The sequence below is a fragment of the Micromonospora sp. NPDC023633 genome, from assembly GCF_040640035.1.
GTDB lineage: Bacteria > Actinomycetota > Actinomycetes > Mycobacteriales > Micromonosporaceae > Micromonospora.
Window position 1 is genome coordinate 1 of sequence record NZ_JBFABB010000007.1, and the last position, 57,671, is coordinate 57,671.

The following is a 57,671-nucleotide window of genomic DNA, read 5'->3' on the forward strand; positions in this document are numbered from 1 at the left end:
CCGACGGTCCTGGACCTGCCCGCCGCACCGGCAACCGCCGCCGCACCGCCCCGCGTCGGCCGGTCCCCGGCCGGGGCCGCCCTGCGGACCCGGATCGACGACGGCACCGCCGCCGTGGTCCGGGACCTCGCCCGCACCAGCCGGGCCAGCCTGCACATGGTCGGGCTGGCCGCCTTCGCGGCGCTGGTCGCCGCGGAGACCGGCCGCACCGACCTGCTGATCGGCGTCGCCTTCGCCGGCCGGACCAGCGTCGCCGCCGAGCAGAGCGTCGGCTGCTTCGTCAACACCATGCCCCTGCGCCTGCGGCCCGGCCCGGACCGGTCCTTCGCGGACCTGCTGGACGAGGCCCGCCGGGTGACCCTCTTCGCCGCCGCCCACCAGGACGTGCCGTTCGACGTCGTCGTCGAGCGGCTCCGCCCGGCCCGGCAGCCGGACCGCAACCCGCTCGTCCAGGTCGCGTTCGGCGTGCAGAACGCCCCGGCGGCCCGGCACGTCGACGCGTCCGGCGTCGAGTTCGTCGGGGTGGAGCTGACCCCCGACACCGCCCGGCTCGACCTGACCCTCTGGCTCGACGAGCGCCGGGACGGGCTGGAGGCGCTCTGGACCTACCGCACCGACCGCTTCGACGGCGGCCTGGTCGCCACGTGGCACCGCCGCTTCACCGCATTCCTACGCGGCGCGGCCGCCGATCCCCGGCGCAGCCTCGCCGAATGTGCCCAAACCCTGGGGGGAACGAGAGATGAGTGAGCAGACCCCGGCCGCGCCGGTGATCCCGCGCCGCAGCCGCGAACGGTCCCTGGTCGACGTACGCCCCGACTGGCCCGGCGGGCCCCTGCCGGCCCTCGTCCAGGCCAACGTGCCCGACGTGGACCTGGCCGCCTGGCTGGCCGGCAGCCGGTCCACCGTGGACGAGCTGGCGCGCCGCGCCGGCGCCGTGCTGTTCCGTGGCTTCGCGGTGGACGGCGCGGCCGACTTCCGCACCGTGATGGCCGCCCTCTCCGACGACGTGCTCAGCTACGGCGAGCGTTCGTCGCCGCGCAGCGAGGTGACCGAGGGGGTGTACACCTCCACCGAGCACCCGGCCGACCAGCCGATCGTGCTGCACAACGAGCAGTCGTACACGGTGAACTGGCCGCTGCGGATCGTCTTCCACTGCGAGACCGAGCCCGCCGCCGGTGGGCGCACCCCGTTGGCCGACAGCCGCCGGGTGCTCGGCCGGCTGCGGCCGGAGACGGTCGCCGGGTTCGAGCGCCGGGGAGTGCTCTACCGGCGCAACTACCTGCCGGGGATCAGCCTGCCGTGGCAGACGGCCTTCCAGACCGACAGCCGCGCCGAGGTGGAGGCGTACTGCGCCCGCGCGCTGATCGACGTCGAGTGGGTCGGCGAGCAGCAGCTGCGCACCCGGCAGGTCCGCCCCGCCGTGCGGGAGCACCCGGTGACCGGGGAGCGGACCTGGTTCAACCACGCCCTGTTCTTCCACGTCACCTCGCTGCCCGAGGAGGTCAGCGCCGGCCTGCGCGCGTCCCTGGCCGAGGAGGACCTGCCCTACCAGACCGCGTACGGCGACGGCACCCCCATCGGCGACGACGTGCTGGCCGAGCTGCGCGCGGCGTACGCGGCCGAGACCCGGTCCTTCGCCTGGCGGCGCGGCGACGTGCTGCTGGTGGAGAACATGCTGGCCGCGCACGCCCGGGAGCCGTTCACCCCGCCGCGACGCATCCTGACCGCGATGTCCGACCCGGTGGCCGCGCCCGAGCTGGCCGCCGCCACCGTCGCCCCCGCCGGCGCGACCGGGATCCGGTCGTGACCGGGCCGGCGCCGCGTCGGCGCGGCACCGGTGCCGGCGCGGTCGCCTCGCCGGTGTCCCGCCGGGTGCTGGTCGACGACACGTTCGTGCTCATGGTGGAGGCCGCCGTGCCGGACCTCGACCTGGCCGGGTGGCTGGCGGGGCGCCGCGACGATCTGCTGCGCGACCTCGACGCCCACGGGGCGGTCTTCTTCCGGGGCTTCGAGGTGGCCACGGCCGACGACTTCAGCCGGGCCGCCCGCGCGGTCAGCCCGGACCTGCTCGGCTACCTGGAACGCGCCGCGCCCCGGCACGAGGTCGCGGAGAAGGTCTTCACCTCCACCGAGTTCAACGCCGAGCAGTGGATCCCGCTGCACCACGAGATGTCGTACTCGCACAACTGGCCCACCCACCTCTACTTCTGGTGCGCCCAGCCGGCCACCGGCAGCGGCGGCGCGACCCCGCTGGCCAGCGAGCGGGTGGTGAGCCCGCGCATTCCCGCCGAGGTGCGGGAGCGGTTCCTGCGCGACGGGGTCAGCTACGTGCGCAACTACGGCCCGCACCTGGACCTGCCCTGGCAGGAGGCGTTCCAGACGACCGACCGCGCCGAGGTGGAGAAGTACTGCGCCGACTCGGCGACCGAGTACACCTGGCTCGACGGGGACGGGCTGCGGACCCGGGCCCGCCGGCAGGCGGTGGCGACCCACCCCCGCACCGGCGAGACGGTCTGGTTCAACCACGCCCACCTGTTCCACGTCTCCAACATGCCCGCCGAGGTCTCGGCCGCCCTGCTGCGCGAGTACGGGCCCGAGGGGCTGCCCCGCAACGCCTACTACGGCGACGGCGAGCCGATCCCCGACGAGGTGGTGGCCGGCATCCGGGACCTGTATCGGGAACACGCGGTGTCGGTTCCCTGGCAGCGCGGCGACGTGCTGGTGGTGGACAACTTCCTGGCGACCCACGGTCGCGAACCCTTCAGCGGCGACCGGCAGATCCTGGTCGCCATGTCCGACCTCTACCTCAACCGGAGCGTGGTGTGAACGGCTACCGTCTGTCCCCGATCCAGCGGCTGGCCTGGTCCGGGGCGCAGGACCTGGTCCGCGCCCGGGTGCTGCTCGACCGCCCGCTGGACCACGCCCGGCTGCAGAGCGCCCTGGACGCGGTCGTCGCCCGGCACGAGGCGCTGCGCCTGACCCTGGTGCACCACCCCGGGCTGCGGGTGCCGCTGCAGGACGTCGACGACGGCCGCAGCGTCGTCGTCGGCGCCCAGGGCGAGCTGTCGGTGACCGTCACCGACGACGCCCTGGAGCTGGCCGCCACGCCGCTGATCGCCGACCCGGCGAGCCTGCGGCTCGTCCTCGCCGACCTGGCCCGCGCCTACGCCGACGGCCGGCTGCCCGACGACGCCGACGCCCTGCAGTTCCTCGATGTCACCGAGTGGCAGCTGTCGGAGCGGCAGCAGGCCGACGTCGGCACACCCGCCGCGCCGGCCGCGCGACTGGTCACCCCGCACGGCGACGACCCGGCCGAGGTCGGCACCGCGACCGTGCCGGCCGCGGCGCTGACCGCCGCCGCGCGGGAGGCCGGCGTCGGCGTCGCGAGCCTGATCTTCGCCGCCTGGGCGCTCGCGCTGTCCCGCCGGGCCGAGCCGCCCGCCGGCCTCGACGACGCGGACCTGGTGCTGGCCCGCTGGAGCGACGGGCGCCAGGCCAGCGGGACGGCCGCCGTCGTCGGCCCGCTGGGCGGCTACGCGCCGGTCCGGCTGGGCCTGCCGCTGCCGGCCGCGCCCAAGGCGCTGCTCGACGAGGTACGCGCGGCCGAGTCCACCGCCGAGGAGACGTTCCACCTGGTCGACCCGGTCGGCGAGCACTCCGACGCGGTCGCCGGTTTCGCCGTCGTGCCGGCCGGCGACCCGGCGGCCCTGGGCGGCCTGGGCGCCACCGCCGTCGAGGTCTCCGCGCCGCCCGCGACGGCCGGCCCGCAGCTGACCGCCGTGACCGGCGACGACGAGGTGACCCTGCGGGTCGTCGGGGGCCGCTGGCTGCTGGAGGGCCTGCTGGCGATCCTGGGGACGCTGCCCCGGGCGCTGGCCGACGGCACGCCGCTGGTGCTGACCGGGGAGTCCGAGGCCCGCTGGCTGAGCGAGGCGGCCGGCGAGCCGTCCCGCGCCGCGGTGCGCACCATCGTCGAGCTGCTCGACGACGGGCTCTCCGGCGCCGACCAGGACACCCCGGCGGTCGTCGCCGCCGACGGCACGTACACCGTCGGCGAGCTGCGCGACGTCGCGGCCCGGGTCGCCGCCGGCCTGGTCGAGCGGGGGCTGCACCGCGCGCCGGTGGGCGTGCTCGCCACCCGGTCCCGGGACACCGTCGCCGCGTTCCTGGGCGTGCTGCGCGCCGGCGCGGTGTACGTGCCGCTGGATCCGGCGGCGCCGGCGGAGCGGCTCGCCGCGCAGGTCCGCGCGGTCGACGCCGGGCTCGTCGTCGGCGCGGGGGGCCCGGCGGGGATCGCCGCCGCCACCGTCGCCGAGCTGGCCGCCGGCACCGCGACGGCGGCCGTGCCCCCGGTGGCGCCGACCGATCCCGCCTACGTCATCTTCACCTCCGGCTCCACGGGCACCCCGCGGCCGGTCCAGGTCTCGCACGGCGCCGCCGCCCACCTGGCGTACGCGCTGGAGGAGACAGTGTACGCGGGCAGCCGGGCCGGGCTGCGGGTGGCGGTGAACGCCCCGCTCACCTTCGACGCCTCGGTCAAGCAGCTCGTGCAGCTGGCCCACGGCCGCAGCCTGTACCTGGTGCCGGAGGACGCCCGGCGCGACGGCGTCGAGCTGGCCGCCGTCCTCGCCGACAACCGGGTCGACGTGCTCGACCTGACCCCCTCCCAGCTGCGCATCCTGCTCGCCGGGGCGGGCGGCACCCGGCTGCCGGAGCTGCTGCTGGTGGGCGGCGAGGCGATCCCGCCGGACCTCTGGGACACCCTCGGCGCGCTGCCCGGCGTCCGGGCGGTCAACCTGTACGGGCCCACCGAGTGCACCGTGGACAGCACCGCCGCCGAGATCCGCCCCGGGACCGCGCCGACCATCGGCCGTCCGCTGCCGGGCGTCGGGGTGTGGGTCCTCGACGAGCGGCTGCGGCCGGTGCCGCCCGGCGTGGCCGGCGAGCTCTGCGTCAGCGGGCCGCAGCTGGCCGACGGCTACCGGGGCGACCCGGAGACGACCGGCCGCCGGTTCGTCCGCGCCGCCCTGCCCTCCGGCCGCACGGAGCGGATCTACCGCACGGGCGACCGGGTGCGCGCCGACGCCGAGGGGCGCCTGCACTACCTGGGCCGCCTGGACGACCAGGTCAAGATCCACGGCTTCCGGGTGGAGCCGGGCGAGGTGGCCGCGACGCTGCGGGCGCACCCGGAGGTCGCCGACGCGGCGGTCGTGGCCCGCGACGACGACGGGCACGGCGACCGCCTCGTCGGCTACGTCCGCCCCGCCGCCACGGCCGTCGGCGTCGACCTGGACCGGGTCGCCGGGATTAACCCGCACGAGACCCGCTACCTGTACGACGAGATCTTCGTGCAGCGGGTCTACCTGCGCGACGGCATCGTGCTGCGCCGAGGCGCGACGGTCTTCGACGTCGGCGCCAACATCGGCATGTTCTCGCTGTTCGTCCACGCCGTCTGCCCGGACGCGACCATCCACGCCTTCGAGCCCGTGCCGTCGGTGGTGGCGGCCCTGCGGCGCAACGTCGAGGAGTTCGGCGTGCCGGCGACCGTGCACCCGGTGGGCCTGTCCACCGCGTCGGGGCAGGTCTCCTTCACCTACTACCCGGGCTACTCGATGATGTCCGGCCAGGCCGCGTACGCCGACCCGGCGGCGGAGGTCGCCGTGATCAAGCGGTTCCTCGCCAACGAGCGGGACCGGGGCGAGACCGACCGGGACACCCTGCTGGAGCGGGTCGACGAGCTGCTCGCGGAGCGCTTCGACGGCGCCGAGGTCACCGTCGACGTGCGCCCGCTGTCGGAGGTCATCGACGAGGTCGCGCCGGACCGCATCGACCTGCTCAAGATCGACGTCCAGCGGGCCGAGGCCGACGTGCTCGCCGGCATCGAGGAGCGGCACTGGCCGCTGATCGCGCAGGTCGCCATGGAGGTGCACGACGCCGTCGGCACCGACACGGAGGGGCGCCTGGACGAGCTGATCGCCCTCTTCGAGGAGCGCGGGTTCGACGTCGTGACCCGCCAGGACGACCTGCTCACCGGCACCGACCGGCACACCCTGCACGCCGTGCGCCCCGAGTACGCCGCCGACCCGCGGCCCGCGGTGGCGGTCCCGGACGGCCCGGCCGCCGGCCCGCTGGAGGCCCGGCTGACCGACTGGCTCGCCCAGCGGCTGCCCGCCCACCTGGTCCCCGCGGCCGTGGTGCTCCTCGACGACCTGCCGCTGACCCGCAACGGCAAGCTCGACCGGGCCGCGCTGCCCGCGCCGGAACTCGACCGGGCCCGGCGGGAGCCGGCCGTGGCGCCGGCCAACCGGGCCGAGGAGATCCTCGTCGAGGCGTGGCGGGAGGTCCTGGGCACGCAGTCGGTCGGGGTGACCGACAGCTTCTTCGCCCTCGGCGGCGACTCGATCCGCAGCATCCAGATGCAGGTCGCGGCGAACCGGCGCGGGCTGTCGTTCCGGCTCGGCGACATCTTCGTCCACCAGTCGATCCGGGAGCTGGTCGCGCACGGCGAGATCACCCTCACCGAGCCCGGCGCCGACACCGGGGCCCCCGCCGCGGCCGACGCCGGCACGGCCGGGGTGGCGGAGCCGTTCGCCCTGGTCGCCGCCGCCGACCGGGACCGCCTGCCCGCCGGGCTGGCGGACGCCTACCCGATGACCGCGCTGCAACAGGGCATGGTCTACCACTGCGAGCTGACCGGCGACCCGGCGATGTACCACAACGTCACCGCCCACCGCGTCGACGCGCCGCTGGAGGCGGAGGCGCTGCGCGCCGCGCTGGCCGACCTGGTCGCGCGGCACCCGGTGCTGCGCACCGGCTTCGCGCCGGGCGCCTGGTCCGAGCCGCTGCAACTGGTGCACGCCGAGGTGCCGGTCGAGGTGCCGGTGACGGAGCTGGCGGACGCCGACGAAGCCACCCGCCGGGCCCGCGTCGACGAGCTGGTCTCCGCCGAGCGGGTGCGGCCCTTCGACTGGGACCGGCCGCCGCTGCTGCGGCTGCACGCCGTCCGCGACGACGCCGACACCTTCACCCTGATCGTGGCGGAGTGCCACGCCATCCTCGACGGCTGGAGCCTGCACCTCTTCCTCGGCGAGCTGCTGGCGGCGTACGACCGGCGCCGCGCCGGGCTGTCCGTGCCGCACCGGCCGACGCTGCCCTTCCGCGCCTACGTGGCGGCGGAACGCGAGGCCGTGGCGGACGCGGGGTCGCGCCGGTTCTGGCTGGAGGGCGCGGGCGGCGTGCCGCCGCTGCTGCTCGGCGGGGCCGGGCCGCGGATCACCACCACCCGGCGGGTGCCGCTGGAGGCGTCCACCACCGACGCCGTCGCCGAGGCCGCGCGGGCCGCCGGCGTACCGGCCAAGTCCTGGCTGCTGGCGGTCCACCTGCGGGTGATCGGGGAGGCCGCCGGCCGGGACGAGGTGGTCACCGGGCTGGTCGTCGGCGCCCGGCCCGAGGCCGAGGGGAGCGACGCCACGCTCGGGCTGTTCCTCAACACCCTGCCGGTGAGCGCCGCGCTGGGCACCCGGTCGCTGGCCGAGCTGGCCGTCGACGCCTGGCAGGCGGAGCGGTCGCTGATGGGCCACCACCGCTTCCCGCTCGCCGAGATCGTCCGGGCGGGCGGGGCCGGGCCCCGCTTCGACCACTTCTTCAACTGGACCCACTTCCACGGCGGCGCCGACGAGGGCGAGGGCGGCGGCAGCCGGATCGTCGAGAGCCGGGGCATCACGGTGGACGTGGCGTTCACCCTCGCCGTCGACGTGGAGGTGGACCCGGCGACCGGCCGGCTCGGCCTGACCCTGCAGTACGACGCCCGGCACGTCGACGAGGCGCGGGCCGACCGGCTGGCCGAGGCGTACCGCCGGCTGCTGGCGACCGACCCGACCGCGCCGCTGCCCGCCGTCGGGCCGTCGGGCCCCGTCGTCGTTCCCGCCCCGCGCGACGGGGATGCCCGGGCCCGCTGGGCGGCCCGCGTGGCGTCGGTCTGGCAGGAGGTCGTCGGCGTGGCGCCGCGCGGCGAGCAGGCGGAGTTCCTCGCCGCGGGCGGCGACTCGCTGCGCGCGCTGCGCCTGGTCACCGCGCTGCGGCAGCGCCACGGCAGCACCATCACCCTGCCGGAGTTCGTCGCGCTGGGCAGCTACGGCGCCGTGGTGGAGCGGGTGACCCGCGATGGCTGAGAACCCGTGGCTGGTGGTCCGGGCGCCCGTCGCCCGGCCCGCCCTGCGCCTGTTCTGCCTGCCCTACGCGGGCGGCAACGCCGGGGCGTTCGAGACCTGGCGGGCGGGGCTGCCGCGCGCGGTCGAGGTGAACGCGGTGCAGTACCCGGGCCGCCGCGAGCGGGCCGCCGATCCCGCGCCACGGCGGATGACGCCGCTGGTGCAGGCCCTCGAGGCGGCCCTGGCGCCGCACCTGGACCGGCCCTACGCGGTCTACGGCGACTGCCTCGGCGCGTACGTCGCGTTCGAGCTGGTCCGCCGGCTGGAGCGGCGCGGGCACCGGCCGGCCGACCGGCTGGTGGTCTCCTCGGCCGTCGCCCCGCACCGGGCCGAGGTCGAACCGGACCACTCCGGCGCCGACGACGCCACGTTCCTCGCCGAGCTGGTCGCGCTGGGCACGATGCCGGCGGCCGTCGCCGCGCACCCGGAACTGGCCGCCGCCGCGCTGCCGGCCGCCCGCGCCGACTTCGAACTCGGCCGCAGCTACCGCTACCGCGACGCCGGCCCGATCGGCGTCCCGGTCACCGCGATCCGCGGCGACGCCGACCCGCACGTCGGCGACATCGGCGCGGCGGCGTGGGCCGACCTGACCACCGCCGGCTGCGCCACCGTCACCGTCCCGGGCGGGCACGACCTGCTCGCCCGGGCCGACCCCGGACTGCTCGGCGCCGTCCGGTCCGCCCTCCTCGGCAAGGAGCCGTCTTGACCGTCACGTCACTGCTCTGCTTCCCGTACGCCGGTGCGGGCGCCTCGGTGTACCAACCGTGGCAGCGGGTCGCCCCGCCCGACCTGGAGATCGTCCCGGTGCAGTTGCCGGGCCGGGAGAAGCGCTTCGTCGAGGAGCCGTACCGCCGCATGGACCAGGCCGTCGACGGGCTCCTCGACGAGGTGCTCGAACTGGTCGCCGGCCGCGACCGGGTGGCGCTGTTCGGCCACAGCATGGGCGCGGTGCTCGCGTACGAGATGGCCGGCCGGCTGGCCCAGGCCGCCGGGGTGCGGCTGGCGCACCTGTTCGTCAGCGGCTCGCCCGACCCGTGGTCCGGCCGGGACCGCACGGCCGCCGACCTGCCCGACGACGAGTTCGTCGCGCGGGTCGAGGAGTTCGCCGGCTACACGCACCCGGCGCTGGCCGACCCCGACATGCGGGAGCTGCTGCTGCCGACCCTGCGCGCCGACGTGGAGCTGCACGAGGGCTACCGGCCGGGCGGCGACAAGCGGCTCGACGTGCCGGTGACCGCGCTGCGCGGCGCCGACGACACCCTGGTGGCCGCCTCCGAGCTCACCGGCTGGGACCGGGTCACCTCCGCCGGGTTCGCCTCCCTCACCGTTCCCGGTGGACACATGTACCTCGCCGACGACCCGGCCGAGTTGCTGGCGCTGGTGCGACGGAGGCTGGCCGGTGCCTGAGCCGACGCCGGGCCGGCTGGCCGGCAAGACCGCGATCGTCACCGGCGCCGCGCGGGGGCTGGGTAGGGCCTGCGCGACCGCCTTCGCGGCGCAGGGCGCCGACCTGGTCCTGGTGGACGTGGCCCACGACCTGCCCGGCGTGCCGTACCCGCTCGGCTCCGCCAGCCAGCTCGCGCACACCGCCAAGCTCTGCGCGGAGCTGGGGGTGGCCGCGTACCCGGTCGAGGCCGACGTCCGGGACCTCGACGCGGTCCGGGCCGCCGTCGCGCTCTGCGTGGACCGGTTCGGCCGGGTCGACGTCCTGGTGAACAACGCCGGGATCGCAGCGCCCTCCGGCAAGCCGGTGCACGAGATCAGCGAGCAGGAGTGGCAGCTCATGCTCGACGTGGACCTCTCCGGCCCGTGGCGGATGGTCAGCGCGGTCGGCGCGGTGATGTGCCGGCAGCGCGCCGGGAGCATCGTCAACGTGGCGTCGACCGCCGGCCTGGTCGGCTACCGGCACTTCGCCGGGTACGTCGCCGCCAAGCACGGGCTGGTCGGCCTGACCCGGGCCGCGGCGCTGGACTACGCGCCGCTGAAGGTGCGGGTCAACGCCCTGTGCCCCGGCTCGGTGCGCGACGACCCGTACGTCGAGGGCCGGATGCTGGCCGAGATCGCCCGGTCGCTGGAGGTGCCGGTCGCCGAGCACGAGGAGACGTTCGTCCAGGCCCAGCCGATGAACGCGCTGATCGAGCCCGACTCGGTGGCCCAGGCCGCCCTCTGGCTGGCCTCGGACGAGTCGTCGCAGGTCACCGGCTCGGTCATCACCGTCGACGGAGGATTCACCACCCGATGAGCAGCCGTCCACAGCCCACCAGACAGCAGTCCGACCCGGGCCGCTCCTGCCACGCGGCGGCGGTGGCCGTCGCCGGCGACCCGGACGAGGTCGCCGACCGGTTCGCCGCCGCCCTGTCGCGGCGGGGCCTCGGCGCCGCCCGGCTCTGGGTGGACCGGGTGCCCGGTCCGGTGGCCGCCGCCCGCCGCGCCGCCGAGCTGGCGCGACCGCTGCCCGCCGACGGTCCGCCGCTGCGGGCGGTGCTGCTGCGCCACGACGACGGCGCCGACCTGGTGCTGGTCGCCCGGCGCGGCCCGCTCGCCGGCCGCGCGCTGGGCGAGCTGGCGGTCGAGGCGGCCGGGGGCGCGCCGCCGGCCGGGGCGGAGCCGACCGCCGACCCCGACGGCGGGGACCGTTCCCCCGGTGGCGGACCGGAGCCGGCCGGGGACGACGCGGAGCACGAGGGGGACACCGCCTGGCGGGGCGGGAACCCCCGCGCCGACCGGAGGGCGTCGTACGCCTTCGCCGTGCCCGCCGGGACCGACCGGCTGGCGCTGACCGGCGCGGTCGGCGCGGTGCTGGCCCGCTTCGGCGGTGTGCGCCGGGTGCGGGTGGGCACGCTCCTCGACGAGGGGCCGGCGGTCGTGCCGGTGGCGGTGGACGGCACGCTGCGTGACCTCGCGGCCCGGCCCGCCGACCCGGCGACGGGGCCCATCCCCGGGCGGGCGCCCGACGCCGGGCCGCCGGAGGCCGCGGCCGGCGTGCTGACCGGCGACGGCCCCGCCGACACCTACCTGCCCAGCCTGGCGCCGCCGTGGCCGCTCACCCTGACACTGCGCGGGACGACCGTCACCTGCGACTTCCGCACCGGCGTGTGGTCCGCCGAGGTGGTGGCCGCGGTGGCCCGGTACGTCACCCACGTCCTCGGCCAGCTCCTCGCCGACGGCGACCGGGCCCTGGCCGACTGCGACCTGTTCGACGACGCCGAGCGGGACCGGGTGGTGGCGCTCGGCGGTGCCGCCGTCGACCTGCCCGAGCCGACCGGCGGCATCCACGACCGGGTGGCCGGGTGGGCGCGGGCCACCCCGGACGCCCCGGCGGTGTCCTACGGCGACGACCGGCTCACGTACGCCCAGCTCGACGCCCGCGCCGGGCGGATCGCGGCGGCCCTGCGGGCGCGCGGCTGCGGGCCGGGCACGCGGGTCGGCGTCTGCCTGGAGCGCTCGGTGGACCTGGTGGCAACCCTGCTCGGGGTGCTCAGGTCCGGCGCCGCCTACGTCCCGATCGACCCCACCTACCCGGCGGAGCGCATCCGCTACACCGTCGAGGACTCCCGGGTGACCCTGCTCGTGGGCGCCGACGGCGTGGAGCTCGACGAGTTGCTCGCCGACGTCGCCGCCGACGACGCGCTGGGCGCCGGGGCGGCGACGGTCGGCCCGGACGACCCCGCGTACGTCATCTACACCTCCGGCTCCACCGGCCGGCCGAAGGGGGTCCAGGTCCCGCACCGCAACGTGCTGGCCCTGCTCGCCGCGACCCGGGACGACTTCGGGCTCGGCCCGACGGACACCTGGACGATGTTCCACTCCAGCGCGTTCGACTTCTCGGTCTGGGAGATCTGGGGCTGCCTGCTCACCGGCGGGCACCTGGTCGTCGTCCCGCACCTGGTGGTCCGCGACCCGGCCGAGTTCCACGCCCTGCTGCGCGCGGAGCGGGTGACCGTGCTCAACCAGACCCCGTCGGCGTTCGCGCAGCTCGTCGACGCCGACCGGCGGGCCGTGTGCCGGCTGGGGCTGCGCCTGGTGGTGTTCGGCGGTGAGCCGCTGGACGCCGGCATGCTGACCGGCTGGTTCGACCGGTATCCGGAGCGCGCCTGCCGGATGGTCAACATGTTCGGGATCACCGAGACCACCGTGCACGTCACCGCGCAGACCATCGACCGGGGCCTGGCCCTGGCCGGCACCCGCTCCGTGGGTCGCCCGCTGCCCGGCTGGTACGTCCACGTGCTCGACCCGGCGGGGCGGCTGCTGCCGCCCGGGGCCGCCGGGGAGATCCACGTCGGCGGCGCCGGGGTGGCCGACGGCTACCTGCACCGCGACGAGCTCACCGCCCAACGCTTCCTGCCCGACCCCTGGCGGGGCGGGCGGATGTACCGCAGCGGCGACCGGGGCCGGCTGCTGCTGGACGGGCGGCTGGAGCACCTGGGCCGGCTCGACGACCAGGTCAAGATCCGTGGCTACCGGATCGAGCTGGACGAGATCCGCCAGGTGCTGCTCGACGACCCGGACGTGCTGGCCGTGGCGGTCACCGTGGACACCGGCGCGGACGCCGCCGACGCCCGGCTGCACGCGTACGTGGTGCTCGCCGACGGGGCCGACTCGACCGCCGACCTGCGCCGCCGGGTGGCCAGGATCCTGCCCGACTACATGGTGCCGGCCACGGTGACGCCGCTGCCCGCGCTGCCGCTCACCGCCAACGGCAAGCTCGACGCGGCCCGGCTGCCCGCGCCGGCCGCCCGGTCCCTGCCCGCCGCCCGGGAGCCCGCCGACGCCGGGGCCGGAGCCAGCCGCGCCGAGCGGATCCGGGTGGTCTGGGAGCGGGTGCTCGGCGCCGAGGTGGGGCCGGAGGACAACTTCTTCGACCTCGGCGGCAACTCCCTGCTCGCCCTGCGGCTGCTGCGTGAGCTGCGCGCGCAGGGCCTCGGCGAGTTCACCCCCCGCCACCTGTACGTGCACCCCACGGTCCGCGCCCTGGTCGGCGCGGGCGGAACGGAGCGGTGATGGCCGACGTCGACACGCTGACCCGCCTCTGGCCCCAGGTGCGCGAAGTGGCCGTCAAGGGCAGCTGCGCGTACGTGGTGGCCGACGACTACCTCGACCCGCTGCACCTGCGGGGCCTGCTCGCCCGGGAGCTGCCCGACGCCGACCTGCCCCGGCACATCGTGCAGGTCGACTCCCTCGACCCCGCCGACCTGGTTGAGCCGGACGACCGGTTCGGGGCGTACCTGCCGCCGCGCAACGACACCGAGCGCGTCCTGGTGCGCATCGCCGAACGCCTGTTCGGCCTGCCGAAGCTGGGCGTGCTCGACGACTTCTACGCCGTCGGCGGCGACTCGCTCGCCGCGACGGGGCTGGCCGTCGAGGCGCAGCGGGCCCTCGGGGTGGGCGTCTCCCTCGCCGCGGTGCTGCGCAACCCCACGGTGGCCGGTCTCGCCGAGGAGATCGGCCGGGCCCGGGCGGCCGTGCCGCTGCCCCGCGCCGAGGCGGCGGACGCCTACCCGCTCTCCCCGCAGCAGCGCCGGGTCTTCCTCGCCCAGTCGCGCGACCCCGCCTCGGTGACCTACAACCTGCCGCTGCTGGTGCCGCTGCCGGCGGACGTCGACCGCGCCCGGCTGGCGGACGCGTTCCGCGCCGTCATCGCCCGGCACGACATCCTCCGGACCGCCTTCGGCACCGAGGCGGGCCGGCCGGTGCAGCGGGTGCTGCCGGCCGTCGCGTTCGACCTGCCGGAGACCGAGGGCACCGGGACACTCCCGGTCGAGCCGTTCGACCTGGCCGCCCCGCCGCTGCTGCGGGCCGGCCTGCGGCGCACCGGTGACGGCCCGGTGCTGGCGCTGGACCTGCACCACATCGTCACCGACGGCCTCTCCCTGGCGTTGCTGCTGCGCGAGGTCGACACCGTCTACCGTGGCGGCGAACCACCCCCGGTCCCCGCCCAGTACGCCGACTACGCCGTGTGGGCCACGACCGCGGAACCGCCCGGGGGCGACTACTGGCGGCGGCGCTTCGCCGAGCCGCCGGCGCCCCTGCGGCTGCCCACCGACGCGGCGCGGCTGACCGGCCGGCCGGCGACGGCGCGCGCCGGCACCGTCGAGTTCGATGTCGGGGCGGAGCGGACCGCCGCGCTGCGGGCGCTGGCCCGGCGCGAGGGGGTGACCCTGTTCCAGGTCCTGCTCGCCGTCTACGCGACCTTCCTCGCCTCGGCGACCGGCGGGACCGACGTCACGGTGGGCACCCCGGTCGCCGGTCGCGGCGCCCCGGGCCTCGACGCGACCATGGGGATGCTGGTCAACACGGTGTGCCTGCGGCACCGGGTGCGACCGGAGGCCACCTTCCGGGAGCTGCTCACCGAGGTGGCGCACGACGTGGTCGACGCCTTCGCGCACCAGGACTACCCGTTCGACACGCTGGTCGCCGAGGTGCTGCCGGTCCGCGACCAGGACCGGCATCCGCTCTTCGACACGCTGTTCGCGATGCAGCACGCCGAGGTGGCCACCGCCGACTTCCTGGGGCGGCGGGTCGAGTTGGCCGTCGCGCCCACCGGCCAGGCCATGTTCGACCTGGACATGCAGGTCTACGAGCGCGCCGATTCGCTGCGCGTGCACTGGGCGTACGACGCCGGGCTGTTCCTGCCCGCGACGGTGCGGGCCTTCGCCGACCTCTGGCTGGAGATCGCCGACACCGTCCTGGCCGACCCCGGGGTGCCGGTCGGCGAGCTGACCGGGGCACGCCCGGTCGCCGCCGGGGCGCCCTCCACCATCGACATCGAGTTGTGAGCCGGAGAGATCATGCAGTCGCTGATGACGCGGGGCCAGCTCAAGATCGCCGCGGCGCGCCGCCCGGAGCACGCCCGCCACTGGCGTGCCGTGCTCGGCTCCGGCGCCGACCCGGTCGGCTTCCCCGCCGACCGCACCCCGGCGCCCGGCGCCCCGCCCGAGCTGGCGGCCGTCACCGTGCCGCTGGACGAGGCGCTGGTCGACCGGCTCGCCCGGGCCGGCCGGGGCGGCGAGGACGCCCGCCAGGTGCTGGTGACCGCCGCGGTCGCCGCCCTGCTGCGCCGCTACACCGGCGCCGACGACATGCTGGTCGGTCGTCCCGGCGAGGCGGGGCAGCTGGCCGGCATGCTGCCGCTGCGGGTGCGCTGCGCGGCGGAGACCAGCTACCGCGACCTGGTCGGGCAGCTGCGCACGGCGGTGCCCGAGGCGGCCCGCCACGCCGACTATCCGGTCGAGCTGCTCGCCGAGGAACTGGCGGCGGCCGGCGGTCCCGGCCCGCACCCGCTCGTCGACGTGGCGGTGGGGGGCGCCGCCCCGGACGGCGCCGGGGTCGGGGTGTTCTTCGCCCTCGGCGCCGCCGAGGTGACGGTCCACCACGACGCCCGCCGCTACGACGGCGCCACGGCCGAGCGGATCGGCGCCCACCTGGCGCTGCTGCTGGGCCGGGCGCTGGCGGAGCCGGACGCGCCGGTGGCCGGCCTGAGCCTGCTGACCGACGCCGACCGGGACGTGCTCCGGGGCCTCAACGACACCGCCGTCGAGGAGGAACCGGCCGGCCGGCCGGACGAGTGGGTCGCCCGGTGGGCCGCCGCCCGGCCGGACGCCGTCGCCGTCCGCACCGCCGCCGGCAGCTGGACGTACGCGGAACTGGAGGCCCGGGTGGCCGCGTACGCCGAGCGGCTGCGCGGCGCCGGGGTGGGCGCGGAGTCGGTCGTCGCCGTGTTCGCCGACCGCTCCCGCGAACAGTTGGTGGCGATCCTGGCCACCCTGCGGGCCGGCGGCGCCTACCTGCCGGTCGACCCCGGCTACCCGGCGGCGCGCGTCGCCTACCTGCTCGACGACAGCGGGGCCGCCGTGGTGCTCGCCGCCGACCCGGCGCGGGTCCCCGACGGCGTGCCGGTGCTCCCGCTGCCGGCCGCCGGCCCGGTTCCCGCTGCCGCGTCGCCCGGCCCCGGCGCGCCGCGCGACGGGCGGGACCTCGCGTACGTCATCTACACCTCCGGCTCGACCGGCGCCCCGAAGGGCGCGATGATCGAGCACCGGTCGCTGGCCAACCGGCTGGCCTGGATGCAGCGGCTGTACCCGATCGGCCCCGCCGACGTGATCCTGCACAAGACCCCCACCACCTTCGACGTGTCGGTGTGGGAGCTGTTCTGGTGGGCCCGTGAGGGCGCCTCCGTCTGCCTGCTCGCGCCCGGCGCGGAGCGCGACCCGGAGGCCATCATCGCGGCGGTCGAGGCGCACGGGGTCACCACCGTGCACTTCGTGCCGTCGATGCTGGGCGCATTCCTCGACTACCTCGGCACCGCCGACACCGGCCGGCTGGCGAGCCTGCGGCAGGTCTTCGCCAGCGGCGAGGCGTTGGGCCCCCGGCAGGTGGACCGGCTCGCGGAGCTGCTGCCCGGCGCGACGCTGGTCAACCTCTACGGGCCCACCGAGGCCACCGTCGACGTCTCGCACCACCGCTGCAGGCCCGGCGGGGAGCGGGTGCCGATCGGCCGGCCGGTGGACAACACCCGCCTGTACGTGCTCGACGAGCGGCTGCGCCCCCAGCCGGTGGGGGTGCCGGGGGAGTTGTGCATCGCCGGGGTGCAGCTCGCCCGGGGCTACCTGAACCGGCCGGAGCTGACCCGGGACCGCTTCGTCGCCGCGCCGGAGGTGGGCGAGGAGCGGGTGTACCGCACCGGCGACCTGGCCCGGCTGCTGCCCGACGGCACGGTCGACTACCTCGGCCGCCTCGACCACCAGGTGAAGGTGCGCGGCTACCGGGTCGAGCTGGGCGAGGTGGAGGAGGCGCTGCGCGGGCATCCGGGCGTCAAGGACGCCGTGGTGGTGGCCCGGGACGGCAACCTGATCGGCTACGTCGTCGCCGACGAGCCGGTGGGCGAGGCGACGCTCACCGCCCACCTGGGCGCCCTGCTGCCGAGCTACCTGGTGCCCGCGCGGGTGGTCGAGCTGGCGGAGTTCCCGCTGTCGGGCAGCGGCAAGCTGGACCGGCGGGCGCTGCCCGAGCCGGCCGCGCCGCAGCGGCCGTACGTCGCGCCGCGCACCGGGCCGGAGCGGATCCTCGCCGACATCTGGGCCGACGTGCTGGGCCTCGACAGGGTCGGCGTGGAGGACAACTTCTTCGCCATCGGCGGCAACTCGATCCACTTCGTCACCGTGCTGGCCCGGGCGCACGCCGCCGGGGTCGACCTCACCTTCCAGCAGCTGTTCCGCCACCCGACGATCGCGGCGCTGCTCGCGGCCGGCCCGCCCGACGCCCAGCGGGCGGTGACGCACCCGCCGTTCGCCCTGCTCGATGAGGCGGACCGGGCCCTGCTGCCCGCCGGGGTGGTCGACGCGTACCCGCTCGGGCAGCTCCAGGCGGGGTTGATCTACGAGAACGAGCTGTCCCGGGGCGCCGCCCAGTACCACGACATCATCAGCTTCCTGATCAACGCGCCGTTCGACGAGGCGACGTTCACCGAGGCGGTGCGGATCCTCGTCGCGCGCCACCCGATCTTCCGGACCAGCTACCACCTGACCGGCTTCGCCGAGTACCTGCAACTCGTGCACGCCGACGCGCCGAGCCCGCTGTGGGTGGTGGACCTGCGCGACCGCGACCCGGCCGAGCAGGAGCGCTGGTACGCCGACTGGCACGCGCGCGAGCAGTCGTACCGGTTCCGCTGGCAGGAGCCGGGCCTGGTCCGCATCCACGTGCACGTCCTCGGCGACGAGCTCTACCGGTACAGCGTCAGCCAGCACAACTCGGCGCTGGACGGCTGGAGCATCACCCTGCTGCACACCCAGCTGTTCGACACCTACTACCGGCTGCTGGCCGGGGACCGACCGGACGAGGCGCCGGCCGAGAACCACTTCCGCGACTACATCGGGCTGGAACGCCGGGCGCTGGAGTCGGCGGCGGACCGCGACTTCTGGCGCGGCGTCCTCGCCGCGGGCGGGGTGACCGAGCTGCCCCGGTGGGAGCCGCCGGCCGTTCCGGCCGAGCGGCCGGTGGTCTTCCACGAGGTGGAGATCGACGACGCGCTCTCCGAGCGGCTGCTGCGCGCGGCCGACCGGTTGGCGGTGCCGCTGAAGACCGTGCTGCTGGCCGCGCACGTCAAGGTGGTGGGCGCGCTCGCAGGGGACACCGAGGTGGTCACCGGGTACGAGCAGAGCGGGCGGCCCGAGGCGGAGGGCGCCACCGGGGCGCTGGGGCTGTTCCTCAACACCGTGCCGATGCGGGTGGACCTCGGCGACGGCTCCTGGGCCGACCTGGTCCGGGCGGTGTACCGCGCGGAGGCGGACCTGCTGCCCCACCGGCGCTACCCGATGGCGCAGATGAAGGCGGACGCCGGCACCACCGACCTGCTGTTCGAGACCGTCTTCAACTACACCCACTTCTACCTGCTCAAGCAGCTGCGCGAGCTGCCCGGCTTCGACCTGCTCGACGTGCAGGTCAGCACGGAGACGGAGTTCGCGCTGCGCGCCGAGTTCATGCGGGACTTCTTCACCGACCGGGTCCGGCTGAGCCTGCACTACCACTCGGCGGCCTTCACGCCGGAGCAGGCGGCGGGGATCGGGCAGGTGTACCGGCGGGTGCTGGCGGAGCTGGCGACCGACCCGGAGCGCGCCCACGACGGGCTGCGGCCCGGCCTGCCCGAGCCCCGGGTCGCGCCGACCCGGCGCCGCTTCGACCGGGCCGACCCGGCGACGCGCCGGCCGGAGGCGCCGGCGGGGCGGACCGCGCCGGGCACGCCCGTCGCCCGGCGGATCGCCGAGGCGTGGGCGCGGGCGCTCGACGTGCCGGTGGCCGGGATCGCCGAGGAGGACAACTTCTTCGACCTGGGCGGCAACTCGCTCGCCGCGATGCGGGTGATCGCCGCGCTGCGGCCCCTGGTCACGCTGCGGCAGCTGATGACCACTTCCACGCTCGGCCCGCTGGCCCGGGTCGTCGAGGCGGACGCCCCGCCGGAGGACCGGCTGCTGCAACCGCTGTCCCCGCCGGACGCCGCGCACGACCGGGTGCTGGTCTGCTTCCCGTACGCGGCGGGCAGCCCGCTCGCCTTCCGGCCGCTGGCCGAGGCGCTGGCCCCGCACCGGATCGCGGTGCACGCCGTGGCACTGCCCGGGCACGACGTCAGCCGGCCCGAGCCGCTGCTGGACCTGCCGGAGCTGACCCGCCGGGTGGCCGCCGAGATCGGGGAGCTGGGCGGCCGGCCGGTGCTGGTCTGGGGGCACTGCGTCGGCGCGGCGGCGGCGATCGAGGTCACCCGGCTGCTCGCCGCCGCCGGCCGGCCACCCGAGCGGCTGTTCCTCGGCGGCAAGCTGCTGCGCGGGCCGGAGGAGATCGACGCCAGCATCGCGGAGGTCACCGGGATGGCGCCGGCGGACGTGGTGGGCTGGCTGGTGGACCAGACCGGCTTCACCGAGCTGGACGGCCTGGACGCCGGGCACGTCGACGCGCTGGTCGCCGCCTTCCGGCACGACGCCGTCGGCTCGCACCGCTACCTGCGGGACCGGGCGGGGGAACCCCTGTCGGTGCCGGTCACCGTGGTGGTGGCCGCCGACGACCCGCTGACGGCCGGGCCGGGCGCGGCACACGAGGCGTGGCGACGGATCGCCGCCGACGTGGAGCTGAAGGAGATCGACGGGGGCGGGCACTACTTCTGCCGCACCCGCGCGGCCGACGTGGCCGCTATCGTCGGCGCGACGGGAACGGGCGCGCCGCCGGCGGCCTCCGCCGTACCGTCCGCCCGCCGTCCTGGGGAGGATCATGTCTGACCGTACGCCGACCGCGCGAAGCGAGTTCGTCGCCGGAGCCCGCTCGATGGTGCCGTTCCTGCTCTCCGCCTTCCCGCTGGGCGTGATCGGCGGCACCCTCGGCCTGGCCGCCGGGTTGTCCTACCTGGAGACGTTCGGCCTGGCCATGGTGGTCAACTCCGGGACCGCCCAGTTCATCGGCTTCAAGCTGATCTCGGAGGGCGCGGCGTGGCCGGTCATCGTCCTGACCACGCTGATCCTCAGCCTGCGGATGCTGATCTACTCCACGCTGCTCGCGCCGCACGTGCGCGAGTTGCCGCAACGCTGGCGGCTGCTGCTGGGCTTCGGCCTGATCGACGCGGTGTTCTTCGTGGCCTTCGACCGGATCAAGGGCGACGAGCCGGCCCGGCGCAAGAGCATGTTCTACTTCGGCGCCTCCGCCGTCATGTACGTCAACTGGGCCATCGCCACCGTGGTCGGCATGATCGCGGGGCACCTGCTGCCGGAGCGGCTGCGCTCCGGTCTGGACTTCCCGATGACCGCGGTCTTCCTGGTCGTGCTCGCCTCGGCGCTGGTCGGCTGGAAGGTCTGGACGACGGCCGTCTCCGCCGGGGCGCTGGCCCTGCTCCTCCTCGGGCTGCCCTACAACCTCGGCCTGATCGTGGCGGCGTTCGGCGGCGCGTTCGTCGGCATGGCCTGCGAGGTGGTGGAGCGGCGGTGGTTCCCGCCGAAGCCGGCGGAGGAACCGGCGGAGTCGGGCGAGCCGGGGGAGACATCGGCGGAGCCGGGCGAGCCGGGGCGGGAACCGCGAACGCCGCAACCGCGTACCGCCGGGGCGGCGGCCGGGGAACGCCGGGCCGTCGAGACGGCCCGTGACACGGACGGAAGGTGACCGGAATGTCCATGCTGCTGCTCATCCTCGGGATGGGGCTCGCCACCTTCGCGCCCCGGTACCTGCCGCTGCTGGTCTTCCGCGACCGCGTGCTTCCCGACGACGTCAAGGTCTTCCTCGGCTACCTCCCGCCGGCGCTGCTGGCGGCCATCGCCGTCCCGTCGGTGATCGCGCCGGTGGACAACCGGATCGAGATCACCGTCGTCACCGTGCCGTACCTGGTGGCAGGCCTGGTCACGTTGGTGACCGGCCTCTTCGTCGAGCGCTTCATGATCGTTTGGACGGCGGGGCTGGTGGTCTTCTTCGGCCTGCGCTGGTGGCTGGGGGCCGGGTGACGGCCGCGCGTCCCGCCGACCGCGCCCCGCTGCGGGTCGCGGCCGGCCAGGTCACCGCCGTCCCCGGCGACCTGGCCGGCAACGCGAGGACCGCGGCGGAGAGCATCGCCGGGGCCGCGGCCCGCGGCGTGCACCTGGTCGTCTTCCCCGAGCTGTCGCTCTGCGGCTACGACGTCGGCCTGCTGCGCGACGACATCGCCCGGTGCGCCGTCGAGCCGGGCGGTCGCCCGCTCGACGTCGTCGCCGAGGCCTGCCGCACTTACGGGGTAGTGGCGGTGGTCGGCGGCTGCCGGCGGCGCGCCGCCGGCTGGGCGATCGGCGCCCTGGTGGTCGGCGCGGACGGCCGGCTCGCCGCCGGCTACGACAAGCGACACCTCGACGGCCACGAGCGGGAGCTGTTCGTGCCGGGCCACGCCGACACCCTGGTCGAGGTGCGCGGCTGGCGGCTCGGCCTGGGGATCTGCTACGACGCGAGCTTCCCCGAACATCCCCGCGCGCTGGCCCTCGCCGGCGCCGACGCCTACCTCTGCCCGGGGGCGTTCACGACGGGGGACTCCGACCACCGACGCGGCGTGTACTTCCCGGCCCGCGCCCTGGAGAACACCTGCTACGTGCTGTTCGCCAACTTCGCGGGATCGCACGGCGGCTGGGAGTTCGCCGGTCGCAGCGCCGTGTACGCTCCCGACGGGCGGGTCCTCGCCGACGCCGGCACGGGCCCCGGCCTCGCCGTCGCCGACCTGGACGACGCCGTCCTGCGCCGGCACCGCGACGCGCTGCGGATGCTCGCCGACCGGGCCGCGCCCGTGCCGCCCCCGGCGGCCGTGCCCGTCCGGGCCGGGTGACCGCCCGTCCGCCGGGACCGTCCACGCCGGACGGCCCGTCGCCGGGCGCCCGGTGACGCCCCCCACCTGTCCGACCCGCCGCCCCGGCGGGCGACCCACCACGTGAGGAGAACCTGTGACCGGCACCGGCACGATCGCTGTCCACGGCGACGACGGGTTGAGCCCGGGCGGGGCGGTGTCGCCGCCGATCGTGCAGAGCGCCACCTTCAGCGCCGAGTCCGACGAGCAGTTCACCGCCATCGCCACCGAGACCCGCGGCCACGCCTTCTACACCCGCTACGGCAACCCGAACCACGCGCAGGTCGCCGCCGTGGTCGCCGAGCTGGAGGGCGCCGAGGCGGGCATGGTCACCGCCTCCGGGATGGGCGCGATCAGCACGATCGCCCTGGCCCTGCTCTCCGCCGGGGACCACGTCATCGTGCAGCGCAGCACGTACGGCGGCACGACGTCCCTGGTCACCGGCCTGCTGGCCCGGTTCGGGGTGGCCTTCACCCAGGTGGACCAGACCGACACCGCGGCCTTCGCCCGGGCGCTGCGCCCGCAGACCCGGCTGGTCCTGGTGGAGACCCCGAGCAACCCCCTGCTGGAACTGACCGACCTGGCCGCCGTCGTCGAGCTGGCGCACGCCAACGACGCGCTGGTCGCGGTCGACAACACCTTCGCCACCCCGGTCAACCAGCGGCCGGCCGACTTCGGCGCCGATCTGGTGTGGCACAGCGGGACGAAGTACCTCGGCGGGCACTCCGACGTCTCGGCCGGGGTGATCGTCGGCTCCGCCGACCTGGTCGACCGGGTCTGGCAGACCGCCATCGTCACCGGCAGCACCCTCGGCCCGATCGACGCCTGGCTGCTGCTGCGGGGCATCCGGACCCTGTCGCTGCGGGTGGACCGGCACAACGCCAACGCGCTGGCCCTGGCCCGGGCGGTCGAGGGCCACCCGGCCGTGCGACGGGTCCGCTACCCGGGGCTGCCGACGCATCCCCAGCACGAGCTGGCCGGCCGGCAGATGACCGGCTTCGGCGGGGTGCTCAGCGTCGAGCTGCGCGACGGGCGGGCGGCGGCCGGGCTGCTGAACGGCCTCCGCCTGGCCAAGCGGGCGGCCAGCCTGGGCAGCGTCAGCACCCTCGTGGTGCACCCGCGCTCGATGTGGGCCGGGATCGTGGACGCCGAGCAGCTGGCCGCCACCGGCATCGGCGAGGGCCTCGTCCGGGTCTCCACCGGCATCGAGGACACCGAGGACCTCGTCGCCGACTTCCTGGCGGCCCTCGACGCGGCGGACCGCGCCGGGTAGCGCGCCCCGGCCGGCCGCGTCGCTCAGCGGTCCGGACTCCCGGCCGGCGCCATCACGCGCAGCGCGTTGGCGTCGAGGCCGATCCGGATCGGCGTACGGCCGCACAGCTCGCCGTCGACCTCGACGCGCGCCGGCCGGTCGGTCTCCAGCCACAGTTCCCCGACGGCGAGGAACGGCTCGTCGCCGACGGAACGCCGGTGCCCGGTCGCCGCGTTGCGGGCGGTGTCCCGCACCAGTCCGCGGCGGTTCGCGCCGCCGACCGGGTACGCGACCAGCAGCCGGTCGTCGGCGTCGGCGTCGGCGGCGATCGGGCGGCCGGCGTGGAAGCCGCCGTTGGCGACGTACACCTGGTGGGTGACGAACTCGTGCCGGGCGTCGCCGGCGCGGACGGTGACGCGCAGCGGGCGGTGCCGGGCCAGCAGGGCCAGGGCGGTGAGCGGGTACGCCAGCCGGCCGGTGACCCGCTTCAGGCGCGGCGGCGTCCGGAGCATGATGTCGGCGGAGAGTCCGACGCCGACGTGGTTGGTGAAGCGCATCTCGCCGGCGAGGCCGAGGTCGACGTCGATCACCGTGCCGCCGGTCAGCACGTCGACGGCCCGGTCGAGGTCGAGCGGGACGCCGACGGTGCGGGCGAAGTTGTTGGTGGTGCCCAGCGGCAGCAGGCCGAGCGCGACGTCGCGGTGGGCGAGCAGCCGCGCGGCGGCGCTGAGGGTGCCGTCCCCGCCGCCGGCCACCAGCAGGTCGGGCCCGAGGTCGACGGCCGCCGCGAGGACACGGTCGAGCTGGCCGGGCTGGTCGACGGGGAAGTCGCCGAGCAGTCGGAAGCCGGCCGCCGTCAGCCGCGCCCGGGCCTGTTCGTGCAGTTGGCGGCCCCGGCGGGAGTGGGCGTTGACGACGAGGACGGCCCGCCGGTCCCGCCGGATGGCCGCGCCCAGTTCCTGCTTCGTCCGCATGGGCCCCGACCCTATCGGCATCCGGGACGCCGGCACGCCGTCGGGAGGATTCGCAGACATAGAAGCTCATCGACGCAATCGTTAGGGTGTCGGGGAGGAACGTTCCTACCCTGGAGGTGTTGATGCGAACACAGGTCATCCGCGCGGTCGGCGTCCTGACGGCGGGAGGGGCCCTGGTGGCGCTGGGCGCCACCGGCGCGCAGGCCGGCCCGGTCGTGCCGCGGCACGCCGTGGTCGTCTGCCAGAGCGCCAGCTTCTACGCCAACTACGACTCGGCGAGCGGCCCGCACGGGTTCAAGCGCACGCTGGAGTACGGCAACAAGATCGGCCACACGCCCGGCGCGCATCCCGTCTACAACGGCTGGGCCGCCACCTTCGACTTCGGGCCCAACGACTGGGGCTACGTGCGGATCGAGTGCATCGGAGGCTACGACTCATGGTGAGCGGGGCAGCCGCGCGCCGGCTCGGCGCGGCGCTGGCGGCCGGCTGCGCCGTGCTGGCGCTCACTCCGGCGCCCGGTCACGCCGCGAACGGGACGATCGGGCAACGGGAGACGGTGTGCGCCCAGGACCTCTTCGTCCGCACCGACCCGAACGGCGCGTGGATGGGCACCCTCTACCGCGGCCAGACCTTCCTCGTCGAGGGGCCGCGCAGCGGCGGCTACGTCTACGGCTTCGCCTACGGGCACGTCAACCGGCGCGGGTGGGTGCAGGACGGCTGGTTCTGCTGAACCTACCCGGCACGTGACGGACGGAGCCCCGGGTGTCGCCCGGGGCTCCGTCACAGCCCGGCAATCCGTCTCCGGCTCACCGGGACGGCGTCAGCCGCCCGGTACGCCGGCGGTGGGCGCGGATCAGGTCGGCGTAGCGCAGGCCGCTCGCCTTCACCGTCCGGCGCTGGGTGGGGTAGTCGACGTGCACTAGGCCGAAGCGCTTGTCGTACCCGTACGCCCACTCGAAGTTGTCCAGCAGCGACCAGACGAAGTAGCCGGCCAGCGGCACGCCCCGGTCGACCGCCGCCGCGCACGCCGCCAGGTGCCGCTCCAGGTGCTCGGTCCGCTCCCGGTCCTCGACGGCGCCGTCGGCGGTGACCTCGTCCGGCCACGCCGAACCGCTCTCCGTGACGAGCAGCCGCGCCGGGGCGTACTCCTCGGTCACGGCGACCAGCAACTGTTCCAGCCCGGCCGGGTACGCCTCCCAGCCCATCGCGGTGCACACCGCGCCCGGCGCCGGCACCTGCCGGGCGTACGGCGGCGGTCCCGCCGGGTCGTCGGCCACCACCTGCCGGAAGTAGTAGTTCAGGCCGAGGAAGTCGGTGGGCGTGGCGATGACGGCCAGGTCGTCGCCCCGCACGGGCGGCTCGACGCCGTACGTGGCGACCATGTCGGCCGGGTAGCCGCGCCCGTGCAGCGGGTCGAGCCACCACCGGTTGACGTGGCCGTCCATCCGCCGGGCGGCGGCCACGTCCTCGGGCCGGTCGCTCGCCGGCTCACAGGGGCTGGGGTTGAGCACGATCCCGACGGAGGCGGGCCGGGCGGCGGCGGCCCGGATCGCCCGGGTGGCCAGCCCGTGCCCGAGCAGGACGTGGTGCGAGGCGCGCACCGCCCGGGTCAGGTCCCGCTCGCCGGGTGCCATCCGGCCCTCCAGGTGCCCGATCCAGGACACGCAGAGCGGCTCGTTGACGGTGGTCCAGTCGGCGACCCGGTCGCCGAGGCGGGCCGCCGCGACGGCGGCGTAGTCGGCGAACGCCTCGGCGGTGTCCCGCTCCGGCCAGCCGCCCCGGTCCTGCAACGCCTGCGGCAGGTCCCAGTGGTAGAGCGTCACGAACGGTCGGATCCCCGCCGCCAGCAGGGCGTCGACCAGCCGGTCGTAGAAGTCCAGGCCCCTCGGGTTGACCCGGCCGACGCCGTCGGGCCGCACCCGGGGCCAGGCCACCGAGAACCGGTACGCGTCCACCCCGAGCCGCCGCATGAGCGCCACGTCCTGCGGCCACCGGTGGTAGTGGTCGCAGGCCACCGCGCCGGTGTCGCCGTTGTCGACGGCGCCCGGCACGTCGCAGAAGGTGTCCCAGATGGACGGCGCGCGGCCGTCGGCGCGGACGGCCCCCTCGATCTGGTACGCGGCGGTGGCGACTCCCCAGAGGAAGTCGGGCGGCAGCGTGGACAGGTCCGGCACGGGTGGGCTCTCCTTCGGTTGTGCGGCCGACATGGCCTCGTGTGCGGCCGTCACAGCCTCACCTGACCGCGCCGGCGGTGAGGCCGGCGACGAAGTAGCGCTGCAACGCCAGGAAGCCGGCCACCACCGGGACGCTGACCACCAGCGACGCGGCCATCACCTGGTTCCAGTAGACGTTGAACTGGGTGGAGTAGCCCTGGAGGCCGACGGCGAGGGTGCGGCTGCCCTCGTCGGTCATCACCGAGGCGAAGAGCACCTCGCCCCAGGCGGTCATGAAGGCGTAGACGGCGACCGCGACGACGCCCGGCACCGCCGTGGGCAGGATGACCCGGAACAGGGTCCGCAGCGGGCCGGCGCCGTCGACCTGCGCCGCCTCGTCGAGGCCGCGGGGGATCGAGTCGAAGTAGCCGACCAGCATCCAGATCGAGAACGGCAGGGAGAACGTCAGGTAGGTGACGATCAGGCCGGTGCGGCTGGCGTACAGCTGGATGCCGGTGGCGGTGCCGAGGTTGACGTAGATCAGGAACAGCGGCAGCAGGAAGAGGATGCCGGGGAACATCTGGGTGGAGAGCACGGTCACCGAGAACAGCCTCCGGCCGCGGAACCGGTACCGGCTGACGGCGTACGCCGCGAAGATCGCCACGGTGACCGAGAAGACCGCCGCCACGGTCGAGACGACCAGGCTGTTGACCAGGTAGCGGCCCAGCGGCACGGTCGACCACATGTCGACGAACGCCTGCGCGGTCGGGCGCCGGGGCCACCAGGTGAAGGCGCCCTGCACGTCCTGCAACGGCTTGAGCGCCGAGCTGAGCACGACGTAGAGCGGGACGAGCACGAAGAGCGCGAGCAGGGTCAGCACGATCCGGCGGGCCCAGCGCTCGGCGGCGGTCTCACGCATCGTTCCTCCGGCGGTTGGTGGCCAGCAGGTAGCCGGCGGTGACCAGGAGCAGGAACAGCAGCAGCATCACGGACATCGCCGACCCGGCGCCGAAGTCCCAGGTCTTGAAGGAGCTGCGGTAGATGTGATCCGTACGGCGGCGGGCCCGGCCGGAACGATCCGGCCGGGCCCGCGCGCCTCCCGCCCCTCCGGCGACGTCGGCGACCGCGCCGGATGGCCCGCGTCACTTCAGACGATAAAACATTGCAGGGCGCGCAAGATCGCTAGTACGGTCCTCGCGTGACATCCGCCGGAACCGAACCCGCACCCGGGCGGCGCGACCGCAAGAAGCGCCAGACCCGGGCCGCGCTGACCGAGGCGGCGCTGCGCCTGGTGGCCGAGCGCGGCCTGGCTCAGGTGACGGTGGAGGAGATCAGCGAGGCGGCGGACGTCTCCCCGCGCACCTTCTTCAACTACTTCGCCTGCAAGGACGACGCCCTGGTCGGCGACCAGGGCGTCGCGGCGCGCCTGGTGGCCCGGCTGGCCGCCGTGCCGCCCGAGGTGCCGGTGCTGGCCGCGCTGCGGAGCGCGCTCGACGAGGTGATCGACGAGGTGCGCGCCGAACGCGAGCTGTGGTGCCTGCGGATGGACGTGGTGACGCGCAATCCCGCGCTGCTGCCCCGCCTGCTGGCCGGCAACGCCGAGACGGAACGCGCCATCGTCGAGGTCGTCGCGGCGCGGGTCGGCGTCGGTCCCGACCACGCGTACCCGGCGCTGGTCACCGCCGTGACGGGTGCCGCCCTGCGCCACGCGATGACCCGGTGGGCCGCCCACCCCGACCGGCCGGACCTGGCCGACCTCGTCGACGAGGCGTTCGCCGCCCTCGCCGAGGGGCTGCCGCAACCCGACCGGCCCTGACCCGCAAGCCCCTCCCGGGAAAGGTGCCCGGGAGGCCGTGAAACCCGCGTGTGTTTTTTGTTACCCGGTAAGGAAGGCCATCGACATCCTCCCCGCCCTAAAGAGCGGGGATTCCCTGGGTCACCCCAGAGGGTTCCTGCTTCACCGACGGTCGCCCCGTCCGAGAGGACTCTCGTTGAGGTCTTACACCGCCTCCACAGGCAATCACGGAGAGCCCCTCCGCGAGAATGTTGCGGGCCGCGTTGACGTCGCGGTCGTGGACAGTGCCGCACCGGCAGGTCCACAATCGGACGTTCAACGGCATCCGCTCAGCGAGCGCGCCGCACGCCGAGCACAGCTTGGACGACGGGAACCAGCGGTCCACAACAACGAGGTTGCGGCCGTGCCAGTCGGCCTTGTATTCGAGCAGGGTGCGGAACTGCCGCCAGGCCGCGTCGCTGATGGCGCGGGCCAGGCTGTGGTTTTTGACCATGTTGCGTACGGTCAGGTCCTCGATCACGATCGTTTGGTTCTCACGAACGAGTCGAGTGGTCAGCTTGTGCAGGTGGTCCCTGCGGCGGTCGGCAATCCGGGCGTACACGCGGGCGAGGTTGAGCCGGGCCTTGGCCCGGTTCGCGGAGCCTTTCTCCTTCTTTGCCAGGTTCCGTTGGGCGCGGGCGAGTGCGGCCCGGTCGCGGCGTTCGTGCTTCGGGTTGACGACCTTCTCGCCGGTGGACAGCGTGAGCAGGCTGTCAAGGCCGGCATCGACCCCGACGGCCGGCCTCGGCGCCGGAGCCTGCTCGATCCGGTCGTCGCACAGCAGCGACACGAACCAGCGACCGGCCGCGTCCTGCGACACGGTCACCGTGGACGGCACCGCGCCCTCGGGCAGTGGTCGGGACCACACGATATCCAGCGGCTCGGCCATCTTCGCCAGCGTCAACTGGCCGGCGCGGTAGCGGAACCCGCTGGTGGTGTACTCCGCCGACCGGCGCGACTTCTTCTTGCTCTTGAAGCTCGGGTACCGGGCGCGCTTGGTGAAGAAGTTTGTGAAGGCGCTTTGCAGGTGCCGCAGCGTCTGCTGCAACGGCACCGACGACACCTCGCGGAGGAACGCCAGATCGTCGGTCTTCTTCCACGCGGTCAACATCGCCGACGTTGCGTTGTAGTTCACCCGTTCCTGGCGCAGCGTCCACGCCTCGGTGCGGGCCTGCAATGCCATGTTGTAGACCAGCCGCACACAGCCGAACGTGCGGGCAAGCTCGTAAGCCTGCTCGGGGCTCGGGTAGAAGCGGAACTTGAACGCCCGCTTCACGATCCTAGCCATGGCTCACAACCTAGCAGGCTAGTCAGTAAGCCTCGCGGTGGCGCGCGGGTTAGACGCACATCCGCCCTGCGGCGGGTCGGCTTTCCTGCCCTGCTCCGCGAGGGCTCCGTTTCCTCTCTGGCCTGAAGGCCGCAGTATCCACGGAAGGAACCACGATGACCGCCACCGTGCCCGTCGAGACCCTCAAGGTCGGCGCCGGCCGCATGTCCCGCCGCGAGGTGCTGCAGGCACTCTCCGGCCTGATGGTCGGCATGTTCGTGTCGATCCTCGCCTCCACGGTCGTGGCGAACGCGCTGCCGCGCATCATCGCCGACCTCGACGGCACGCAGACCGTCTACACGTGGATCGTCACCACCGAGCTGCTGGCCATGACGGCGACCGTGCCGCTCTGGGGCAAGATGGCCGACCTCTACAGCAAGAAGCTGCTGATCCAGCTCTCCCTCGGCCTTTTCGTGGCCGGCTCGCTGATCGCCGGGCTGACCCCGAACGTCGAGGTGCTGCTGGTCAGCCGGGTCGTGCAGGGCATCGGCGCCGGCGGCATGACCGCCCTGGCCACCATCGTGATGGCGGCCATGATCCCGCCCCGCGAGCTGGGCCGCTACGCCGGCATCTTCGGTGCCGTGTTCGGCGTCGGCACCATCGCCGGCCCGCTGATCGGCGGCGTGCTCGTGGACACCTCCTGGCTCGGCTGGCGCTGGTGCTTCCTGATCGGCATCCCGTTCACCCTGCTCTCCATCGTCCTGCTCCAGCGCACGCTGCACCTGCCGGTGACCCGCCGCAAGGTGAAGATCGACTGGCTCGGCGCGCTGCTCATCACCTCCGGCGTCTCGACCGTGCTGGTCTGGTCGTCGCTGGCGGGCAACAGGTTCGCCTGGGCCTCGGGATGGACGGCGCTGATGGTCGGCGGCGGGCTCGCCCTGCTGGCGCTGGCCGTCTGGGTGGAGTCCCGCGCGGAGGAGCCGATCGTGCCGCTGCACATCTTCCGCAACCGGACGGTCTCGTTGACCACCGTCGCCAGCGTGCTGGTCGGCGTGGCCATGTTCGGCGGGACCGTGTTCCTGTCCCAGTACTTCCAGATCTCGCTGGGCAAGTCGCCGACGATGGCGGGGCTGATGAGCCTGCCGATGATCCTCGGCCTGCTCGTCTCGTCCACCGTCGCCGGCCAGCTGATCACGAAGCACGGCCGTTGGAAGCGCTACCTGGTCGCCGGCGCGGTGGTGATGACGATCGGCATGCTGCTGCTGGCCACGATCGACGCGAACACCGGCATGCTGCTGCTCGGGATCTACATGGCGGTGCTGGGCATCGGCGTCGGCATGCTGATGCAGAACCTGGTGCTGGCCGCGCAGAACGACGTGCCCGCGCAGGAACTGGGCGCCGCCACCTCCACGCTGACCTTCTTCCGCAGCATGGGCGGGACGATCGGGGTCAGCGCGCTCGGCGCCGTCCTGGCCAACCGGGTCGCGTCGCTGACCGCCGAGAAGCTCGGCCCGCTGGCCGGCGGCGCCACCGGCGAGGGCTCCGCCGAGGTGCCCGACCTGTCCGCCCTGCCCGAGCCGGTGCTGCGGATCGTGCAGGAGGTGTACGGGACGGCCACCGCGGAGCTCTTCCTCATCGGCGCTCCCATCGCGCTGCTCTCCGTGGTCGTGGTGATCTTCATCCGGGAGAAGCCGCTGCACACCCTCAGCGGCACCGAGCGGCTCGCCCGCGAGGAGGCGGCCGCCGCCGTGCCCGGCGCGCACTGAGTCACCCGCGGGAAGGGGCGGTCCGGTCCGTGCCGGGCCGCCCCTTCGCGTGCGCGGGCCGCCGCGCAATCCCGACCGCCGCCGGAACTCCTTCCGGCCGCTCGCCGCCCGTCGTCCGGACCTCTTGCGGCCCGTAGTCCCGGCCCCTTGCCGCCCGGCGTCCGGGCCGCTCGCCGCCCGTCGTCCCGGCCTCCGCCGTATCGACGCCTTTGATTGACAGGTGATGAACGGCACGTTACGGTCGCTCGGGAAAGCGCTTTCCACCGCACTCGCCTGCCCCACCACCCCAGGAGGTCAGTCATGGAAGGGCCGGACCCCGCACGTCCGTCGTACCGGAAGAGGTGGCCCGTCATCGGCGGCGCGGTCGCCGTGATCACCGCCGCCAGCCTCGTCTTCTCGCCGGCCGCCGGCGCCGCCACCGCCTTGTCGGCAGACTTCGAGGACGGCAGCATCGCCGGCTGGTCCAAGTCGGGCGGCAGCTGGTCGGTCGTGCCCGACGGCTCCCAGGTGGCGCGGCAGTCGAGCACCTCCAGCGAGAACGCCCGGCTCTTCAACGCCTCGACCGGCCTCACCGACTACACCGTCCAGGCCCGGGTCAAGCCGGTCAGCCTGGGCGCCAACGGCTTCGTCGGGCTGCTCGCCCGCGCCTCCGGATCGACGACCTTCCACCGGCTGGCCCTGCTTCCGGGCCGGGTCGAGTTGCAGTCGGTCAACGGCAGCTCCGTGACCGTGCTGGGCAGCTCCGCGCGGACTGTCAGCAACGGCACCTGGTACACCCTCTCGCTCACCGCCAGCGGCTCCGTGGTCAGCGCGTCGATCGACGGGACGCAGTTCGCCTCGCGCTCCGCGTCGGGGCCCGCCGCCGGCCGCATCGGCCTGCAGACCGCGTACTCCTCGGCCTCCTTCGACGACGTGGTGGTGACCACCGGGGGCACCCCGCCGCCGACCACCGCGCCCCCCACGACGCCGCCGCCAACTACGCCACCGCCGACGACCCCGCCGCCGGGCGGCAACGCGCCCGGCCTACAGGGCTTCGCCACCATGACCGGCCACGGCCGGACCGGCACGAACGGCGGAGCGGGCGGCCCGACGGTGACCGTCAGCAGCTACGCGCAGCTGGCCGCGGCCGTGGCCGACGACGCGCCGCGGATCGTCCGCGTCTCCGGCACGATCACCGGCACCGGCGCCAACATGCTGGACGTCGGCTCCAACAAGACGATCATCGGGGTCGGCCCCACCGCCACGATCAGTGGCTTCGGCCTCGACGTCAACGGCTGGGGCCCGGACGAGGTGGCCTGGGGCGGGGACCTCTGCGACCCCGCCGAGCGGAGCCTCTTCACCCACGTCCAGAACGTGATCATCCGTAACCTCACGTTCCGCAGCTCGCCGGACGACTCGATCAACGTGCAGTGCTACTCGCACCACGTGTGGATCGACCACAACACCTTCCATCCCTCGACGGACGGCTCGGTGGACGTCAAGCGCGGCTCCGACCTGGTCACCGTGTCGTACAACCGGTTCGTCGGCACGGACAAGTCGATGCTGCTGGGCCACAGCGACAGCAACGGCGCCCAGGACACCGGCTACCTGCGCGCGACCTACCACCACAACTGGTTCGACGGCTCGAACACCCGCCACCCCCGGGTGCGGTTCGGCTACGCCCACGTGTTCGGCAACTTCGTGGAGGTCGACGACTACTTCATCGGTCTCGGCGTCGGCGGCCAGGTCTACGCCGAGAGCAACCACGTGAAGAGCGCGAAGACGATCACCGAGGACTACGGCGACACCCGCCTGACGTGGACCGGCACGAACTTCTACGACAAGGCCACCATCACCCGGGCGAACGACTCCGGCAAGACGATGGACGACTGGCTGCGGATCGACAACACCGTCGCCCGGCCGCCGTACGCGTACACGGCCGGATCCGCCTCCGCCACCCCGCCCGCCGCGGGCGCCGGGGTGGTCGGCGCGGAGCAGCTGCCGTGACCGTGCCGGCCGCTCCGGGCACCCAGGACTGAACCGGCCGTCGGCGGGGGTGGGCGAGCAGGCGGCCCACCCCCGCCGACGCGTGCCACGCCGGCAGCGGCTCCGGGCACGTGTTATGCCGGCAGCGGCCCCGCCGCATGTTGGGTCGGCAGCGGCCCCGGGGCGGGGACCGGCCGGCGCTGCGGCGCGGGGAGCGGCACCGGGCGGCGTGCCGCCGGCCAGGCGGCCGGGATGCGTTCCAGCACCCCGCCGGCGAAGACGTCGCGCAGGCCGAGCGGCTTCAGGTGGACGTACCCGATGTGGCAGTCGCAGACGGCGTTGCCGCACGGCCGCGGCCGAAGGGCTGACCGCCACGACCCGTCGTAGAGGTTGCCGAGCGGCTCGTCGATGAAGTGGCAGCGGCGCACTGTGCCGTCGCCGCGCACCGAGATCGCGGTCTCTCCCGCGTGGCACGGGCGGTCGAGCGACACGTGCGGGCGGACGCTGTAGCCGAAGAGCGGGTCCAGCTCCGTCCAGGTCGCCTCCTCGGCGGCGTCGTAGCGCCGGCCCTCGGCGGCGTTGACCCAGAGGTAGACCTCGGCGGGCAGGGCGGCCCGCAGCGCCCGCGCCTCGGCGAGGTGCTCCGGCAGGCCGACCACCCCGACCGAGTAGCGGATGCCCAGCTCGGACAGCCGGGCACAGCGGCGCAGGAAGCGGTCCCGGTCGACCTGACCGGGGTGGTAGGTGGTCCACAGGGCGGCGCCGCGCGGGTCGGCGTCGGCCAGCCAGTCCACCCGGGCGGCCAGGTTGGTCTGGATGACCACCCGGTCGACGTGCGGCAGGCGGGACAGCGACACCATCGCGTCCCGGTACCAGCTGCGGGTCAGCCCCTCGCCCCACGGGGTGAACAGCACCGACAGCCGCACGTCGGTGGTGGCCTCCACCCAGCCGGCGAACCGCTCCAGCGCCGCCCGGTCGGCGCGCAGCAGCTCCGGCGGGTCGTGCCGCTTGGCGAACGGGCAGTACGGGCAGTCGTAGTTGCAGCTGGCCAGGGGCCCCCGGTAGAGGATCGCGAGGTTCACCTCGGCACGTACCCGGTCATCGCGTCGCGCACCCGGGCCGAGGTCAGCCACGGGCCGACCGCGTCGGAACGGGCCAGCCCGGCCGGGGTCAGCCGCAGCCCGCCGTCGCCGGCCCACCCCCGGTCGACCAGCCGGCCCAGCTCCGGGAAGTCGTCCCCGGGCGGGCGGCCGAAGCGCGCCCGGTAGGCCGCCGCGTCGACCCCGTCGGCGCGCAGCAGCGACTTGAGCAGCCACCGGCGGCGCTGCTCGGCGCCGTCCAGGGTGAACCCGAACTCGGCGTACCGGAAGTCGTCCGCCGGCCGCGCCAGGTAGTCGTCAAGCACCGCCCGCACCTGGGACACGCCGACCGCGTAGTCGAACGAGTAGTGCAGGGACGTGGTGTAGGAGCGGGCGCCGCAGCCGAGGCCCACCATGCCGTCGTCCTGGCAGCAGTAGTCCGGCCCGTTTGGGGTGGGCGCGTCGGCCCGGCGGAACTGCCGCATCGACTCCTGCCGGTACCCGGCCGCGCCCAGCGTCGCCACGGCCTGCTCGTAGAGGGCGAGCCGCTGGGCGTCCCAGTCCGCGCGGCCGTGCGCCCGCCGCCCGAGCCCGGTCAGCGGGCGCACGTACAGCGGGTAGAGGTACAGCTCCTCGGGCCGCCACGCCAGGGCCGCGTCGAGGCTCTCCCGCCAGGTGTCGGCGGTCTGCCCGTCGATGCCGTAGATCAGGTCGATGTTGAGCACGGGGATCCGGGCGTCGCGGATCGCGGTCAGGGCCGCCTCCACCTCCGCGCGGCGCTGCGGTCGGCCGGCGGCGCGGGCCTCGGCGTCGAGGAAGCTCTGCACGCCGATGCTCACCCGGGTGGCGCCGTGCGCGGCGAGCACCGCGAGCCGGTCCGGCGTCGCGGTGGCCGGCGAGGTCTCCACCGACAGCGGTACGCCGGGCAGTCGGGCACCCATCGCGGTGGCGATGCCGAACAGCTCGGTCAGCTCGTCGGCGGTCAGGTAGGTGGGGGTGCCGCCGCCGAGTGCCGCGCGGGCGTAGCCGGCGTCGTCGCCCAGCGCCTCGGCGACCCGGCCGGCCTGCCGGCGCAGCTGCCGCAGGTACGCCGTCACCTGCTCGGCGGGCGCGTTGGCGCGGGTGAACAGGTTGCAGAAGCCGCAGCGCATCTCGCAGAACGGCAGGTGGACGTAGAGGAAGAGCGCCTCGCGCGCCTCGGCCCGCCACACGTCCGCCAGCAGCGGGCGCGGTCGCAGCGGCCGGTAGGAGGTCTTGTGCGGGTACGCGTACAGGTACTGCTGGTACGGCGAGCCGTCGAGGCCCGTGTCGGTGCTGGTCACCATTCCCCCGGTCGCAGGACGAAGTGGGCGTACGGGACCGTCCACACCACGTCGTGGCCGATCCGGTGGCCGGTGTGGCCGTCCTCCCCGTAGGCGGTGCCGTGGTCGGAGCAGACGATCGCGAAAACCGGTCGGCCCCGGCCGGTGAGCAGGGCGAACAGCCGGTCGATCCGGCCGTCGACGTACTCCAGGGCGGCGGCGTGGCTGGCCAGGTCGTCGACCTGCGCCCCGGGCAGGTGGTGCCGGTTGGGCTGGTGCAGGGCGGCGACGTTGAGGAACGTGAACAGCGGCTGCCGCACCGGCACCCGCGGCAGCACCTCGGCCAGCCGGTCGAGCTGGGCGTCCAGGCAGGTGGGGGAGGTGACCCCGAACTCCGGCTCCCAGTGCGCCTCGGCGAACAGGCCCGGCAGCACCGCCCCGAGCGGGCTGCGCCGGTTGAAGAACCCGACCCCGCCCAGGCAGAGGGTGTGGTAGCCGACGTCGGCGAGCGCAGTCGGCAGGTCCGGCGCGTCGAACACCCACGTGTCGGCGCCGGACGTCTCACTGCCGGGGAACGCCGCCGCGTACAGCCGCTCGTGCCGGCCGGGGTTGACCGGGGTGGGCAGGAAGCCGGCGAAGAACGCGTGGTGCGCGGCGTAGGTGAAGCTGGCGGGGGAGTGCCGGCGCTCCCACCCGCCCCCGGGCAGCGCCCGCGCCAGGTGCGGCGTGCGCCCCCGCTGCGCGAGGTCGGCGGCGACGTCGTGCCGCAGCGTGTCGAGGGTGAGCAGGAGCAGGTCGTGGCTGCCGATCAGACTCCGCACGCGAGCACCTCCCGCCCCGCGGCGTCGCCGCGCGACGCCTCCCGCCCTGCCGCCTCGGCGCCCGAGGGCTCCCGTCCCGCCGCGTCCCCGCGCGACGGCCCGGCCGCCGCCCGCCAGCGGTCCCACCGGCCGTCGGTCAGGGCGCGCACCTGCTCGGCGTAGGTGTCCCGGCCGTCGGTGAGCACCCCCGGCAGCAGGTCGCCGAAGGCGTTGACCTCGGCCACCGCGTGGCGTCGCCACCCGACGAGGAACATCAGGTCGATTCCGACCTGGAGCGTGCGGGGAAAGCACCCGGCGACCCGCTCGCAGGTCTCCATCGCCGCCGCCCACGCCGCCGGCCCCGCCGCCGCGCGCAGCTCGGCGAGGTCGCCGCGCGCGTTGCCCAGGTGCAGGTTGGTCAGCGGCCCCCGGGCGGCACGCACCACGGCGTGGGTGGGCCGCCCCGCGACCGTCACCACCCGCAGGTCGACCACCCGATCGCCGAGCCCCGCCTTGGGCAGCCACCGCTCCACGTGCAGGCCCTCCCCGGCGATCCGGTCGACGATCGCGGCGACCTCGGCCTCGTCGCCGTAGCGGCGTGGCCGCAGCGAGTTGAACAGCCCGTCCGGTGTCGCCTCGACCGTGGTGACCGCCTGCACCCGCCGCCCGGCCACCGCCAGGGCGACGACCCCGGCGGCGGACGAGCCGTGCGCGGGCTTGACGAACACGCGGCTCCAGCGGGCCGCCGCCATCGCCGCCCGCAGCTGCTCCCACCCGTGCACGGGGGGCAGCGCGGCCGGCACCGGCACCCCGGCGGCGGCCAGCCGCGCGTGGCAGCGCCGCTTGTCGCACAGCACCGCGACGTCCGCCGGGTCGTTGAGCAGCTCCGCGCCGCCGGCGGCGACCTGGTCCAGGCCCCGCAGCAGCCCGGCGTACGTGTCGGCCAGGCCGACCAGCTCACCGTGGCGGGCCGGGGCGGCGGACCGGCGCAGCAGCCGGTCCACCTCCGCGTCCTCCCCGGGCGAGTCGACCCGTACCAGCGCGCCGGCCCCCGGTGGCGCCGCCCCGGTCAGCACGTCGAGCCACGGCAGCACCTCCGGTCGGGGCAGTCCGGCGCCGACGACCGCCCGGGTGAACAGGTCGACCCGGCGGTTGCCGGGGTTGCCGACGACGGTCAGGCGCATGTCACTCCGACACCGCCGTGTAGCGGTAGCTCTCGCCGTCGTACTCGTCGGGCTCCTGTGGGTCGGAGACGTCCACCCGGACGCCCGGCAGCGCGGCGACCAGCGACGCGGCCGTCTCCTCCGCCAGGTAGTGGTGGGACAGGTCCAGCTCCGCCAGGTGGGTCAGCGGCTGCCCGGCCAGGAGGGCCGCCGCGCCCTCGTCGCCGAGCGTGCCCATCGACAGGTCCAGCCGTTCCAGCCGGGGCACCACCGGCGCCGACGCCAGCGCCCGGGCGAGGTCGTCGGCGATCTCCGAGTTGCACAGGCCGAGCCGGCGCAGCCCGGGGAACCGCTCCCCGGACAGCAGCGGGGCGAGGTCGGTGACCTGCGCGTCGCCGCCGTAGTCGGAGGTGCCGAGCCACAGCTCCAGGTCGGTCAGCGCGGGCAGGTCGGAGTCGAGCACCGCGCCGACGAACGCCCGGGACAGCCCGCCGCTCTCCACCGCCAGCTCGCGCAGCCGCGCGTGCCGCACCGGGGAGAAGGCGAGGTCCTCGCCGCCGCGTACCCGCAGCACCTCCAGCTGCGGGTACGCCGTCAGCAGCGGGCTGACGTCGCCCACCTTCATCCAGGAGACCTCGCACTCCTCGCCGGTCATGTCGCCGAGGAACAGGGCGCGCAGGGCGGGCAGCCGCGACGCCGCGGCGCAGAGCTGCGCGATCGGGGCGGTGTTGAACGCCGCGTAGCCCCAGGCGCCGACGACCAGGGACTCCACGGAGGGCCCCGCCTGCGCGACGAACCGGTCGAACGCGACCCGGAACTCCTCCGAGAGCTTGTAGCCCGCGGTCTCGTCGAAGTGCCAGAGGGCGAACCGCCACGAGACCGGGCCGTCCACCGTGGGCAGCGGCCCGTCGACGGGGACGTCCACCACCGGGCGGCCGGCGAAGTGTCTTGCGTGGGAACCGAAGGTCACGCCGCTCACTCCCCGACGGCGGTGTAGCGGTAGAGCTTGCCGTCGTATTCGTCGGCGGTCTGCGGGTCTGCCAGGTCGACCTGCACGCCCGGCAGCGCGGCGACCACGGCGGCGGCCGTCTCCTCCGACAGGAAGTGGTGGTGCAGGTCGAGCCGCGTCAGGTGGGTCAGCGGCTGGCCGGCCAGCAGCGCCTTCGCGCCCTCGTCGGTGAGCGTGCCCTTCGACAGGTCGAGCGCCTCCAGCCGGGGCACGATGGGCGCGGTGGCGACGGCCGCCGCCACCGCGTCGGCGATCTCGGCGTTGCACGCCGCGAGGTACCGCAGGGCCGGCAGGCCGGCGCCGGAGAGCACCCCGGCCAGGTCCTCGGCGCTCGCGTCGCCGCCGTAGTCCCTCCTGCCGAGCCAGAGGTCCAGCCGGTGCAGGGCCGGCAGCTCGCACGCGCCGACGGCACGGACCACCTCGGCCTGCAGCCCGCCGGACTCGAACCGCAGCTCCCGCAGCTCGGCGTGGCGGATCGGCTTCAGCCGCAGGCCCTGCGCCCCGCGCACCCACAGCACTCCCAGCGACGGGTACGCCGCGAGCAGCGGCGTGATGTCGCCGTGGGTGAGCCAGGAGATCTCGCACTGCTCGTAGGTCAGGTCGGCGAGGAAGACCGCGCGCAGCCCGGTCCACTCCCCGGCCGCCTCGACCAGCGGCTCGATCGGCAACGGCCGTTCGTAGGCCTCGCCCCACTCGCCGATCACCAGGGCGCGCACCGAATCGGGCGGGACCTGTTCCCGCAGCGCCCGCACGAGACCGATGAACTCCTCGGCCTCCGCGTCGTGGTCCTCGACCTCCAGCCGCCAGGCGACCGTCGAGGGATCGTCGGGAAGTGTCATTCCCGGGGTAAAGGGCACTACCGGTAACCCGACGAACGACGACACCTGCGAGCTGATCACGCCTACCTCCGGTCCGACTGGTGCAGCGGCGGCGCGACGGTAACAGGTCCGCCCGACAGGATGATCAGCGCAGCGGTCGCCGGGTGCCGCGGCCGGCGGCGCCACGGCTGGCGGTGTCCGAGGGCGGCCGGTGGCGCCTGCCACGAGCCGAACGGGTTCCCGGCCCGCACCGGCGGTCGGTCACAGCCCGAAGAACGCGAGGTAGGCGTCGATCTGGTGGGCGAGCATCGGCTCGCCCGGATGCGCCCGCAGGCCCCGGGCACGCGCCTCCGCCAGCAGGACCGTCTCCGCCGGCGTCATGATGATGTCGGCGACCACGGCGTCCGCCGGCAGGTCGACCACCGCGAACGGCGGCGGGTCGTCGGGACGCAGCCCCAGGGGCGTGGCGTTGACCGCGAGGTCGGCGTCGGCCAGTCGCGGTCGCGTCGTCGCGCCGACCCGGCCGGGGTACGCGGCGGACAGCCGCCGCCGCAGCGTCTCCAGCCGGCCCGGGTCGGTGTCGCTGAGCCGCAGCTCCGCCACGCCGGCGTCGAGCAGGGCCACCGCGATCGCGCTGCCCGCCCCGCCCGCGCCCACCACGCACGCCCGGCGGCCCCGAGGGTGGTGCCCGGCCCCGGCCAGCCCGCGGACGAACCCGTCGCCGTCGAAGGTGTCCGCGGTCCACGTCCCGTCGGGCTCGCGCCGCAGCGCGTTGGCGCTGCCGGCGAGGCGGGCGCGGTCGCTGGCCCGGTCGGCGAGGTCCAGCGCGGCGGCCTTGTGCGGCACGGTGACCAGCATTCCGTCCAGGTTGGCCACCCGTTGCAGCCCCCGCACCACCTGGGTGAGGTCGGCCGCCGCCGCGTGGACCGGGACGAGCACCGCGTCGGTGCCCCGCCGGGCCAGCACCGGGTTGAGCAGCCCGGGGGCGCGCACCTGCGCGATCGGGTCGCCGAGCAGCGCGTACACCCGGGTGGCGCCGCCTATCTCGGTCATCAGGCGTCTCCGCGGGGAGCAGGGGTCGTCCGGCGCGGCCGGACCGGGGCGGTGCCGACCCTACGTGACGGGGACGCCCGCCCCGACGCGGGCCGTGGACGCGGTGGCGGGCACGCGGTGCGGTGTGCGCTCGTCGGCGAGCCGCCGGTGCAGGTGGCTGTTCGGTGTCGGCGGGCCGGGGCGTACGGCATCCCGGCGGCCGACGTGCCGCGCCCACCCGACCGGAGTGGGTCGGGTGGGCGCGGCATGCTCGTCTCGCGGGCGTTCAGCCGCTGGACGACGGCTTGCGGATCGCGTCGCGGACGCGGTCGATGACCGCCAGCGCCGGTCCCGCCGCCAGGTTGCCCTTCGCGGACTGGGCGCTCGGGTGCGGTCGCGTGGGCGCGGTCGCCTCCGCCATCCGTACGGCGCCGGCCATCGTGCGGAGCCGGTCGGCGGGCACGTGCTGGCGCAGCAGCGGGAACTCCTGCCGTTCCTCGTAGCGGGCGTGGGTGAGCACCGCGTCGCGCAGCAGGATGATCCCGGTGTCGAAGCCCTCGGCGTCGACACCGCCGGCGATCAGGGTCTTCAGCGTCTCCCTGGCCTGGCGCTCCTCGTCGAGCCGCTCGTCGACCATGGCGTCGCCGCCCCCGCCGGGCAGGGTGCGGGCCAGCGGGTGGACGACCTCATCCTCGGCCGTCTCGTGTGCGGCGAGGAGCTTGACCAGGTCGTCGAAGGCGTCCCGGCGGGTTTCTCCGGTGCTGCCGATGACCAGCAGGAACAGCTCCTCGATCCGTGCGTGCTGGGCCAGCAGCAGGTCGACGACGTCGTCCTCGGGGCCGCGCGTGGCCGGGGCACCGCCGTCAGGCATGGCTGCCTCCCCGCGCGCGCAGCGACTCCACCGGGTGGGGCCCCTCGGTCTCGATGCGGTACTCGTCGCCGAACCGCTCCCGGTGCATGTCGATCACCTGCTCGCTCGGCGGCTTCTGCCCGTCGTGCAGCTGCTGCTGCATCGACTCGAACCGTTCGTGCGCCTCCCGCACGTACCCCTCGCCGATCTTGTTCAGGTCGACCTGGGTGGCGAGCAGGTGGCGCAGGTACTCCTTGTTCGGCTCGAAGGTCAGCGGCTCGGGCAGGCCCGCGTTGCCGACGATCTCCTCCGGCTCCCGGCCGTCGTGGCGACGCAGCAGGTCGGCGGCCTGCTGCAGGTGCGCCAGTTCCATCTGCAGGTGCAGCTCCCACACCGCCTTGATGCGCGGGTCGCTCTCCTGGGTCATGAAGGAGTAGTAGAGCCAGCATTCGTTGTACTCGTGGGTGAGCAGCCGCTCCCACCAGTTCTCGCCCGGGTCGAGCAGCGACTCGTAGTGCGTGACGTGCTCCTGCTCGATGAGGCTGATCTCCTGGTAGAGCTGCCGCGCGATCGGCTCCATGTACTGCGGCCCGACGTTCATGTAATAGAACATGACCTGCTGCTCGGCCGACAGGATGGTCAGCGCGTGCAGCTTGGAGCGGGGGTCGACGGTGTTGCGGTCGTACGGGGTGCGCACCTCGTCGAACGGGTGCCGGTGCTCGACGACGGTGGGCCGGCCGGGCATGACCTCGGTCAGGCCGTCGACGATCTTCTCGGCCTTGCGCCGTTCCACCATCTCGTAGAGGTTGGCGTAGCGGTACAGGTGGTCGAAGTCCTCCAGGACGCCGAACTCGTAGCCCTGCTTCAGGTACGGGTCCGGCTCGTGCCGGGCCACCCACGCGGTCAGGTCGACGGCCACCTGCTCGTAGCCGAGCGTCGTCTCCAGCACGCTCGCCGCGCCGGGCAGCAGCCAGTTCACCACCCGCTGCTGCTGGCTCTCCAGATAGCGCACGTACGCCAACTGCCGGCGGACCTCCTGGTCGGGGCAGTTGCGGGCGAACTGGTGCTGGAAGTTGATCGCCTCGACCTCGATGCCGTTCATCGTGATGATGCGGCAGCGGGTGTACGGGTCGACCGCCTCCGGGTCGATGGGCTCCACGTTGAGTTCGCGCCAGTTGCGGATCTGGCTCTCCAGTGGGATTCCTTTGTGCTCCAACGGGTTGAACACGGCGTCTCCTTACTCGGCCGGGGTATCGACTGCCCTACCCCGACAGTCCGGGTGAAAACGGACTACCCGGGTTTTCCTGGATGGGGACTGGTGATTTCACCGATGCGGGGCCGCCGACGCCGCCCAAGACTGATGCATGTCGATATGACCCGTCCCGTAGGGAGTGCCCGACGTGTCATCACCCGCCACCACTACCGTCCGTCGCCGCCCCGCCGTCCGCGTCGCCGGGCTGGCCGTGGCCGCCGTCCTGGCCGCGGTGGGCGCGCTCGCCGCGCCGCCCGCCGCCGCCCAGGCCGCCGCCAACCCGTACGAGCGCGGTCCCGCCCCGACCGTCGCGTTGCTGGAGGCCAGCCGCGGCCCGTTCGCCACCGCCTCGCAGACCGTCTCCTCGCTCAGCGTCACCGGCTTCGGCGGGGGCGTCATCTACCACCCGACCAGCACCAGCGAGGGTACCTTCGGCGCCGTCGCCATCTCGCCCGGCTACACCGCCGCCTGGTCCAGCCTCAGCTGGCTCGGGCCGCGGATCGCCTCGCACGGCTTCGTGGTGATCGGCATCGAGACCAACTCACGCCTCGACCAGCCGGACAGCCGCGGCCGGCAGTTGCTCGCCGCGCTCGACTACCTGGTGGAGCGCAGCTCGGTGCGCAGCCGCATCGACGCCAGTCGGCTCGCCGTCGCCGGCCACTCGATGGGCGGCGGCGGCAGCCTGGAGGCCGCGATCTCCCGGCCTTGAGCACCACCGTGCAGCCGGCGGCCAGGGCGGGGGCCAGCTTCGCGACGACCTGGTGCAGCGGGTAGTTCCACGGGGTGATGGCGCCGACCACGCCGACCGGTTCCCGGACCACCAGCGAGTTACCGACGGTCTCGTCGGCCGGGGGTCGGGCGGCCAGCTCGACGTAGCTGTGCAGGACGGTCAGCGGCAGTCCGGCCTGGACCCGGGCGGCCACCTTCAGCGGGGTGCCCAGCTCCAGGGCGACGGTGCGGGCGATCTCGTCGGCCCGGGCGGAGAGGGCGGGGTGCAGCCGGTCCAGGCGGGCGGCCCGCTCGGCGGGCACGGCGTCGGCCCAGCCGGGAAAGGCGGCCCGGGCCGCCGCGACGGCGTGGTCGACGTCGGCGACCGTGCCGGCCGGCACGGTCGCGACGACCTCCTCGGTCGCCGGGTTCCGCACCGCGACGGTCTCCCCGGAGCCGGCGGCGACCCACTCTCCGTCGAGGTAGAAGGCGGTCCGTGCGAGACCCATCGTGCCCCTCACGTACGTCGGCCAAAACTAGCAGCGCAAGTTTTGACTTTAGTACGCGTCGGCGGCCGGCGGGAGGGGTGGCAGTGGCCCGATGTGCTGCTCGTAGGTGCGCGACAGCCCGTGGATCAGCGCGTCGAGGCCCAGCGCGAAGGCGCCCTCGTCCACCCGCTGCTGGTGCTCGGCCAGCCGGTGGGCCTGGGTCAGGTGCGGGTACTGCTCCGCGTACAGCCCCGGGTCCTCGACGAAGCCCCGGGCGAACGAGCCCAGCGCCGAGCCGGCCACGAAGTACCGCATGAGCGCGCCGATGTGGGTCGCCCGGGCCGGCGGCCACCCGGCGGCGACCAGTCCGCCGTAGACGGCGTCGGCCATGGCCAGCGCCGCCGGCCGGCGCCCCGGCCCCCGGGCCAGGTACGGCACGATGTTCGGGTGGGCGGCCAGCGCCGCGCGGTAGGAGTGGCCCCACCGGCGCAGCGCCTCGCGCCAGTCGACGCTGCCGAAGAACGACACGTCCACCTGGCCGGTGACGCTGTCGGCCACCGCGTCGAGGATCTCGTCCTTCGTGGCGAAGTGGTTGTAGAGCGACGGCCCGCGCACCCCGAGCTCGGCGGCGAGCCGGCGGGTGGAGAAGCCCTCCAGCCCTTCGGCGTCGATCAGCGCGGCGGCGGTCTCCACGATCCGCTGCCGGCTGAGCAGCGCCTGCCGCGGCCGGGGCATCCGGTCCTCCTTCGCTCGATGTCCGTCGCAGACTCTGCCACAACCGGGTCTGGACGGAATTAAACTTGCACCGCTAGTTTAATGCGCATGGATCTGGAACTTTCCGCCGAGCAGGCGGCGGTCCGCCGGCTCGCCGCGGATTTCGTCGACCGCGAGGTGACGCCGCACGCAGCCAGCTGGGACCGCCGGGAGTCCGTCGACCCCGACATCGTCGGCAAGCTCGGCGACCTCGGCTTCCTGGGGCTCACCATCGGCGAGGACGACGGCGGTTCCGGTGGCGACCACCTCTCCTACTGCCTCGTGCTGGAGGAGCTGGGCCGGGGCGACTCCGCCGTCCGCGGCATCGTCTCGGTCTCCCTCGGGCTGGTCGCCAAGTCCGTCGCCGCCCACGGGACCCCGGCCCAGCGGTCGGAGTGGCTGCCCCGGCTCTGCTCCGGCGCCGCCCTCGGCTGCTTCGCGCTGACCGAGCCGGACAGCGGCTCCGACGCGGCCGCGCTTACCACCCGGGCGGTCCGCGACGGCACCGACTGGCTGATCACGGGCGCGAAGATGTTCATCACCAACGGCACCACGGCCGACGTGGCGCTGGTCTTCGCCCGCACCGGCGGCCCGGGGCACCGGGGCATCAGCGCCTTCCTGGTGCCCACCGACGCGCCGGGCCTGACCCGGCGGGAGATCCACGGCAAGCTGGGCCTGCGCGGGCAGGCCACCGGGGAGCTGCGCTTCGACGGCGTACGGGTGCCGGACTCGGCGCGCCTGGGCGACGAGGGCGCCGGCTTCCGGCTCGCCCTCGCCACCCTGGCCAAGGGCCGGATGTCCGTGGCCGCCGGCTGCGTCGGCATCGCCCAGGGCTGCCTGGACGCGGCCGTCGGCTACGCCGGGCAGCGCACCCAGTTCGGCAAGCCCATCGCCGGCCACCAGCTCGTGCAGCAACTGCTCGCCGCCATCGCCGTCGACACCGACGCCGCGCGGCTGCTGGTGTGGCGGGTGGCCGACCTGATCGACCGGGGCGAGCCGTTCGCCACCGAGGCGTCGATGGCCAAGCTCTTCGCCAGCGAGGCCGCCGTCCGCGCGGCCAACAACGCCGTCCAGGTCTTCGGCGGGTACGGCTACATCGACGAGTACCCGGTCGGCAAGTACCTGCGCGACGCCCGCGTCGCCACCCTCTACGAGGGCACCAGCCAGATCCAGCAGCTGCTCATCGGACGCGCGCTCACCGGCGTCAACGCCTTCTAGAGCCAGGGAGAAGCCGTGACCAGATTCGCCGACCGGGTCGCCGTCGTCACCGGCGCCGCGCAGGGCATCGGCGCCGCCACCGCCCGCCGGCTGGCCGCCGAGGGCGCGGCGGTCGCCGTGGTCGACCTCGACGCGCAGCGCAGCCGGGCCGTCGCCGACGAGATCGCCGCCGCCGGTGGCCGGGCCGTCGGCATCGGCTGCGACGTGACCGACGCCGAAGCGGTCGCCGCCATGACCGCCCAGGTGGTCCAGGCGTACGGCGGGCTGCACGTGCTCGTCAACAACGCCGGGATCACCCGCGACAACCTGCTGTTCAAGATGGCGCTGCCCGAGTGGGAGGCGGTGCTGACCACCAACCTGACGAGCATGTTCCTCTGCTGCCAGGCGGCGCAGGAGCACATGGTGGCGGCCCGCTACGGCCGGATCGTCAACCTCAGCAGCCGCTCCGCGCTGGGCAACCGGGGTCAGGTCAACTACGCGGCGGCCAAGGCCGGCGTGCAGGGCCTGACCGCCACCCTGGCCGTCGAGCTGGGCCCGTTCAACGTCACCGTGAACGCGGTCGCCCCCGGCTACGTGGCCACCGCGATGACCGCGGCCACCGCCGAGCGGGTGGGCAGCAGCCCCGAGGAGCACCAGCGGACGGTCGCCGAGCACACCCCGCTGCGCCGGGTCGCCCAGCCGGCCGAGATCGCCTCGGTGATCGCCTTCCTGGCCAGCGACGACGCCTCGTACGTCAGCGGCCAGACCCTGTACGTCAACGGCGGCGCGCGCTGAGTCGCGTACCGCCGCACCACCCGGAGGGGACATGGACTTCGCGCTCTCGGACACCGAGCGGGCCATCCGCGACACGGCCCGCGACTTCATCGCCAGAGAGGTCATGCCGCTGGAGCAGGAACTGCTCCGGCGCGAACGCGCGCACCGGCCCGGGCTGGAGCCCGACGAGCTGCGCGAGTTGCAGCTCAAGGCGCGGGCGTTCGGCTTCTGGGGGCTGGCCACCCCCGAGGAGTACGGCGGCATGGACCTGCCGGCCGTCGCCCAGTCGCTGATCTGGACCGAGCTCGGCCGCTCGTTCGTGCCGTTCCGGTTCGGCGGCGAGGCCGACAACATCCTGTTCCGGGCCAACGACGAGCAGAAGCGGGAGTTCCTGATCCCGACGATCGAGGGGGAGCGGCGCAGCTGCTTCGCGATCACCGAGCCGGGCGCCGGGTCCGACGCCGCCAACATCAGGCTCAGCGCCCGGCCCGACGGCGGCGACTGGGTGCTCAACGGCGAGAAGACGTTCATCACCGGCGGCAACGAGGCCGACTTCGCCATCGTCATCGCGGTCACCGACCGGGAGAAGGGGGCCCGCAACGGCGGCGCCACGGCCTTCCTGGTGGACCGGGCGATGGGCTGGCGCTCGGAGTTCATCCAGACCATGGGGGAGGGCGGGCCGGCCGCGCTGGTCTTCGACGACGTCCGGGTGCCGCAGCGGAACATCCTCGGCGAGCCCGGCCAGGGTTTCGCCCTCGCGATGGAGTGGATCGGCAAGGGGCGCTACACCATCCCCTCGCACGCGGTCGGCATCGCCGAGCGGGCGCTGCGGATGGCGATCGACCACGCCAACACCCGGCAGACGTTCGGCCGACCGATCGGCGACAACCAGGCGATCCAGTGGATGATCGCCGACTCCGAGACCGAGCTGGAGGCGGCCCGCTGGCTGATCCTGCGGGCGGCCTGGACCGTGGACCGGGGCATGGACCCGCGGCACGCCTCCTCGATGGCGAAGCTCTACGGCGCCGGCATGGTCAACCGGGTGGTCGACCGGGTGCTGCAGATCCACGGCGGCATGGGTTACACCCGGGAACTGCCCGTCGAGCGGTGGTACCGGCAGGTCCGGCTCTACCGCATCTTCGAGGGCACCGACGAGATGCAGCGGCTCATCATCGCGCGGGACCTGCTGCGCGGCTACACCCGACTGGGAGGGCACCTGGCATGAGGATCTTCGACTCCGTCGACGAGCTGGCCGCGGCGGTCGGGGAGACCCTCGGCCCGGGGCCGTGGCAGCGGATCGACCAGGGGCGCGTGGACCTGTTCGCCGACGCCACCGACGACCACCAGTGGATCCACCTCGACCCGGAGCGGGCCGCCACCGGCCCGTACGGCGGCACGATCGCCCACGGTTTCCTGACCCTGTCCCTGCTGCCGGCGCTGGTGGGTCGGCTCTACCGGGTGCAGGGCGTGCGGATGGGGGTCAACTACGGGCTCAACCGGGTGCGGTTCCCCGCGCCGGTGCGGGTCGGCAGGGCGGTCCGGGCCGTCGCGACCATCGCCGAGGTCTCCCCGGTGGACGGCGGCGTGCAGCTGGTCACCGCCGCGACCGTGGAGTGCGACGCCGGCGGCAAGCCGGTCTGCGTCGCCGAGACGGTGAGTCGGCTCTACGTGGGACCGACGGCCTCCTGAGCGACCGGCGGTGCCGGATTCGTGGCGGGGACCACACCGTACGGGCAGCCTTTGGGAGTTTTTGTCGCCTTCATCCATCGGCCGTTCGGTTGATATGGCGGCGGCCGTTGGTCTAGGGTTGTGGCACTGCGGTCGCCGGATCCCGGCGTCGCCGCATCTGCGGGACAGGAAGGGCAGCATGATCACCACGACGACCGCGCCGACCACCACCGACGCCGCCACCACGGTCTCCGGTGACGAGACCCGCGCGAGCGAGCTGACCGCCGCCCTCGCCGCCCTGCCAGAGGGGCACCCCGACCGGCCGGCGCTGCGCGCACGGGTGATCGAGGCGTGGCTGCCGCTGGCCCACCACCTCGCCTTCCGCTACAGCGGGCGCGGCGAGCCCAACGGGGACCTGGCCCAGACCGCGGCCCTCGGGCTGATCAAGGCCGTGGACCGGTTCGACGCCTCCCGTGGCGTCGACTTCGCCGGTTTCGCCATCCCGACGATCCTCGGTGAGATCAAGCGCCACTTCCGCGACCGCACCTGGAACATCCGGGTGCCGCGCCGCCTGCAGGAGCTGCGGCTGCGCATCTCCGAGGCCAACGGCACCCTCACCCAGACGCTCAACCGGGCGCCGACGGTCGCCGACATCGCCACCCACCTCGGCATCACCGAGGAGGAGGTGCTGGAGGGGCTCGAAGGCGCCCGCGCCTACAACGCCGTCTCCCTCTCCACCCCCATCGGCGACGGCGAAAGCGCCACCGAGCTCGGCGACACCCTGGGCGCCGAGGACGGCGAGTTCGAGCTGGCCGAGCTGCGCGTCGCCCTCGGCCCGGCGCTCGCCACCCTCGACGAGCGCGAGCAGAAGATCCTCACCCTCCGCTTCTACGGCAACCTCACCCAGAGCGAGATCGCCGCCCGCGTCGGGGTCTCCCAGATGCACGTCTCCCGCCTGCTCACCCGCGCGCTGGGCAAGCTGCGCGGCCAGCTCGAGGGCAGCCACTGACGAATTCCCGTGACCCGGCGGCCACCGGCCGCCGGGCGCCTCGGGGTGCTGTCCATGTCCGCCCCGCCTTCTACGGCGGGGCGGACATCGCCGTCTGCAGTGTCGTGGCCCCGTCTGGCGGGTTTCTTCCCGGCCTGCACCGCCGGGCCGACCCCGGGTGCGCCGCCCGCCGGGCCGGGCCGTGGTGCGTGGCCGGCCCGCCCCGCGGTCTTCCAGGATGCCGTGTTACGGGCCGTACCACCGTTGCCGTGCGGTGTCGGGCGTCGTGGCGTTGCTCGGCGGGGCGGCGGTGCCACCATCGAAGAGTGGTGGATATCGATTTGTTTCGGCGTGGGGCGCGGGCCCGGGCAGCGGTGATGACGGCGCGTTTGCGCCGGTTGGTGACCTGCGAGTCGCCGCCGGAACCGGGTCCGGAACTCACCGCCTGCGCCGAGCTGCTCCAGGCGTGGGGCGACGCCGCGCTGGGCCGGCGGGGGCGTCGGGTGGTCCTCGACGGACTGCCGCACCTGCTCTGGGCGGCCCCCGACCAGCGCGTGCTGCTGCTCGGGCACTACGACACGGTCTGGCCGGCGGGCACCATCCGGGAATGGCCCTTCACGATCACCGGAAGCACCGCCACGGGGCCCGGGGTCTGCGACATGAAGGCCGGGATCGTCCAGATGCTCACCGCGCTGGAACTGCTGCCGGACACCTCGCGGGTGGGGTTGCTGCTCACCTGCGACGAGGAAAGCGGATCCGGCACCTCCCGACCGCTCATCGAGGAGCAGGCGCGCCGCTCCGGGGCGGTGCTGGTCGGCGAGCCGAGCACCGAGGGCGGCGATCTGAAGGTCGCCCGCAAGGGCGGCTCCGTCTACCGGATCGCGGTGCGGGGCCGGGCGGCACACGCCGGCGTCGAGCCGCACCGGGGCGTCAACGCCGGGGTGGAGCTCGCGCACCACGTCCTCGCGGTGCAGTCCTTCGCCGCGGGGGAGACGAGTGTGACCCCGACGGTCCTCTCCGCCGGCACGATGACGAATGTCGTCCCCGAGTCCGCGGTCCTCTGCGTCGACGTGCGGGCCTGGACCCGCGAGGAGCTGCACCGGGTGGACCGACTCGTCCGCGAGCTGACCCCCCGGCTGCCCGACGCGCGGCTGACCGTCGGCGGCGGGATCAACCGGTACCCGCTGCCGGCCTCCGTGTCGGCACCGCTGTTGCGCATCGCGCAGTCGGTGGGGGCGGAGCTCGGGCTGCCTGCCGTGCGCGGCGTCGCCGCCCCGGGCGCCTCCGACGCCAACTTCACCGGCGCGCTCGGCGTGCCCACCCTGGACGGGCTGGGCGGGGTGGGGGGCCTGCCGCACGCCCGCGGCGAGTACGTGGACGTCGCGAGGATGCCGGAGCGCACCGCGCTGCTGGCCGCCCTGGTGGCCCGGCTTCTCGCCGCGCCCGGCCCGGACCAGGCAGCCGAGGGACCGCTCGGCGCCGTACCCGCCGCCCAGGGCTCGCCGGCGGACGGGTGAGCCGCCCCGCTCGCGTGGCGTCCGCCGCTCGGCGGTCGAAGTCCGCACGGTTTCGTAAACGCGCCCCGCGCCGCTGGGCGATGCTGGATCCGTCGATCGCCCCGGGGAGGCGCTCATGGCCCGCACGACCGGTGACCTCGCACCCGACTCGCCGATGGCGGCGGGGGACATGGTGCGCCGCGCGCGTACCTTCGCCGACCGGATGGCCGCCAGACGTTCCATCCGACACTTCTCGCCCCAGCCGGTGCCGATGGAGGTGATCGAGGAGGCGATCCGCGCGGCGGCGACCGCGCCGAGCGGCGCCAACCTGCAACCGTGGCGGTTCGTCGTGGTCACCGACGCCGCCCGGAAGCGCCGGCTGCGGGAGGCCGCAGAGGCCGAGGAACGTGAGTTCTACGCCCGGCGCGCGTCGGCGCAGTGGCTGGAGGCGATCGCCCCGATCGGTACGGACTGGCACAAGCCCTTCCTGGAGGTGGCGCCGGTCGTGATCGTGGTGTTCGAGGTGCACCAGGGCCCGCGGTCCCCGAAGCCCTACTACGTCAAGGAATCCGTGGGCATCGCGGTCGGCGTGCTGATCACCGCGCTGCACCACGCCGGCCTGGCCACCCTGACCCACACGCCGAGCCCGATGCGCTTCCTCAACGAGGTGTGCGAACGGCCCCCCGAGGAGCGCCCGTACCTGGTCATGCCGGTCGGCTACCCGGCGCCGGACGCGACGGTGCCGGACCTGGTGCGTAAGCCGCTGCCGGAGGTTCTGATCCGGCGGTGACGGTCCGTCCGCGGCTGCCGGTCGTGCCCGGCCTCGCCCAGAAATGGCGCAGCTCCGTGCATTCGATGGGTCGCCGGCCGCCGGGACACGTGGATCAGGGTCCGGCGACGCGCAGCTGGTCCGGAGCGGGGCAACCGGATGCTGGTACGACCGCCGCCGCGCGGAGGTCGTCGGCTGAACACCGGCGGCGCCCCGCCCCCATGTCGAAGGGGCCGTCCGACGGACGGCCCCTTCGACATGGGGCAACCGCTGGCGGAGCCCGCCGGGGCGCGGGATCCCTGTCGGCTACGCGCAGGTCGCCCCGCGGACGTCAGGAGTCGGCGAACTGCCCGGGAGCCCGGCCGGGACCGGCCGGCCCTCGGTACGCCTGGGCGATGTTCAGCCAGCGCTCGGCCTCGGCGCCCACCGCCTTCACCGACAGGTCGTCGCGGTGCCGTCGTCGGGTGACCAGCAGACAGAAGTCGGCGGCGGGACCGGTGACGACCTGCTCGGAGTCGGACGGCCCGAACTGCCAGACGGCCCCGGACGGCGCGGTGATCTCGAAGCGCAGGGCGACGTCCGGAGTGCTCAGACCGCGCGCCTGGTAGCCGAAGTCCCACGTGCGCACGGCGAACTCGACGAGGGGGCGCAGCCGGTCGGTGCGCTCGCGGCGTACGCCGAGGGCGTCGGCGATGTCCTGGCCGTGGCCGAACAGCTCCATCATCCCTGCCGCGGCGAGCACCGCCGCCGGGAGCGGCCGGACGAGCCAGGGCACCAGCTGCTCGGACGGGACGGCGGCAAGCGCCTTCTCCGCGGCGGCCCGCTCCGTACGCCACCGGCCCATCAGCACGGCAGGCGCCTCGGCCAGATAGGGCGCCATCGCCGCGTCCACGTTCGCGTCGAAGTCGTCGCTCAGGCGCGACGTCATGGCCCGGAACTTGTCCGGGGCGGCGGCGGCCAGTCCGGCCATCCGGAAGGTCGCGGTCAGGTGGGCGACCTGGTGCGCGACCGTCCAGCCCTCGGCCGGGGTGGCCGTCCGCCACCCCGCGTCGTCCAGGTCGGCGAGCATGCGGTCGACATCGTCGCCCTCGGCCTCCAGGGCGGCGAACACATCCTGTTCTGTCACGCGCTCATCCTCTCGCTACGGGTGTCGAGTGCACGTCGCCGGCGCTGCGCGCCCGATGGTCGACGGGGGAAGCCGGCAGCCGCGTCGGCGCCGCCGCCTCAATCATCGACAGGTGGTGGGGCGGGCGTCTTCTCCCGCTGTGCCGAGGGCGGCGTTCCTGCCGGCGGGTGCGCGCGCAACCGCAACGCGAACAGGCTGCCGAGCAGCAGCACGCCCCCCACCACGGCCAGTGCCGGCCGGACGGCGGGCAGGAACGCGGCGGCGAAGGCGTCCGCGGCCAGCGCCGAGTACCGGTCGGCCGACTCCGGCGGTGTTCCCGCCGGCACGACGAATCCGCCGGCCTGGCCGGCACCCAGCCTGATGCCCTCCCCGGCGGCGCCGAAGCCGTCCAGGAAGGCCGCCCGGGCTTCGGGGGGCAGCGTCGCTGCCCGGGCGCGGGCCGCCTCCGGCAGGGTGTCGGCGAGCCGGTGTTGCAGCACGGCCCCGACGACCGCCGCGCCGAGCGCGCCGCCGACCTGGCGTGCGGTGTTGAGCACCCCCGCGGCGGCGCCAGCCAACCGGGCGGGCACCTCGCGCATGGCCTCGGTGGTGGTCGGCGCGATGGACGCCCCCATGCCGATGCCGACGGCGATCAGCGGTAGTACGAACGTGCCGACGGTGGAGCGCGGCGTGACCAGCACCGCCATGCCCAGCACGCCGAGCGCGTACACGGTGAGCCCGCCCGCGAGCAGGCGTCGGCCGCCGAGCCGGTCGGTGAGCCGACCGGCGACCGGTGCGACGGCGCTGAGCACCAGCGTCCAGGGCAGCGCGGCGAGGCCCGACTCCAGCGGGCTCATGCCGAGCAGCGACTGCGTCTCGATCACGAAGACCAGGAGGAAGCCGTACAGACCGAATGAGCTCACGAGCGTGATCAGGGTGGCCGGGGCGAAGTTGCCCAGGCGGAACAGGCCGGGCGGGACGAGCGGCTCCCGCTGCCGGCGCTCGCGCAGGGCGAACACGAGCGCGCACACCGCCGAGGCGGCCAGGATCGTCGGAATGCCGACGGGCCCCCGCACCGTGCCCCAGTCGTGGCGTTCGCCCTCGATGAGGGCGTACATGAGGCCCACCAGCGCGGCGGTGGCCAGGAGCACGCCGGGCACGTCGAGGTGGCGCGGCCGGCGGGTGCGCAGGTCGGGAACCAGCCACCAGGCCAGGGCGACACCCGCCGCGCTGAGCGGCACGTTGAGGTAGAAGATCCACTCCCAGCCGAGCCGGGTGATCACGAGGCCGCCGAGGGTGGGCCCGCTGACGGCGGCCACGCCCGCGACGGCGGTGAAGATCCCGAAGGCGGCGCCCCGCCGCGCGGCCGGGAAGATGCCGGAGATGAGGACCAGCGCCTGCGGCAGCAGCGCCGCGGCGCCCACGCCCTGCACCACCCGCGCGCCGATGAGCTGCCCCGGGGACTGGGCCGCCCCGCAGAGCACCGAGGCCACCGCGAACACCGCCATGCCGGCCATGAAGACGGTACGCGGACCGAACAGGTCGCCGAGGCGCCCGGCGACGATCAGCAGGGACGCCAGCGCCAGCAGGTAGCCGTTCAGCACCCACAGCATGCTGTCGATCCCGGTGTCCAGGGACCGCATCATGTCCGGCACGGCGGTGTTGACGATGCTCGTGTCGAGCAGGATGAGGAAGTTTCCGAGGCACAGCACCAGCAGTGCCGCCCACGGGTTGCCGGGCCCCGCCCGCGGCGTCGTCGCCGGGTCGGCGGTCCGCCCCGGATCACGCCTCGCCCGCACGCGAGGCCTCCTCCCCGACGGCGAGGTCGGCACCGGGCACGCCGGCCGGGGGCGGCCCGAGACCGTCCCCGTACAGCCGAGCCCCGATCCGGCGGGCCGCGGCCAGGCTCGCCCAGGCGGTGACCGCGACCAGCGCGGCGTCGTCGGCGCCGCCGGCGCGGCAGGCGGCGATGTCGGCGTCGGCGACCCGGTACGGCGCGAGCGCGGTCAGCAGCGCCAGCCGGGCGGCGGGTCGCTCGGCCGGCGACAGCTCGGCGACCACGGCGTCGAACCACCGTCCGGCGCCCGGCTGCGGGGGCGGCGGGTCGGCAAGGCAGGCCAGGATCCGCTGCCGGACGTGCTCGGGCAGGGCCGCCTCGCCGCGACGGCGGATCGCCTGACCGGCGCGGGCGAAAGCGGCGGCCACGTGCGGCTGCCCGACGGCCCAGACCAGGTCGGCCTCCGGTGGCGCGGGTGGCAGCAGCTCCAGGGAACGACCGGGTGGCCGGTCGGCGCGGGCCAGTGCCCCCATGATGCGGGCGGCCGTACGCCGGACCCCGGCGCGCACCCGGGCCGGCGTGGGCGGCAACGGGGAGTCCTGGAGGAAGACGCTCACCATCCGGTTGAGGTAGTGGAAGGCCACCACCACGCCGATCAGCTCCGGTCCGTGCTCGGGCGGGAAGGGCGGGGGACGGCGGCGCGCCGGGCTGTCGGCCCCGCTGTGCCGGGCCCACTCGGTCAGGGCCCGCAGCCGCGGGTCGCCGATCCCGCCGGCCCCGGCCCCGGCCGCCAGCCAACCGCCCGCGTCGCCCAGCAGCCCGGCCGCCGTCGCGCCGTGCACCTCCACGCAGTACGGGCACCGGTTGCTCTCGGAGACGGCGGTCGCGACCAGCTCCTTCGCGTTGCGGCCGACCAGCCCTCCGGCGAGCAGCGTCTCGCGCAGCATGAGCCAGCACGCGCGCAGCACGTCGGGTGCGGGGGAGTGCAGCAGCACCGGGGGCGCGAAAACCCCGAAGTCGTCGACCATCTGCCGGTAGACCCGCGCGACGGGCCCGTCGGCGGCATCCGGGGCGACCGGCGTCACGTGCCGGACGTGGGTCAGCATGGTGCGGCTCGTCACCCGAGCCAGTCGCCTGCCCATCGGTCTCCTTCCTGGTCGGGCGGCCGGGGCCGGGGGCGGGCGCGCCCCCGGCCCGTCGTGGTCCTAGCTGGGCACGACCTGGGGCACGGCGGTGACCGTCCCGTCGGGCAGTGAGCCGTGGTAGCTGACCGACACGCCGCGCTCCTGCGCCGCGCGGACGATGCCGGGCACGGCGCGTTCGGCGAGCGCGGCGATGGTGAGGGCCGGATTGACGGTGAGCGCGCCCGGCACCGCGGAGCCGTCGGTGACGAAGATGCCGGGGTGCTGCCGCAGCTCGTGCCGGTCGTCGAGAGCGGACGTCGCCGGGTCGTCGCCGATCCGGCAGGACGACAGCGGGTGCACCGTGTACGCGCCGACCACGTCGTTGGTCCACGGCATCACCCGGGCCAGCCCGTCGCGCTCCAGGATGTCCCGGGCGTCCGCGTCGGCGGCGGCCCAGCCCCGCAGCGTGTTGGCGGTGGGCCGGTAGCGCAACGGGCCCCGGCCGAGCATCTGCTGGGAGATGCGGTCGGCGTTGCCGGTCGCCGGCGGCGGCCCGAAGACGCCCTCGTTGTCGTCCTCCGACATCGTGAACAGGGTCAGCCACGACTGCCAGCGGCGCAGCATCTCCTTCTTCTCCAGGCCGAACCAGCTCGGGCCCTGCGCGTCGGGCACCTGGGCGAGGATCGTGCCCAGCCCCAGCGGGAAGAAGAGCTGCTCCAGCGAGTACCGCTCGTACTCGGGCAGGTCCGGGTCGAGGCGGTCCCAGGTCGCCACCGTCGGCCCGCGGCCGATCTGGTTGGCGTCGTATCCCTTCCCGTCGGGCCGGCTGAGGCCGAGCACCTCCCGGACCCGGTCGTCGTCGAAGACGGCCGTGTTGAGCCGCTCCCCGTTGCCGGAGAAGTACCGGCCGACGGCGGGGGGCATCGTGCCCAGGGTGGGCTCCGAGCGTTGCAGGATCACCGGGGTGGCCCCGGCCCCGGCCGCCACGATGACGATCTTGGCGTCGATCGTCCCGCTGTCGTGCAGGATCCGGTAGTCCTCCGCGTCGACGACGCGGTAGTGCACCCGGTATCCGCCGTCGTCGGTACGGGAGAGGTGCTGCACCTCGTGCAGCGGCCGGATCTCGGCGCCGTGCGCCAGGGCCGCCGGCAGGTAGTTCAGCAGCAGGGAGCGCTTGGCGTCGAAGCGGCAGCCGGCCATCATCCAGTTGCAGTTGGTGCACTTGTCGACGTCCACGGCCGACGGCACCGGGTTGGCCGTGCGCCCGGCGTGCGCGCAGGCCGCCGCGAAGAGGCCGCCGGCGTACGGCACCTTGTCCCAGCTCTGCATCGTCACCGGCAGCGACTCGCAGACCCGGTCGTACCAGGGGTCGAGCGTGGCGCGGGTGATGGCCGCCGGCCACATCCGCCGGCCGATGCTGCCCTGCCGCTCGAAGACGAACTGCGGCGCGCGCGGCATCGTGGCGAAGTAGACGACGCTGCCGCCGCCGACGCAGTTGCCGCCCAGCACGCTCATCCCGTCGCCGACGGTGAAGTCGAAGATCCGGGTGTACGACGAGCCGAGCTTGAAGTCGTGGTCGAACTCCTCGCTGGACAGCCACGGTCCACGCTCCAGGACCACCACGCGCGCCCCGCCGGCAGCCAGGTGGTAGGCCGGGATCGCGCCGCCGAAGCCGCTGCCGATCACCACGACGTCGGTGCTTGCGCTACTGGTCATGCCGGACTCCCTGTGGGGGTGGTGTGCGGGTGCAGTCGCGACAGCGGGCGTCCGTACGAGTACTCGGGGAAGCGCCACAGCCCGTCGGCGTCGGGCTTGGTGATGCCGATCGCCAGCAGCCCGGGGTGCCCGGCGGCGAGGGCGTCGACGGTGTTCATGTGCGCGGCGCTGTCGTAGGCCATGTTGCTGAACAGGGCGAGCCCCACCCACATCTCCTTCTCCGGGTTGTCCGGAGCGAGCAGGTGGCGCAGCAGCGCGGTGCGGTGGTCGAACGCGAGCGCGACGAAGGGCGGCACCGCCGGGTCGAGGGTCAGGCCGTTCGCCTCGGCGTACCCGGTGGCGTGCGCGTTGAGGGCCTCGGTGAGCGTGCCCAGCATCATCGACAACCCGCCGGCCGGGTCCTCCATCAGGGCCAGCGCCCCCGACTCGACGGCGCCGCCGTCGGTCGAGACGCCGGCGATCGCCCGGTCGTCGGCCGAGCGCTTCACCCCCGGGATGATGGTGTCGGCGAACGCTTCCAGCGTCAGCACACGCGCCTGCTGTTCCTCGGGTGTT

Annotated in this window: 45 protein-coding genes and 2 pseudogenes (1 of these 47 running past the window's edge); 27 read left to right on the forward strand and 20 right to left on the reverse strand. The window is 74.7% G+C overall.

Going from position 1 to position 57,671, the window contains the following annotated elements:
• From AB0G13_RS03590 to AB0G13_RS03655, 14 genes are all read left to right on the forward strand, one after another.
• On the forward strand, window positions 1-747 hold a 747-nt coding region (locus tag AB0G13_RS03590), incomplete at its 5' end, for a condensation domain-containing protein (protein WP_357868328.1).
• Window positions 740-1,807 carry a TauD/TfdA family dioxygenase gene (locus AB0G13_RS03595; protein ID WP_357868330.1) on the forward strand — a complete coding sequence of 356 codons (1,068 nt, stop codon included), beginning with the start codon at window positions 740-742 and terminating at the stop codon, window positions 1,805-1,807. The genes AB0G13_RS03590 and AB0G13_RS03595, both read left to right, overlap by 8 nt.
• Window positions 1,804-2,826 (forward strand): TauD/TfdA family dioxygenase, encoded by a 1,023-nt coding sequence (locus AB0G13_RS03600; protein ID WP_357868333.1) that lies wholly within the window; start codon window positions 1,804-1,806, stop codon window positions 2,824-2,826. Before AB0G13_RS03595 ends, AB0G13_RS03600 begins: the two co-directional genes overlap by 4 nt.
• Window positions 2,823-8,171 (forward strand): amino acid adenylation domain-containing protein, encoded by a 5,349-nt coding sequence (locus AB0G13_RS03605; RefSeq protein ID WP_357868336.1) that lies wholly within the window; start codon window positions 2,823-2,825, stop codon window positions 8,169-8,171. Before AB0G13_RS03600 ends, AB0G13_RS03605 begins: the two co-directional genes overlap by 4 nt.
• Window positions 8,164-8,916 carry a thioesterase domain-containing protein gene (locus AB0G13_RS03610; RefSeq protein WP_357868339.1) on the forward strand — a complete coding sequence of 251 codons (753 nt, stop codon included), beginning with the start codon at window positions 8,164-8,166 and terminating at the stop codon, window positions 8,914-8,916. The genes AB0G13_RS03605 and AB0G13_RS03610 overlap by 8 nt, the downstream gene beginning before the upstream one ends.
• Window positions 8,913-9,617 carry an alpha/beta fold hydrolase gene (locus AB0G13_RS03615; RefSeq protein ID WP_357868342.1) on the forward strand — a complete coding sequence of 235 codons (705 nt, stop codon included), beginning with the start codon at window positions 8,913-8,915 and terminating at the stop codon, window positions 9,615-9,617. Before AB0G13_RS03610 ends, AB0G13_RS03615 begins: the two co-directional genes overlap by 4 nt.
• The gene (locus AB0G13_RS03620; RefSeq protein ID WP_357868344.1) at window positions 9,610-10,452 is read left to right on the forward strand and encodes an SDR family oxidoreductase; all 843 of its coding nucleotides are present in this window, start codon (window positions 9,610-9,612) and stop codon (window positions 10,450-10,452) included. Before AB0G13_RS03615 ends, AB0G13_RS03620 begins: the two co-directional genes overlap by 8 nt.
• The gene (locus AB0G13_RS03625) at window positions 10,449-13,211 is read left to right on the forward strand and encodes an amino acid adenylation domain-containing protein (protein WP_357868346.1); all 2,763 of its coding nucleotides are present in this window, start codon (window positions 10,449-10,451) and stop codon (window positions 13,209-13,211) included. Before AB0G13_RS03620 ends, AB0G13_RS03625 begins: the two co-directional genes overlap by 4 nt.
• Complete coding sequence (locus AB0G13_RS03630; RefSeq protein ID WP_357868349.1) at window positions 13,211-14,986, forward strand: condensation domain-containing protein; 1,776 nt, start codon at window positions 13,211-13,213, stop codon at window positions 14,984-14,986. Before AB0G13_RS03625 ends, AB0G13_RS03630 begins: the two co-directional genes overlap by 1 nt.
• 12 nt (window positions 14,987-14,998) lie before the next feature.
• Window positions 14,999-19,972: an amino acid adenylation domain-containing protein gene (locus AB0G13_RS03635; protein WP_357868351.1), complete on the forward strand. Its 4,974-nt coding sequence runs from the start codon at window positions 14,999-15,001 to the stop codon at window positions 19,970-19,972.
• Window positions 19,965-20,843: an AzlC family ABC transporter permease gene (locus AB0G13_RS03640; RefSeq protein ID WP_357868354.1), complete on the forward strand. Its 879-nt coding sequence runs from the start codon at window positions 19,965-19,967 to the stop codon at window positions 20,841-20,843. Before AB0G13_RS03635 ends, AB0G13_RS03640 begins: the two co-directional genes overlap by 8 nt.
• A gap of 5 nt (window positions 20,844-20,848) precedes the next feature.
• Window positions 20,849-21,178: an AzlD domain-containing protein gene (locus AB0G13_RS03645; protein ID WP_357868358.1), complete on the forward strand. Its 330-nt coding sequence runs from the start codon at window positions 20,849-20,851 to the stop codon at window positions 21,176-21,178.
• Window positions 21,175-22,020, forward strand: coding sequence for a carbon-nitrogen hydrolase family protein (locus AB0G13_RS03650; RefSeq protein WP_357868360.1), 846 nt, complete (start codon window positions 21,175-21,177; stop codon window positions 22,018-22,020). The genes AB0G13_RS03645 and AB0G13_RS03650 overlap by 4 nt, the downstream gene beginning before the upstream one ends.
• A 115-nt stretch (window positions 22,021-22,135) precedes the next feature.
• A complete protein-coding gene (locus AB0G13_RS03655; RefSeq protein ID WP_357868363.1) occupies window positions 22,136-23,311 on the forward strand; it encodes a PLP-dependent aspartate aminotransferase family protein in 1,176 nt (391 codons plus the stop codon).
• 23 nt (window positions 23,312-23,334) lie between these two features.
• Here the strand turns inward: AB0G13_RS03655 and AB0G13_RS03660 are convergent, their stop codons facing one another.
• Window positions 23,335-24,264: a diacylglycerol kinase family protein gene (locus AB0G13_RS03660; RefSeq protein ID WP_357868366.1), complete on the reverse strand. Its 930-nt coding sequence runs from the start codon at window positions 24,262-24,264 to the stop codon at window positions 23,335-23,337.
• A gap of 122 nt (window positions 24,265-24,386) precedes the next feature.
• On the opposite strand from AB0G13_RS03660, the gene AB0G13_RS03665 reads away from it, so the two are divergent.
• Both AB0G13_RS03665 and AB0G13_RS03670 read left to right on the forward strand, forming a co-directional pair.
• Entirely contained in the window at window positions 24,387-24,707 is a 321-nt protein-coding gene (locus AB0G13_RS03665; protein ID WP_357868368.1) for a hypothetical protein, read from the forward strand.
• A complete protein-coding gene (locus tag AB0G13_RS03670; protein WP_357868370.1) occupies window positions 24,701-24,994 on the forward strand; it encodes a hypothetical protein in 294 nt (97 codons plus the stop codon). The genes AB0G13_RS03665 and AB0G13_RS03670 overlap by 7 nt, the downstream gene beginning before the upstream one ends.
• A gap of 76 nt (window positions 24,995-25,070) precedes the next feature.
• Here AB0G13_RS03670 and AB0G13_RS03675 read toward each other — a convergent pair whose 3' ends face one another.
• Together AB0G13_RS03675 and AB0G13_RS03680 are read right to left on the reverse strand one after the other, a co-directional pair.
• Window positions 25,071-26,471, reverse strand: a complete 1,401-nt coding sequence (locus AB0G13_RS03675) for a GH1 family beta-glucosidase (protein ID WP_357868520.1) — start codon at window positions 26,469-26,471, stop codon at window positions 25,071-25,073.
• A gap of 25 nt (window positions 26,472-26,496) precedes the next feature.
• Entirely contained in the window at window positions 26,497-27,336 is an 840-nt protein-coding gene (locus AB0G13_RS03680; RefSeq protein WP_357868372.1) for a carbohydrate ABC transporter permease, read from the reverse strand.
• 279 nt (window positions 27,337-27,615) lie between these two features.
• On the opposite strand from AB0G13_RS03680, the gene AB0G13_RS03685 reads away from it, so the two are divergent.
• Entirely contained in the window at window positions 27,616-28,233 is a 618-nt protein-coding gene (locus tag AB0G13_RS03685) for a TetR family transcriptional regulator (RefSeq protein ID WP_357868375.1), read from the forward strand.
• A gap of 97 nt (window positions 28,234-28,330) precedes the next feature.
• On the opposite strand, the gene AB0G13_RS03690 is transcribed toward AB0G13_RS03685, so the two are convergent.
• Complete coding sequence (locus AB0G13_RS03690; RefSeq protein ID WP_357868378.1) at window positions 28,331-29,539, reverse strand: RNA-guided endonuclease TnpB family protein; 1,209 nt, start codon at window positions 29,537-29,539, stop codon at window positions 28,331-28,333.
• Window positions 29,540-29,694: 155 nt separating this feature from the next.
• Between AB0G13_RS03690 and AB0G13_RS03695 the strand changes: the two genes are divergently transcribed.
• Window positions 29,695-31,284, forward strand: coding sequence for an MDR family MFS transporter (locus AB0G13_RS03695; protein ID WP_357868381.1), 1,590 nt, complete (start codon window positions 29,695-29,697; stop codon window positions 31,282-31,284).
• Between the two features lie 300 nt (window positions 31,285-31,584).
• On the forward strand, window positions 31,585-33,270 hold the full coding sequence (locus AB0G13_RS03700; protein ID WP_357868383.1) for a LamG domain-containing protein: 1,686 nt from the start codon (window positions 31,585-31,587) through the stop codon (window positions 33,268-33,270).
• Between the two features lie 113 nt (window positions 33,271-33,383).
• On the opposite strand, the gene AB0G13_RS03705 is transcribed toward AB0G13_RS03700, so the two are convergent.
• The 9 genes from AB0G13_RS03705 to AB0G13_RS03745 all read right to left on the reverse strand — a co-directional run bounded on the left by AB0G13_RS03705 (window position 33,384) and on the right by AB0G13_RS03745 (window position 42,529).
• Window positions 33,384-34,331, reverse strand: coding sequence for an STM4011 family radical SAM protein (locus AB0G13_RS03705; RefSeq protein WP_357868387.1), 948 nt, complete (start codon window positions 34,329-34,331; stop codon window positions 33,384-33,386).
• Window positions 34,328-35,650 (reverse strand): STM4012 family radical SAM protein, encoded by a 1,323-nt coding sequence (locus AB0G13_RS03710; RefSeq protein ID WP_357868389.1) that lies wholly within the window; start codon window positions 35,648-35,650, stop codon window positions 34,328-34,330. The genes AB0G13_RS03705 and AB0G13_RS03710 overlap by 4 nt, the downstream gene beginning before the upstream one ends.
• Entirely contained in the window at window positions 35,647-36,450 is an 804-nt protein-coding gene (locus AB0G13_RS03715; protein WP_357868392.1) for an STM4013/SEN3800 family hydrolase, read from the reverse strand. The genes AB0G13_RS03710 and AB0G13_RS03715 overlap by 4 nt, the downstream gene beginning before the upstream one ends.
• Window positions 36,438-37,613 carry an STM4014 family protein gene (locus AB0G13_RS03720; RefSeq protein WP_357868395.1) on the reverse strand — a complete coding sequence of 392 codons (1,176 nt, stop codon included), beginning with the start codon at window positions 37,611-37,613 and terminating at the stop codon, window positions 36,438-36,440. Before AB0G13_RS03720 ends, AB0G13_RS03715 begins: the two co-directional genes overlap by 13 nt.
• Before the next feature lies 1 nt (window position 37,614).
• Window positions 37,615-38,562: an STM4015 family protein gene (locus AB0G13_RS03725; protein ID WP_357868397.1), complete on the reverse strand. Its 948-nt coding sequence runs from the start codon at window positions 38,560-38,562 to the stop codon at window positions 37,615-37,617.
• A 5-nt stretch (window positions 38,563-38,567) separates the two neighbouring features.
• Window positions 38,568-39,440: an STM4015 family protein gene (locus AB0G13_RS03730; RefSeq protein WP_357868400.1), complete on the reverse strand. Its 873-nt coding sequence runs from the start codon at window positions 39,438-39,440 to the stop codon at window positions 38,568-38,570.
• Between the two features lie 240 nt (window positions 39,441-39,680).
• Window positions 39,681-40,472: a shikimate dehydrogenase gene (locus AB0G13_RS03735; protein ID WP_357868403.1), complete on the reverse strand. Its 792-nt coding sequence runs from the start codon at window positions 40,470-40,472 to the stop codon at window positions 39,681-39,683.
• 265 nt (window positions 40,473-40,737) lie between these two features.
• Entirely contained in the window at window positions 40,738-41,322 is a 585-nt protein-coding gene (locus AB0G13_RS03740; RefSeq protein WP_357868405.1) for a hemerythrin domain-containing protein, read from the reverse strand.
• A complete protein-coding gene (locus AB0G13_RS03745) occupies window positions 41,315-42,529 on the reverse strand; it encodes a hypothetical protein (protein WP_357868408.1) in 1,215 nt (404 codons plus the stop codon). The genes AB0G13_RS03740 and AB0G13_RS03745 overlap by 8 nt, the downstream gene beginning before the upstream one ends.
• 229 nt (window positions 42,530-42,758) lie before the next feature.
• Between AB0G13_RS03745 and AB0G13_RS03750 the strand changes: the two are divergent.
• A pseudogene (locus AB0G13_RS03750) lies at window positions 42,759-43,259 on the forward strand (alpha/beta hydrolase); the annotation flags it as partial.
• On the opposite strand, the pseudogene AB0G13_RS03755 reads toward AB0G13_RS03750, so the two are convergent.
• Together AB0G13_RS03755 and AB0G13_RS03760 are read right to left on the reverse strand one after the other, a co-directional pair.
• A pseudogene (locus tag AB0G13_RS03755) lies at window positions 43,258-43,770 on the reverse strand (aldehyde dehydrogenase family protein); the annotation flags it as partial. The pseudogenes AB0G13_RS03750 and AB0G13_RS03755 overlap by 2 nt on opposite strands.
• A gap of 48 nt (window positions 43,771-43,818) precedes the next feature.
• The gene (locus AB0G13_RS03760; protein WP_357868411.1) at window positions 43,819-44,484 is read right to left on the reverse strand and encodes a TetR/AcrR family transcriptional regulator C-terminal domain-containing protein; all 666 of its coding nucleotides are present in this window, start codon (window positions 44,482-44,484) and stop codon (window positions 43,819-43,821) included.
• Window positions 44,485-44,571: 87 nt separating this feature from the next.
• On the opposite strand from AB0G13_RS03760, the gene AB0G13_RS03765 reads away from it, so the two are divergent.
• The 7 genes from AB0G13_RS03765 (at window position 44,572) to AB0G13_RS03795 (ending at window position 51,415) form a co-directional block, all read left to right on the forward strand.
• Entirely contained in the window at window positions 44,572-45,720 is a 1,149-nt protein-coding gene (locus tag AB0G13_RS03765; RefSeq protein WP_357868413.1) for an acyl-CoA dehydrogenase family protein, read from the forward strand.
• A 15-nt stretch (window positions 45,721-45,735) separates the two neighbouring features.
• Window positions 45,736-46,494 carry a 3-oxoacyl-ACP reductase FabG gene (gene fabG, locus AB0G13_RS03770; protein ID WP_357868415.1) on the forward strand — a complete coding sequence of 253 codons (759 nt, stop codon included), beginning with the start codon at window positions 45,736-45,738 and terminating at the stop codon, window positions 46,492-46,494.
• 31 nt (window positions 46,495-46,525) lie between these two features.
• Window positions 46,526-47,698 carry an acyl-CoA dehydrogenase family protein gene (locus tag AB0G13_RS03775; protein WP_357868418.1) on the forward strand — a complete coding sequence of 391 codons (1,173 nt, stop codon included), beginning with the start codon at window positions 46,526-46,528 and terminating at the stop codon, window positions 47,696-47,698.
• Window positions 47,695-48,162 (forward strand): MaoC family dehydratase, encoded by a 468-nt coding sequence (locus AB0G13_RS03780; protein WP_357868420.1) that lies wholly within the window; start codon window positions 47,695-47,697, stop codon window positions 48,160-48,162. The genes AB0G13_RS03775 and AB0G13_RS03780 overlap by 4 nt, the downstream gene beginning before the upstream one ends.
• Before the next feature lie 178 nt (window positions 48,163-48,340).
• Window positions 48,341-49,150, forward strand: a complete 810-nt coding sequence (locus AB0G13_RS03785) for a SigB/SigF/SigG family RNA polymerase sigma factor (RefSeq protein ID WP_357868423.1) — start codon at window positions 48,341-48,343, stop codon at window positions 49,148-49,150.
• 356 nt (window positions 49,151-49,506) lie between these two features.
• Window positions 49,507-50,646, forward strand: a complete 1,140-nt coding sequence (locus AB0G13_RS03790; protein ID WP_357868425.1) for a M20/M25/M40 family metallo-hydrolase — start codon at window positions 49,507-49,509, stop codon at window positions 50,644-50,646.
• Window positions 50,647-50,800: 154 nt separating this feature from the next.
• Window positions 50,801-51,415 carry a nitroreductase family protein gene (locus tag AB0G13_RS03795; protein ID WP_357868523.1) on the forward strand — a complete coding sequence of 205 codons (615 nt, stop codon included), beginning with the start codon at window positions 50,801-50,803 and terminating at the stop codon, window positions 51,413-51,415.
• A 310-nt stretch (window positions 51,416-51,725) separates the two neighbouring features.
• Here AB0G13_RS03795 and AB0G13_RS03800 read toward each other — a convergent pair whose 3' ends face one another.
• From AB0G13_RS03800 to AB0G13_RS03820, 5 genes are all read right to left on the reverse strand, one after another.
• On the reverse strand, window positions 51,726-52,520 hold the full coding sequence (locus tag AB0G13_RS03800; protein WP_357868428.1) for a TIGR03084 family metal-binding protein: 795 nt from the start codon (window positions 52,518-52,520) through the stop codon (window positions 51,726-51,728).
• A gap of 98 nt (window positions 52,521-52,618) precedes the next feature.
• Window positions 52,619-54,298: a DHA2 family efflux MFS transporter permease subunit gene (locus tag AB0G13_RS03805; protein ID WP_357868431.1), complete on the reverse strand. Its 1,680-nt coding sequence runs from the start codon at window positions 54,296-54,298 to the stop codon at window positions 52,619-52,621.
• Entirely contained in the window at window positions 54,282-55,382 is a 1,101-nt protein-coding gene (locus tag AB0G13_RS03810; protein WP_357868525.1) for a carboxymuconolactone decarboxylase family protein, read from the reverse strand. Before AB0G13_RS03810 ends, AB0G13_RS03805 begins: the two co-directional genes overlap by 17 nt.
• 99 nt (window positions 55,383-55,481) lie before the next feature.
• Window positions 55,482-57,116, reverse strand: a complete 1,635-nt coding sequence (locus AB0G13_RS03815) for a GMC family oxidoreductase (RefSeq protein ID WP_357868434.1) — start codon at window positions 57,114-57,116, stop codon at window positions 55,482-55,484.
• On the reverse strand, window positions 57,113-57,671 hold the 3' portion of the coding sequence (locus tag AB0G13_RS03820; RefSeq protein WP_357868436.1) for a DUF5987 family protein. Its footprint extends 11 nt past the window's final position; 559 of the gene's 570 nt are visible here — the last part of the coding sequence; its start codon lies beyond the right edge, outside the window; the stop codon is at window positions 57,113-57,115. The genes AB0G13_RS03815 and AB0G13_RS03820 overlap by 4 nt, the downstream gene beginning before the upstream one ends.

Excerpts from the sequence above, each read along its gene's own strand:
- AB0G13_RS03785 (WP_357868423.1), top strand. The coding sequence starts at position 48,341 with ATGATCACCACGACGACCGCGCCGACCACCACCGACGCCGCCACCACG.
- AB0G13_RS03695 (WP_357868381.1), top strand. The coding sequence starts at position 29,695 with ATGACCGCCACCGTGCCCGTCGAGACCCTCAAGGTCGGCGCCGGCCGC.
- AB0G13_RS03660 (WP_357868366.1), bottom strand. The coding sequence starts at position 24,264 with ATGCGGACGAAGCAGGAACTGGGCGCGGCCATCCGGCGGGACCGGCGG.
- AB0G13_RS03700 (WP_357868383.1), top strand. The coding sequence starts at position 31,585 with ATGGAAGGGCCGGACCCCGCACGTCCGTCGTACCGGAAGAGGTGGCCC.
- AB0G13_RS03675 (WP_357868520.1), bottom strand. The coding sequence starts at position 26,471 with ATGTCGGCCGCACAACCGAAGGAGAGCCCACCCGTGCCGGACCTGTCC.
- AB0G13_RS03795 (WP_357868523.1), top strand. The coding sequence starts at position 50,801 with ATGGCGGCGGGGGACATGGTGCGCCGCGCGCGTACCTTCGCCGACCGG.
- AB0G13_RS03790 (WP_357868425.1), top strand. The coding sequence starts at position 49,507 with ATGACGGCGCGTTTGCGCCGGTTGGTGACCTGCGAGTCGCCGCCGGAA.
- AB0G13_RS03690 (WP_357868378.1), bottom strand. The coding sequence starts at position 29,539 with ATGGCTAGGATCGTGAAGCGGGCGTTCAAGTTCCGCTTCTACCCGAGC.
- AB0G13_RS03735 (WP_357868403.1), bottom strand. The coding sequence starts at position 40,472 with ATGACCGAGATAGGCGGCGCCACCCGGGTGTACGCGCTGCTCGGCGAC.
- AB0G13_RS03610 (WP_357868339.1), top strand. The coding sequence starts at position 8,164 with ATGGCTGAGAACCCGTGGCTGGTGGTCCGGGCGCCCGTCGCCCGGCCC.
- AB0G13_RS03625 (WP_357868346.1), top strand. The coding sequence starts at position 10,449 with ATGAGCAGCCGTCCACAGCCCACCAGACAGCAGTCCGACCCGGGCCGC.
- AB0G13_RS03670 (WP_357868370.1), top strand. The coding sequence starts at position 24,701 with ATGGTGAGCGGGGCAGCCGCGCGCCGGCTCGGCGCGGCGCTGGCGGCC.
- AB0G13_RS03810 (WP_357868525.1), bottom strand. The coding sequence starts at position 55,382 with ATGCTGACCCACGTCCGGCACGTGACGCCGGTCGCCCCGGATGCCGCC.
- AB0G13_RS03740 (WP_357868405.1), bottom strand. The coding sequence starts at position 41,322 with ATGCCTGACGGCGGTGCCCCGGCCACGCGCGGCCCCGAGGACGACGTC.
- AB0G13_RS03780 (WP_357868420.1), top strand. The coding sequence starts at position 47,695 with ATGAGGATCTTCGACTCCGTCGACGAGCTGGCCGCGGCGGTCGGGGAG.
- AB0G13_RS03765 (WP_357868413.1), top strand. The coding sequence starts at position 44,572 with ATGGATCTGGAACTTTCCGCCGAGCAGGCGGCGGTCCGCCGGCTCGCC.
- AB0G13_RS03630 (WP_357868349.1), top strand. The coding sequence starts at position 13,211 with ATGGCCGACGTCGACACGCTGACCCGCCTCTGGCCCCAGGTGCGCGAA.
- AB0G13_RS03680 (WP_357868372.1), bottom strand. The coding sequence starts at position 27,336 with ATGCGTGAGACCGCCGCCGAGCGCTGGGCCCGCCGGATCGTGCTGACC.
- AB0G13_RS03730 (WP_357868400.1), bottom strand. The coding sequence starts at position 39,440 with ATGACACTTCCCGACGATCCCTCGACGGTCGCCTGGCGGCTGGAGGTC.
- AB0G13_RS03665 (WP_357868368.1), top strand. The coding sequence starts at position 24,387 with ATGCGAACACAGGTCATCCGCGCGGTCGGCGTCCTGACGGCGGGAGGG.
- AB0G13_RS03720 (WP_357868395.1), bottom strand. The coding sequence starts at position 37,613 with ATGCGCCTGACCGTCGTCGGCAACCCCGGCAACCGCCGGGTCGACCTG.
- AB0G13_RS03760 (WP_357868411.1), bottom strand. The coding sequence starts at position 44,484 with ATGCCCCGGCCGCGGCAGGCGCTGCTCAGCCGGCAGCGGATCGTGGAG.
- AB0G13_RS03645 (WP_357868358.1), top strand. The coding sequence starts at position 20,849 with ATGTCCATGCTGCTGCTCATCCTCGGGATGGGGCTCGCCACCTTCGCG.
- AB0G13_RS03595 (WP_357868330.1), top strand. The coding sequence starts at position 740 with ATGAGTGAGCAGACCCCGGCCGCGCCGGTGATCCCGCGCCGCAGCCGC.
- AB0G13_RS03775 (WP_357868418.1), top strand. The coding sequence starts at position 46,526 with ATGGACTTCGCGCTCTCGGACACCGAGCGGGCCATCCGCGACACGGCC.
- AB0G13_RS03815 (WP_357868434.1), bottom strand. The coding sequence starts at position 57,116 with ATGACCAGTAGCGCAAGCACCGACGTCGTGGTGATCGGCAGCGGCTTC.
- AB0G13_RS03640 (WP_357868354.1), top strand. The coding sequence starts at position 19,965 with ATGTCTGACCGTACGCCGACCGCGCGAAGCGAGTTCGTCGCCGGAGCC.
- AB0G13_RS03635 (WP_357868351.1), top strand. The coding sequence starts at position 14,999 with ATGCAGTCGCTGATGACGCGGGGCCAGCTCAAGATCGCCGCGGCGCGC.